Genomic DNA, 57671 nt, shown 5'->3' on the forward strand with positions numbered 1-57671 from the left:
TGTCCAGCGACGCTCCGGCGGGGGCCAGCAGCACGGTGTCCCCCGGGGAGGCGAGCCGGGCGGCTTCGGTGACGACACGGTCCATCACCCCAGTGTCTTGCCCCGGGACGTCCACCACCGGGACATCCGGGGCGTGTCGCGCCAGAGCCTCGCGGATTCGCTCGCGGTCGGCCCCGAGAACCACCGCTCCCCGCAGGCGCGGCGCGGCCTGCCGTACGAGGTCGCCGACGTCGGCGCCCTTGAGCTGGCCGCCCGCGACCCACACGATCGACCGGTAGGCGGCGAGGGAGGCCGCGGCGGCGTGCGGGTTGGTCGCCTTGGAGTCGTCCACGTAGTCGACGCCGCCGACCGTCGCCACGTGGGCGATCCGGTGCGGGTCGGGGACGAACTCCGCGAGGCCGCGCCGTACCGCGTCCGCGGGCACGCCGTAGGCGCGGGCGAGCGCCGCGGCGGCGAGCGCGTTGGCGACGTTGTGCGGCGCGAACGGCCTGACGTCCGCCAGGCAGGCCAGCTCCTCCGCCTCGTTGGCCGGGTCGGCCACGAAGGCCCGGTCCACCAGAAGGTCCTCGACGAGGCCGAGCTGTCCCGGCCGCGGCGAGCCCAGCGTGAAGCCGGCCCGCCGGCCTCCGTCGGCGTACGGCTCGGCCAGCCTGGTGGACCACTCGTCGTCGGCGTTGTAGACGACCACGCCGGCGTTCTCGAAGATCCGGGCCTTGGCCGCGGCGTAGTCCTCGAAGGAGCCGTGCCAGTCGATGTGGTCGGGCGCGACGTTCAGCACCGCCGCCGCGAGGGGGGCGAGGCTGGACGACCAGTGGAGCTGGAAGCTCGACAGCTCCACGGCCAGCACGTCGTACGGCTCGCGGACCGCCTCGACGATCGGGACGCCGACGTTGCCCACGGCGATGGCCCGTTTCCCGGCCGCCGTGAGGATGGAGGTCAGCATCCGCACGGCGGTGGTCTTGCCGTTCGTGCCGGTGAGGGTGAGCCATGGGGCGGCGGAGCCGTCCGACGCGCGGAGGTGCCAGGCCAGCTCGACCTCGCCGATCACCGGGATGCCCGCGCGGGCGGCGGCGACCAGCAGCGGATGGTCGGGCCGCCACCCCGGCGAGGTGATGACGAGCGAGGTCCCCTCGGGGAGGACCGGCTCGCCGAAGCGCACCTCGATCCCGGACGCGGCCAGCTCGGCGGCGACTGCCCGCTGCCGCTCGCCGTCGCCCGACTCGAGGACGATGACCCGCTCGCCGCTTCCGGCGAGCCCTCGGGCGGCGGCCGTGCCGGAGACGCCGAGCCCGGCGACGACGACGCTCACTGCTTGGGCATCCATTCCAGGTAGAACAGGCCGAGACCGGCGGCGACGCACATCGCGGCGATCAGCCAGAAGCGGACGACGATCGTCGTCTCGGCCCAGCCCGACAGCTCGAAGTGGTGCTGCAGCGGGGCCATCCGGAAGACCCGTTTCCTGGTCATCTTGAAGAAGCCGACCTGGATGATCACCGACATCGTGATGATGGTGAACAGGCCGCCCAGGATGACCAGCAGGAGCTGCGTGCGGGTGGTGATCGCCAGGCCCGCGATGACGCCGCCGAGCGCGAGCGAGCCCGTGTCACCCATGAAGATCTTGGCGGGCGGGGCGTTCCACCACAGGAAGCCGAGGGTCGCCCCGAGCACCGCCGCCGCGACCACGGCCAGGTCGAGCGGGTCGCGCACCGAGTAGCAGTTGGGCCCGAGCGCGGCCGTGCAGCTGTTGCGGAGCTGCCAGTTGCCGATCAGCACGTACGCCGCGAGGACGAGGCAGGTCGCCCCCGACGCCAGGCCGTCGAGGCCGTCGGTCAGGTTCACCGCGTTGGAGAAGCCGACGATGATGAACAGCACCCAGATCGTGAAGCCCAGCAGGCCGATGGGCGGCCCGAAGTCGCGCAGGAACGACAGGCTCTTCTCGGCCGGCGTGAGGTCGTATCCGTTCGGGAACTGGACGGCCAGCACCGCGAAGATCGCTCCGACGACGAGCTGGCCGCCCGCCTTGGCGCCGCTGCGCAGGCCGAGGCTGCGCTGCTTGTAGATCTTGATGAAGTCGTCGAGGAAGCCGACCAGGCCGAGCCCGGTCATGAGGAACAGCACGAGCAGCCCGGACGCCGTGGGCGTGTCCCCGGTCGACGACAGCATGCTCGTCAGGTGGGCCGTGAAATATCCGATGAGCGCCGCGATCACGATCACGGTGCCGCCCATCGTGGGCGTGCCCTTCTTGTCGTAGTGCCCGGACGGGCCCTCCTCGCGGATGTTCTGGCCGTATCCGCGTCGCGCGAACAGGCGGATCGCGAGCGGCGTGCCGACCATCGAGAGCAGCAGCGACACCGCGGCCGCGATGAGGATGTTCCTCACCGGGCGTCACCTCCGAGGATCGCCTCGGCGACCCGCTCGAGCCCGGCCGCGCGCGGCCCCTTCACCAGCACCACGTCGCCCGGCGCCAGCCGTGCGGACAGCTCCGCCGTGGCGGCGGCCACGTCGGGGACGTGCAGCGCGCCGGGAGCACCGGCCAGGATGGGCCCGGCGTCCTCGCCCACGACGATCAGCGTCTCCAGCCCGGCGCCCGCGGCGAGCCGCCCGACGCCCTCGTTGAGCTCGGCGCTGCGGTCGCCCAGCTCGCGCAGCGCCGCGATCACAGCGAACCGCCGCCTGCCCTCCCCGATCCTCGCGAGGCTCGCCAAGGCGGCCCGCATCGAGTCGGGGTTGGCGTTGTACGCGTCGTTGATCACGGTGACGCCGTCGGCCCGGTCGGTGACCTCCATGCGCCAGCGGCTGCGGGGCTCGGCCTCCGACAGCTCCTGGGCGATCGTCGCCACCGGCAGGCCCAGCTCGTAGGCCGCGGCCGCCGCGGCGAGCGCGTTCTCGACCGCGTGCGCGCCGTGGAGGCGGAGCCGCACGGGGGCCGCGCCGGACGGCGTGCGCAGCGTGAACGACGCCCGGCCGCGCTCGTCGAGTGTCTCGCCGGTGGCCCGGACGTGCGCCTCCGGCGACCGCCCGAAGTAGGTCACCCTCGCGCCGGTACGGCCGGCCATCGCCCTGACGAGAGGGTCGTCGATGTTGAGCACGGCCACGCCGTCGTCCGGCAGCGCCTCGACCAGCTCGCCCTTGGCCTGGGCGATCGCCTCCTTGCCGCCGAAGACGCCGAGGTGCGCGGTGCCCACGTTGAGCACCACCCCGATGCGCGGCGGGGCGATCCGGGCCAGGTAGGCGATGTGGCCCACGTTCCTCGCGCTGAGCTCCAGGACCATGAACCGGGTGGCCTCGTCGGCCTTGAGGACGGTCAGCGGATGGCCGATCTCGTTGTTGTACGAGCCGACCGGCGCGACTGTGGGGCCGATGCGCGCGGCGAGCCTCGCCAGCAGGTCCTTGGTCGTGGTCTTCCCGGCGGAGCCGGTCACCCCCACGACGGTCACGGCGGGCAACTCGGACACGACGGCCGTGGCGAGATCGGCCAGGGCGGCCAGCACGTCACCCACGATGACCGCGGGCGCCTCGACCGGGCGGGAGGCGAGGACGGCGGTCGCCCCCGCCGCGCAGGCCTGCTCGGCGAAGTCGTGCCCGTCGGCGCGCCCGCCCTTGATCGCCACGAACAGCGATCCCGGCTCGGCGGCCCGCGAGTCGATCACGACGGGGCCGCGGACCACGGCCCGGGGGTCGGCCATACCGGTCAGGGCACCGGAGGTGATCTCGGCGACCCGCGCCAGCGGCAACGGGATCATGCGTCTTTCCTGCTCTCTTCTGTTCGTCTTCTAGACACGGCGTCCCCGGCGACCTGACGGTCGTCGAACGGGATGACCGCGCCCCCGGCGTACTGGCCCTGCTCGTGTCCCTTGCCGGCCACAACTACCACATCTCCGGGCGCGGCACCGGAGATCGCCAGAGCGATGGCGGCGGCGCGGTCGGGCTCCACGATGACGTGGGCCCGCTCGCCCTGGGGGACCGTCAGCGCGCCTTCCAGCATGGCGGCCAGGATGGCGAGCGGATCCTCGGTGCGGGGGTTGTCGCTGGTGAGAATCGCCACATCGGCGAGCCGGGCGGCCGCCGCGCCCATCATGGGCCGCTTGCCCCGGTCACGGTCACCGCCGCAGCCGAGCACGATCGTCAGCCGTCCCCGTGGTCCCGCCGGCGCGGAACCGTCGTCCAGCACCGCCCGCAGCGAGGTCAGGACCGACTCGACGGCGCCGGGCTTGTGGGCGTAGTCGACGATCACCTGGTAGCCGTCGGTCCCCGGCACGCTTTCCATGCGTCCGGGCACCCCGGTGAACGTGGCGATGCCGTTCACCGCGGTCTGGAGGGGGATCCCGGTCTCCACCAGCGCGACGAGCGCGCCGAGGGTGTTGGCCACGTTGAACGGGCCGGGAAGGGCGACCGCGGCCTCGGCCTCGACCCCGCCGGGACCGACGACGCGGAAGGCGCTGCCGCCGGCGCCGAGCCGCACGTCCTCCGCCCGCCACTCGGCCTCCGGGGACCCGGCGGCGGAGAACGTCGTGATCGGGATCTTGGCGATCCCGGTGAGCTCGCGGCCGTGGGGGTCGTCGATGTTGACGACGCCGAGCCGAGAGAACTCGGGGGTGAACAGCCTGGCCTTGGCGGCGAAGTAGTCGTCGAGGTCGCGGTGGAAGTCCAGATGGTCCTGCGACAGGTTCGTGAATATCGCGACATCGTAGAAGATCCCGTCCACGCGGCCGAGGGCCAGGGCGTGGCTGGAGACCTCCATCGCGGCGGCCGTGACGCCCTGCTCCCGCATCAGCGCGAACAGGCCCTGAAGGTCGTTCGCCTCCGGGGTGGTCAGCTCGGGGACGAACCGCACGTCGCCCGCCCGGATCTCCACGCCGCCGACCAGGCCGGTGCGGTGGCCCGCCGCCCGCAGCCCCGCCTCCAGGAGGAACGTCGAGGTGGACTTGCCGCTGGTCCCCGTGACGCCGATGACCGTGATGCCGTCCGCGGGCCTGCCGTACACCCAGGCGGCGACCTGCCCGAGCAGCGCCCGCGGGTCGGGCACGACGAGCACGGGCAGCCCCGTGGCCGTCGCGCGCTCGCGCCCCTCCTCGTCGGTGAGGATCGCCACCGCCCCCGCCGCCAGCGCGTCCCCGGAGAACTCCGCGCCGTGGGCGGCCTTCCCGGGCAGCGCCACGTAGAGGTCGCCGCGCCGGATCCGGCGCGAGTCGATGCTGAGGCCCGTCACGGCGCCGCGGGCCGCCCTGGCCCCGGGAGCGGAGGACGTGCCGAGAAGCGCCGCGAGGCCGGACAGCGGACGGGTGGGAGCGGCAGAAGGACGCACGGCGAGAGCGTACCGTCCCTCGTCACTCACCGGTGCGAAGGACGACATCCGGCGCCTTCGTCCCGGTCGGCGGGATCTTCCTGCTCTTCAACGCGAAGGTCATGACGTCCTTGAACACGGGGGCGGACACCATGCCGCCGAAATGGCCGTTCTTGGGATCCTGGATGACGGCCAGCGCCATGAGCCGGGGCGCGTCCGCCGGGGTGAACCCCACGAACGTCGCCGTGTAGCCGCAGTATCCCTTGCACTTCTCGTCGTACCGCATGGCGGTGCCGGTCTTGCCCGCGACCCGGTAGCCGGGGATCGCCGCGGCGGCGCCGGTGCCGTCGTGCCCGACCGCGGCCTCCAGCATGCCGGCGATCTGCTGCGCGGTGCGCTGGCTGATGACCCTGGTCTGCTTGGGCGCCGGGGCCGGGACGAACCGGCCGTGCTCGTCCGTGGTGCCCGCGACGATCGAGGGGGTCACCCGCACTCCCCCGTTGGCGATCGTCTGGTAGACGCTGGCCATCTGGAGCGCGGTCACCGAGATGCCCTGCCCGTACGCGATGGTGCAGCGCTGGCTGCCGGACCAGGTCTCCCAGCGAGGCAGCAGCCCCGCCTCCTCGCCGGGGAGGCTCGCGCCGCTCTTCACGCCGAAACCGAAGGAACGGAACATGTCGTACAGCCGCTGGCTGCTGACCTTCTCCGCCGCCATGATCGTGCCGACGTTGCTGGACTCGGCGATGACACCGGTGAACGTGAGGTTCTCGGGGCTGTGCGGGTGGGCGTCCTTGAGCTGCCGGTCGGCGCACTGCGTGTGGTCGGGCACCCGGAAGACGGTGTCCGGGGTGACCGCGCCCGACTCGATGGCCGCGGCGGCCGTGATGACCTTGTTGGTGCTGCCCGGCTCGAAGACCTCCGAGGCGGCCCGGTTGCCCCAGTCCTCCTCCGGCGTCGTCTCCCAGTCGTTGAGGTCGACCTCGGGTGAGTTGGCCATGGCCACGATCTGCCCGGTCCTGACGTCCATCACGATGACGCTGCCGCTGCGTGCGCTGGCCGCCCGCACCTGCCGCTCGATCGCCTGCTGCGCGGCCCACTGGATGTCCCGGTCGATCGTCAGCCGCACGTCGCGGCCCGGCACCGGCGCCCGGTGGCTGCTGCTCGTCATGGGGATGCGCTGGCCGTCCCTGCCGATCTCGATGCTCTGCTTGCCGTCCTGCCCGGCGAGCACCTTGTCGTAGGCCCGCTCGATCCCCGTGAGGCCGTGCCCCTCGAAGCCGACGAACCCGATGAGGCCGCCCGCCAGGGAGTCGCCGGGGTACTCCCGGCGGTAGGTCGGCCTGGAGCCCACTCCCTTGAACCGGAAGCTCATGATCTTCTTGGCGCGCAGCGGCTCGATGTCCCGCGCGGCCACGATGTACCGCTGGGTGGTCTTGGCCAGCTTGGCCGCGATCTCCTCCTTGGGGCGGTTCAGCTCCACGGCCAGGGTCGTGGCGATCAGGTCCCGCTGGGCGGGGGTGACGTCGGCCGGGTCGAGGTAGATCTCCCGGGCGTCGGCGGTGACGGCCAGCTCGTGCCCGGCCACGTCCCTGATCGACCCGCGCCGCGCGGGCAGCGTCTCCGGCTGCACGCGCTGCTGGGCCGCCTTGGCCTGGAGCACCTTCGAGTCCAGCCCCTGGAGCTGGACGAGGCGCCCGGCGAACAGCGACAGCACGAACGCCATCACGGCGAGCCCCGCGTTCAGCCGCCGCGCCGGGTTGCCCAGCCGCAGCACGGCCGGCGGGCGCGGGGGCGGCGGCGGACCCGGAGGACGCGCGCCGGCGGGCCCGCTCCCACGCGGCCGGCCAGCCGGAGGCGTACGGCCGGGCGTAGGCGTACGGCCGGGGGGAGGCGTACGGCCGGGCGGGACGGAGTCGGGGCGCGGGCGGCGGCGTGGCTCATCCGCCGCCGGCGGCCTGCCGCCGTCCGCGTTCCCGCTCCTCGCGGGCCGCTCGGGACGTGGCGGGCCGGCGGGGCGGGCGGGCTTGCCCTGCGACCCGGGCGATCCGGGGGATCCCGGGGATCCCGGCGATCCCGGTGCCCTCCTGCCGCCGCCCGGCCCCTGACCGCCTCGCCCATTGGGACCGCCGCGGCCGGGGCCCGGGCTCCGGCCGCTCTCTCTCACCGGTCCGTGCCCTCCTCCTGAGGCTCACCCGCGCTCGCGGCGGTGGCGGCGGTGCTGGACTGGCCGGGGTCGATGAACTGCGGCGACGACCTGTCCTCCCGGAGGCCGTATCTCCTGGCCGCCTCCTCGACAGCGTTCGGCTGGTCCCACACCCGAAGCCGGCCCTCCAGGTCCGCGGCCTGCTCGCGGAGCTGATCGGTGCTCGACCGGAGGTCGCTCACCTTGAAGGAGTCCTGCGCGAGCACCGTGTTCAGGAGGAGCAGGGTCACCAGGCCGCCGGACATCAGCCCGACGACGAGCAGCACGAAGGGAGCCCTCGGCGGCCGCCGGAGGGCCTGCCGCACCGACCCGCCGCGCGACCTCAGCCGTACGGAGGCGTCCGGAGCGACGGTCTCCTTGGCTCGTGCGGGCGCGGTCGCCGTGCCCGGGACGCGGCCCCGCGGCGCACGGGCGGGCGGACGGCCGGGCGCGGCGGGAGCCCGCCGGGTCGTCGTCGTCCTGGTCTCCTGCTCTGTCGTCCTCATCCCTGGCGGATCCTCTCTGCCGCCCGCAAACGGGCCGAGGCCGCCCGCGGGTTGCGGGCCACCTCGTCTTCGTCCGGGAGCTCGGCTCCCCTCGTCAGTAGGCGGAACCGGGGCTGGTGAGCCTCTAGCGGGACGGGGAGGCCGGGGGGGCTGGTGTCCCTGGTTCGCGCCGCGAGGACCTGCTTGGTGAGCCGGTCCTCCAAAGAGTGGTAGGCGAGCACGACCACTCGCCCGCCGAGCGTCAGCGCGTCGAGGGCCGCGGGCAGCGCGCGCTCCAGCGCGGTCAGCTCCTCGTTCACCTCGATGCGCAACGCTTGGAACGTTCTCTTGGCGGGGTTGCCCCCGGTTCGCCTCGTCGCGGCGGGGATGGCCGCCCGCACGAGATCGGCAAGCCGTTTGGTGCTGGTGATGGGGTCTTTGACGCGTTCTTTGGCGATGAGGTTCGCCACGCGTGCCGCGAACCGCTCTTCGCCGTAGTCTCGCAGGATGCGGGTCAGCTCCGCGACGGAATATGTGTTCACCACGCGCTCGGCGGTGAGCTCCTGCTCGCGGTCCATCCGCATGTCGAGGGGGGCGTCGTAGGAGTACGCGAAGCCGCGCTCCGCCTCGTCGAGCTGAGGGGAGGAGACGCCGAGGTCGAAGAGCGCGCCGTTGACGCGCGACCGCCCGATGTCCGCCAGGACATCGGGAAGCTCGTCGGAGACGGCCCGCACGATCGTGACCCGCTCCGCGTAGGGCGCGAGCCGTTCGGTGGACCGCTTGATGGCGGTGGGGTCGCGGTCGATGCCGACGAGATGCAGCGACGGATGGGCGGCGAGAAGCGCCTCGGCGTGCCCGCCGAGGCCGAGGTTGGCGTCGACGACGACCGGATCCGGCCCGGCCAGCGCGGGACCGAGCAACTCCAGCACGCGATCGAGCATGACCGGAACGTGACCGCCCGGTTGCCCCAGGTCTTGCGACAACGCTTTCCAACCCCCAACTGGCCGCTTCGAAGCTCGCGGATGCGCGGCTGCCGCCGGTGATTACCCTACGGATCCCCACCCATGCCGGCCTCTTCGGGAGGCCGACCCGTCCGGCCAGGTCCCCATCCGCGTCGCCTGCCGCGGCATCTGACACCGGGGAAGGTGCATCAGCTGCCGCATGGGAGCGGGTGGAGACCTCGCCGAACGTCACCGACGGGTCGATCGATCACAGGATTCCTGGCAGCACCTCCTCCGACAGATCGGAGAACGCCTGCTCCTGGGCGGCCAGGTAGGTGTCCCATGCCTGGGCGTCCCAGATCTCCAGCCGGGTGTTGGCCCCGATGACCACGCAGTCACGTTCCAGCCCCGCGTACTGCCTGAGGCTCGGGGGAATCGTGATGCGCCCCTGCTTGTCCGGCGTCTCGTCGGACGCGCTGGCGAAGAAGACGCGGCTGTAATCGCGGACCGCCTTGGCGGTCACCGGCGCCGTGCGCAGGGCCTCGGTAATGCGCTGGAACTCCTCTACGGGGAAGACGTAGAGGCAGCGCTCCTGGCCTTTGGTGATCACAAGACCCTCCGCCAGCTCCTCGCGATACTTCGCCGGCAGGAACAGCCGTCCTTTGTCATCAAGGCGCGGCTGGTGGGTGCCGAGGAACACCGGACCCACCTCCCGTGCCTTGCGGAGCGCTCAGCGCTGTAGCCCCTGCCCTCCACTGCGCACCACCATACTCCACTTCTCCCCACCGTCAACTGATCCGAACCGTGTCGGCATCGATTTTTCGCGGCGTTTCCGCAGGTCAGCGATGGTGGAGTGAAGTGGAGCGTCCTGGCGGCCCCTCCCCCGCCCTTGGGCGTGTCGGAGAAAAGCGCGGGGGAGTTTGTCACGGGATTCGGACGAACGCGCTACCTGACTGGGAACACATCTGACAACACTGTGGGCAGTTCGCCTGCCGATTTCTGGACATAGTCGCCCGGGAACCCCAGGAGTCATAGGGTCGGCACACAGAATGGAAAAGCAACGTTTAACGCCCCATTCTCGGGGACGCACCCTCATGGAGGCCTGGTGGCAGCAACCCCCGACGTCACCGATGCTGGAAGCCGGCTCGAAGAGCTGGTGGAAACCGCCCACCGGATCCGCCGCGCGATCGAGTCCGTGATCGAGGGCAAGAGTGACGTGGTCCGCCTCACCCTCACCGTTCTTCTGGCGGAAGGCCACCTCCTCATCGAGGACGTGCCCGGGGTCGGCAAGACGATGCTGGCCAAGGCGTTGGCGCGCTCCATCGACTGCCCGGTCAGGCGCGTGCAGTTCACCCCCGACCTGCTGCCGAGCGACATCACCGGAGTCAGCGCGTACAACCAGCAGACCAGGGAGTTCGAGTTCAAGCCGGGGCCGGTCTTCGCGAACATCGTCGTCGGCGACGAGATCAACAGGGCATCGCCCAAGACGCAGTCCGCGCTTCTGGAGTGCATGGAGGAGCACCAGGTCACGGTCGACGGCGTGACGTATCAACTGGAGTCGCCCTTCATGGTGATCGCGACCCAGAACCCGATCGAGATGGAGGGGACCTATCCCCTGCCGGAGGCGCAGCGCGACCGGTTCACCGCGAAGATCGCGATGGGCTACCCCGAGCCGGCCGCCGAGCTGGAGATGCTCGACGTCCACGGCGCCTCCCAGCCGCTGGACAAGCTGGAGCCGGTGGCCACCACGGCCGAGGTCCACGCGCTGATCCAGGCGGTCCGCGCCGTCTACGTCTCCCAGCCGGTGAAGAGGTACGCGATCGACATGGTGGCCGCGACGCGCCACTCCTCCGACCTGCGGCTCGGCGCGTCCCCGCGCGCCACCCTGCACCTGGTCAGGAGCGCCAGGGCGCACGCCGCGCTCTCGGGCCGCGACTACGTCATCCCCGACGACCTGCAGGACCTGGCCGTCCCGGTCCTCTCGCACCGGCTGCTGCCGAGCATGGAGGCCCAGGGCCAGCGCCGGCACCCGGAGCAGGTGGTCGCCGAGCTCGTCCGCCGCATCCCGGTGCCGGACGCGAAGTGACGCGCCGGCTGACGCGCAGGAGGGAGGTCCGATGACGGGGTTGAAGGCCCTCACCTCCCGGGGGCGCTCGTTCCTCGCGTCGGGCGTCGCGGCGCTCCTGTGCGCCCTGTTCCTGGGGGAGCACGACCTGCTGCGGGTGGCGGTCCTGATCATCGCCATGCCGCTGCTCGCGTCGATGGTCGTGGCGCGGACCCGATACCGGCTGACCTGCGCCCGGCGGCTCGACCCCGCCCGGGTGGAGGTCGGCGCCGACAGCACCGTCACGCTGCGGCTGGAGAACTTGACCCGCCTCCCGACCGGCCTGCTGCTGGTCGAGGACACCCTGCAGTACGCCCTGGGGACCCGGCCGCGCTTCGTCCTCGACAGGGTGGAGTCGCGGGGCATCCGGGAGATCGACTACAAGGTCCGCTCCGACTTGCGGGGACGCTTCCCGATCGGGCCGCTCTCGGTGCGGATCACCGACCCGTTCGGGATGGTCGAGCTGGCCAGGTCGTTCACGATCACCGACACGCTGGTGGTGACCCCCGAGGTCGTGCCGCTGCCTGCCGTACGGCTGTCGGGCGAGTGGACCGGCGGGGGCGACAGCCGTACGAGATCGGTGGCGGCGGCGGGCGACGACGACGTGGCTCCGCGCGAGTACCGCCAGGGCGACGACCTGCGGAGGGTCCACTGGCGGTCCACCGCGCGGCACGGCGAGCTGATGGTCAGGCGCGAGGAGCAGCAGTGGCAGAGCCGGGGCGCGCTCCTGCTCGACACCCGCAGGCACGCCCACCGGGGCGAGGGCCCGCGGTCGTCCTTCGAGGTCGCGGTCTCCGCGGCGGCGTCGATCGGGGTGCACCTGTCCCGCGAGGGCCTCGGCCTGCGCCTGGTCACCGACCAAGGTGCGCGGCAACTACCCGGCGATCTCAGAAGCCGGCATGAGATCGCGGACTACAGCATGGGCCAGTCCTGGTCGCTGCTCGACACGCTCTCCGTCGTACGGCCGAGCACGGCGCGGTCGCTGGAGCACGGGATCACGGCGCTCCGCCAGGGCGGCGGCGACGGCCTGATCGTCGCCGTGCTCGGCTCGATCGACGGCGAGGAGGCGCGGGCGCTGGCCAGGCTGCGGCATCCGGGCGTCACCGGGGTCGCGGTCGTGCTGGATGTGGCGACGTGGGACCAGTTCCCCGACGAGGACGCGGAGGCGGCGCGGGCGGCGCTGGCCGGAGCGGGCTGGCGCGTGCTGACGCTCCCGGCGGGCGCCTCCCTCGCGACCGTCTGGCCGCAGGCGGCCTATAAGAGGAGTGCGGCATGAAACTGCCGGTGGCGGCGGGACTGGCCACGGCGGCGGTCTCGATCACGCTCTACCCGCTGTTCAACGGGGGCGCCTGGTTCTGGGCGAGCCTGGGCGTGGTCCTCGTGACGACGGCGGTGGGAGTCGTGGCCTCGCGGCTGGCCACTCCCCGATGGCTTGCGCCGCTCGCGATGCTCGTCGCCCAGGGCCTGTACCTGACGGCCGGCTTCGCCCGGCAGGAGGCGTGGCTGAGCGTGATCCCGACGAAGGACTCGGTCCTCCGTCTGGGCGAGCTGATCGCCTCCGGCTACGACGACATCCAGCGGTTCGCGGCCCCTGTCCCGTCCAATCCCGGCATCTCCCTGCTGACCGGGGGCGGCGTTGGGCTGATCGCCGTCCTGGTCGACCTCTTCGCGGTACGGCTCCGCCGGGCGGCGCTGGCCGGGCTGCCGCTGCTGGCGCTGTTCACCGTGCCCGCCGCCGTGATCACCGACCCGATCGGGTGGCCCGCTTTCGTGATCGCGGCGCTGGGATACGTCGGGCTGCTGGTGGCCGACGGGCGGGAGCGGCTCAGCCACTGGGGCCGGGCCGTGCTGGTGCGGCGGTCCAGGGTCGGCGGCACGGGCACGGCGCCCGACACCGGGCGGCTGGCGCTCTCGGGCAAGCGGATCGGCGTTACCGCGATCGCGCTCGCCATCCTGCTGCCCGCGCTGCTCCCGACACTGGCGCCGAACCCCCTGTTCGGGTTCGGGGTGGGCAACGGCCTCGGCCCGGGCGGCAACAACATCGGCATCCCGGACGCGATCGCCAAGCTCGGCGGGCAGCTCAACCAGCAGCGCAACGCGACGGTGCTGACCTATACGAGCAGCGACGACCAGCCCCGTTACCTGCGGATCTACTCGCTCGATCTCTTCGACGGCAGGAAATGGACGCCCAGCGCGCTGCGGGGACGCCCCGAGGACCGGGTTTCGGCTGGGCCGCTGCCCCCGGCGCCGGGCCTCGGCCCCGGGGTCGCGGTGAAGCGGGCCGAGACCCGGATCACGATCAGCGAGGACATCGACCAGCTCAGGTTCCTGCCGCTGCCCTATCCGGCGACTCAGGTGGACGCCGACGGCGACTGGCGGGCCGACCGGGCCACCCTGATGGTCTTCTCGACCCGCGACGAGGCGGCGGGGCTGGAGTATCGCGTGGCGACCGGCGAGCCGCAGCCCACCGTGGCGCAGCTCGACGCGGCCGTTTCCCCGCCGGGCAGCGGCCGTTTCCTGGACCTTCCGCCCGGCCTCGACGGCCAGGTCCGCGCCATGGCGGTCCGGGTCACGAGAGGGGCGGCCACGCCGTACCAGAAGGCCGTGAAGCTCCAGGAGTGGTTCACCCACAGCGGCAAGTTCACCTACAGCCTGCGGACGACCGGGTCGGGCGGCGACGCGCTGTCGCGGTTCGTCCTGACCGGCCGCTCGGGCTACTGCGAGCAGTTCGCGAGCGCGATGGCGGTCATGGCGCGGATGCTCGGCATCCCCGCCCGGGTGTCGATCGGCTACACCGGCGGCACGAAGATCGGCAAGTCGTGGGTCGTGCGGACCCACGACGCCCACGCGTGGCCCGAGCTGTACTTCGCGGGTGTTGGGTGGCTGCGGTTCGAGCCCACGCCCACGGGAGGCGCCGGCCAGGGCACGGCCCAGGTGCCGCCGTACACCGTCCCCGTGACGCCGACGGCGAACCCCACGACGGGCTCGTCCGCCGGTCCGTCGTCCGGCGCGGGCGACACGAGTGACCACCCGGGCGGCCCGGCGAGGCGGAACCCCCGCCAGCTCGACCGCGACTTCGGCGGCGTGCCGGTGATCCCGGACCCCGGCCTGCCCGTGGCGGCCAAGGGCGGCATCGGTGCCGGCACCCTCCTCCTGCTCGCCCTCATCCCCGCCCTCCTCCGGCTGCTCTTCTGGTACGGCCGGCGCCGGGTTCTCGCCCGGGTGACGGCGGCCCGGCCTGCGACGGTTCGCGTTCCGGCCCCGCGGGCGCCGGAAACCTCCGGGGAGCTTCCCCGCGACGTGACGGTGCGGGCGATCCCCAGGGATCCCTCGGCGTACGCGGCTCGCGCCGTCGAGGCGGCCTGGGCGGAGCTGTGCGACACGCTCACCGACTTCGGGATGCCCCGGAACCCGAGCGAGAGCCCTCGGGCGGTCGCCCGGAGGCTGACGGAGCAGTACGAGTTGGACGCGGAGGCCGCCGCGTCGATCCGCACGATCGCCTCGGCGGAGGAGCGGCTGCGGTACGCCCCCACGCCGCTCGACGCGGGACCCGTGGCCGCGGACGTCAGGCGAGTGAGGCGGGCGCTGGCGGCCACGGTGTCGAAAAGGCGGCGGGTGGGGGCGGCTCTGGCGCCGAGGTCGACGCTGCTGCGCCTACGAGCGCTGGGTGAGAAGGCGTTGGACGGTTTCGACCGGTTGGAGAACATCCGGGTGCGGACGGCGCGGCGAGACGATCACGTGAGGGAACTGACGAGGAGGTAGTGGTGGGGCGCTCAGCGCTCGTCGTGACGACGGCGCCAGCGCTCCTCCATCCGCTCCATGAAGCCCTGGCGCTGGGGACGGCGGCCGCGCGGCCGGCCCGGCGCCGCCGAGCTCTCACCGCCGAACCCGTTCATGCGCTTCCAGCTGGACAGGCCCCACAGGCAGGTGGCCAGCATGACCACGAAGCCGGCGACACCGATGATCGGATTGGCGATGACGCCGACCATCAGCATGACGACGCCGAGCGTGAAGCCGATCGAGGCCTTCACCAGGCGGCGCTTGTAGTGGTTTCGGGGATCACTGATGCGGACTGTATTGGCCCACTTCGGGTCCTCGGCGTAGAGGGCCTGCTCGATCTGGTCGAGCAAGCGCTGCTCGTGCTCAGACAGCGGCACGGCGCCTCCCAAGGACGGCCCCATTCAGGGGAAGACGGCAACGGACGACACGCGGTGTCCGGACCTCGCGGTCGGTTATCCCCAGAATACGAGGCTGTAGACGTAGGCGAAAGAAAACGTCCAACGCGGTCCAAACCGGAGGCGAAGTCATGGATCCATTGGATCAAACGGACGGCGAACGAGCGAGGCCGGGCGTACCGCGTCCGGGCCGAAGCGCCGGACCGCCTTGTCCATCGCCTGTTCGGCCTCCCGCCAGCCGGTCTCGCGCTCGCCGAGGCTGAGCTGGCGGGTCGCCGCGGCGGCCGGGCGGAGGTTCTCGACACGGACTCCGACCAGCCTGAGACGCACCCGCTCCAGCCCGGCGGCCTCGTAGAGCTCGCAGGATGTGGTGTAAATCTCCTTCGCGACGTCGGTCGGTTCTCTCAACGTGCGCGATCTGGTGATCGTGGTGAAGTCGGAGCGTCGCAGCTTCACGCTGACCGTGCGGCCGACGTGCCCGGCCGCCCGCAGCCGGGCGGCGACCCGCTCCGACAGCCGCAGCAGCTCCCGCCTGATCGCCTCGGGGTCGTCCACGTCGTGGGGGAAGGTCTCCTCGTTGCCGATGCTCTTGTCGGGGACGTGCGGCACGACCGCGCGCTCGTCGCGGCCCCAGGCGAGCGCGGCCAGGTGGGCTCCGACGGCCCCGAACTCGCGCTGCAGCGTGGCGACCGGCACGTGGGCCAGGTCGCCCACGGTCTTGATGCCGAGCCGTACCAGCGCCTGCTCGGTGCGCTCCCCCACTCCCCACAGCGCGGCGACGGGCAGCGGGTGGAGGAACTCGACCACCTTGTCCGCCGGGACGACGAGCAGCCCGTCGGGCTTGCACTGCCGGGACGCCAGCTTGGCGACGAACTTGCTGCTCGCCACGCCCACCGAGCAGGTGATGCCGTAGCGCTCCGCCACCTGCTCGCGGATCATCCGGGCGATGACCGCGGGCGGCCCGAGCCTGCGGCGGGCGCCACCGACGTCCAGGAACGCCTCGTCGGAGGCGATCGGCTCCACCTCGGGAGTGATCGCCTGGAAGATCTCCATGACTCCTCGGGAGACCTCGGAGTATTTGCCGTGGCTGGGCGGGATGACCGTCGCCTGGGGGCAGATCCGGCGGGCCCGCGTCATCGGCATCGCGGAGTGGACGCCGAACCGCCTGGCCTCGTAGGTGGCGCTGAGCACCACGCCCCGGGCCCCCGGCGCCCCGACGATGACCGGGGTGCCCCTCAGCTCGGGACGGTCGAGCAGCTCCACGCTCGCGAAGAACGCGTCCATGTCCACGTGCAGGATGGGGCAGCCGCTGTCGTCGCCGGGGCCACCCGGCGGCGACGGCTCCCGTGGCAGCAGCTGGTTGCGGGACACCCCGCCAGCCTACCCGAACACGCTTTCTACAAGCGGATTCTACCGGTACGCGATGACGTGAAGCTGGGTGGCGATGTCGCGCAGCACCGGGTGGGCGGCCGCCGCCCGCTCCAGGGCGATCAGCCCGTCGGGGTCGCCCTCCGCCAGCATGCCGGGCACCAGGTCGGCGAAGATCCGCACGCCGTGCACGTCGCCCACGGTGAACCCGGCCTTGGTGACCAGCGCGGCCAGGGCGTCGCGGCCGAACCGGCGCGGAGCCGGGTCGCGGTCGCCCCAGCGCCCGGCGGCGTCGGAGAGCACCTGCCGGGCCTCGTCGAAGTGCCCCGCGAGGGAGCGGTGGATGGCCGTCGCGACGGGGTTGGCCGCCAGCACGCTGACCGCTCCCCCGGCGCGGAGGATGCCCCGGACGGCGCCGAGCGCGCCCGCCGGGTCCTCGACGTACTCCAGGACGCTGTGGCAGAGCACCAGGTCGGCGCTGTCCGGCCGCAGCAGCTCCCCGAGGTCGGCCGCCTCCCCCTGCAGGCCCTTGACGCCCACGCCGGTCTCGGCGGCGCGGCGCTCCAGCGCGGCGAGCGAGTCCGGGCTGGGGTCCACCACCGTCACGGCGTGGCCGAGCTTCGCGAGCGGTACGGCGAAGCCGCCGGTGCCGCCTCCGGCGTCGACGATGTCGAGCGACCGGCGTCCGGTGGCGGCGACCCGGTCGGCCAGGACGGCGCGGAGCGCCTCCCAGACGACGGTCTGCCGCGTGGCGTCACGCACTTCCGGCCCTCCAGGTTAGAGCGACAGCGACGGCTTGAGCTGCTTGAACCGGGCCAGCAGGCCGTTGACGAACTGCGGCGACTCGTCGGTCGACAGCTCCGCCGCGAGGTGCACCCATTCGCTGATGACCACGCCCTCGGGCACCTCGTCCGACCAGAGCATCTCGTAGGTGCCCCCGCGCAGGATGTTCCGGTCGACGGCCGGCATCCGCTCCAGCGTCCAGCCCTCGGCGTAGGTCGAGATGAGCTCGTCGATCCGGTCGAGGTGCCGGGCCACTCCCTCGACGAGCGCCGAGGTGTACTCGTTCACGGGCGGTTCGGACCGCTCGACCCGCTCGGCGAGCACGCTCAGCGGGTTCTCGTCCCGGGCCTCGGCCTCGAAGAGGATGTCCAGCGCGCGGCGTCGGGCTTTCCCCCGAGCTGACACGTCAGGCCCGACCGAGGTACTCGCCGCTGCGAGTGTCGACCTTGACCCTCTCGCCGGTCGTGATGAACAGCGGCACCTTGATCTCGGCGCCGGTCTCCAGCTTGGCGGGCTTGGTGCCGCCGGTCGAGCGGTCGCCCTGCAGGCCCGGCTCGGTCTCCGCGATGGTGAGCTCGACGGCGGCCGGAAGCTCGACGTAGAGCACGTTGCCCTCGTTGATCGCGACCGTGGCGAGCATGTTCTCCAGCAGGTAGTTCGCGGCGTCGCCGACCGCCGGACGGGAGACGTGCAGCATGTCGTAGGTCTCGGTGTCCATGAAGACGTAGTCCTCGCCGTCGAGGTACGAGTACTGCATCTCGCGCTTGTCGACGTTGGCCACGTCGACCTTGACGCCCGCGTTGAAGGTCTTGTCCACGACCTTGCCGGACAGGATGTTCTTCAGCTTGGTGCGGACGAACGCGCCGCCCTTGCCGGGCTTGACGTGCTGGAACTCGACGACGGTCCAAAGCTCACCGCCGTCGAGCTTGAGCACCAGTCCGTTCTTCAGGTCGTTCGTCGTGGCCACGTGAGATCTCCTGCGTGTGGCTGCCCCTAGAGGACGAGCAGCTCCTTGGTCGTCAGTGTGAGGAGCTCCGGCCCGTCGTCACGCGTCACCAGCGTGTCCTCGATGCGCACACCGCCCCTGCCCGGCAAGTAGACCCCGGGCTCGACGGTGATCGGAACTCGATCCTCTAGTCTACCGGTCCTGTCAGGGCCCAGGAACGGAAGCTCGTGGATCTCCAGTCCCACCCCGTGGCCGAGGCCGTGCTCGAAATGCGGCGCGTGGCCCGCCTGGGCGATGACGCCCCGCGCGGCCGCGTCCACGTCGTGCGCCGTCGCACCGGGCCGCACGGCGTGCCGCCCCGCGCGCTGGGCCTGCCGTACGAGCTCGTAGATCTCGCGCTGCCACCCGGCGGGCTCACCGACGGCCACCGTGCGGGTCATGTCGGCGTGGTAGCCGTCGAAGAGCGCGCCGAAGTCCACGGTGACCAGGTCGCCCCGCTCGACGGGACGGCCCGACGGCGCGTGGTGCGGAATGGAGCCGTTGGGGCCGCTCGCGACGATCGAGTCGAAGGCGGGCTTCTCAGCCCCGAGCTCCATCATCCGGAACTCCAGCCACCGGGCGATCTCACGCTCGGTCACGCCGGGGGCGATCCGGCCGATGACCAGCGAGAACGCCTCATCGGTGATCGCGCAGGCCCGGCGGAGCGACTCGATCTCCCCTTCGTCCTTGACGGTTCTGACGCCCTGGACGAGGCCGATGACGGCGGCCAGGGGCCGCTCGGCGCGGAGCCGCTCGAACTCGGCGACCGCCATGTGGTCGGCCTCGATGGCGATCCGGCCCGCGCGCCCGGCCAGCGTTCCCGCCACGTCCCTGGCCTCGACCAGCTCGACGTCGGGACACAGACGCCGGGCGGTCTCGATGTAGCGGGAGTCGGTGGCGAGCACGGCGTCGCCCTCGACGGTCACGAGCACCGCCGCGTTGGAGCTCGCCAGGCCGGTCAGGTAGCGCACGTTGACGGGCCGCGTGACGAGCAGCGCGGTCACGTCGTGCTCCGGGAGGGCCGCGGCCAGCCGTGCGCGGCGGGAGGCATGGGTCACGACTGGACTCTACGCCGGGCTTGACCGTGCCTCTTGCCAGGGTTTAGGTAGGTTCCTTAACTATGAAGAGATTACGCGCGGCCGGAGCCCTCGCGGCCCTCGTCCTGACGGTTGGGAGCCCCGCCATGGCGGCAGCCGGGAAGAACGCCGGGTTCATCCGGGTGGACCAGGTCGGGTTCTCGGCGGGCGAGGCGAAGCACGCCTACCTCATGTCGACCGGCGCCGCGACGGGCGCGGCGTTCACGGTGGTGGACGAGCGGGGCCGGGCCGTGCTGAAGGGTCACGCGGGCGCCGATCTCGGCAAGTGGAACAGCCGCTACCCCCACGTCTACGACCTCGACCTCACCGCGCTGCGCGAGCCGGGCCGCTATCGGATCAAGTCCGAGGGGCGCACGTCTCCGCCCTTCCGGATCGGCGCGCGCTTCGGGGAGACCGCGCGCAAGGCCGTGACCTTCTTCCAGAGCCAGCGCGACGGCGCGGACGTCATCCCGGGCGACCTGAAGCGCGCGCCGAGCCACCTGAACGACCGGAAGGCCACCGTCTATGAGTGGCCCACCTTCGCCGGCCCCGACACCGACGAGATCAAGGGCGACCTGAAGAAGATCGGCGGGAAGGTGGACGCCGAGGGCGGCTGGTTCGACGCCGGCGACTACCTGAAGTTCACCCACATCCTGGCCTACGTGGACACCCTGATCTTCGCGGCGGAGCGGGACGGGGGCTCCGGCAAGGCGCTCGCCGCCGAGGCGCGGCACGGCCTCAAGTACCTCGACAAGATGTGGGACGACAAGAACAAGACGCTCTACATCCAGGTGGGCCTCGGCTCGGGCAACGACAAGGTCACCGGTGACCACGACGTGTGGCGGCTGCCGGAGGCCGACGACCACGACAGGAAGCATCCGTATCTCCGGAAGCGGCCGATCTTCCGGGCCGCCGCCCCGGGCGAGAAGATCAGCCCCAACCTGGCGGGCCGTACGGCCGCCGCGTTCGCGCTGGCGGCGCAGCTCGAACCGAACAGGAAGAAGGCGCACGCCCTCCTGGAGAAGGCCGCCGGTGTGTACGGCATGGCCAAGACGGAGAACGTCAAGCAGCTCGTGACGTCGCTGCCGTTCGCGTTCTACCCGGAGAGCGCCTGGCGTGACGACATGGAGCTCGGCGGCGCGCAGCTCGCGCTCGCGGCGGCGAAGCTGGGCGACCCCAGGGCCTCCGCGTGGCTGGAGCAGGCCGCGCACTGGGCCTCGGAGTATCTCGCGCACGAGGCGGGCGGGGACACGCTCAACCTGTACGACGTGAGCGCGCTCGCCCACCGGGACCTCGTCGTCGCGCTGCGGGACGCGGGGGCCAAGGGCCTGGCCGTGTCGGAGGACGACCTGATCGGCGACCTGAAGGCGCAACTGGAGATCGGCGCCAAGCGGGCCGCGAAGGACCCCTTCCGGGCCGGGGCGAACCACGCCGAGTTCGACTCGGTGCCGCACGCCTTCGGGCTGGCCGCCACCTCACGCCTCTACCGGTCGGTCACGGACGACACGTCGTACGACGCCTTCGGCACCCAGCAGCGCAACTGGGTGTTCGGCGCCAACCCGTGGGGCGTGTCCTTCATGGTCGGGGCCGGGACGAGCTTCGTCCGCTGCCCGCACCACCAGGTGGCCAACATCAACGGCCGCCTGGACGGCCGCCGTCCCATCCTCGTCGGCGCGGTCGTCAACGGCCCGAACGGCGAGGGCCTGTTCAAGGAGGGCCTCGGCGACTTCGAGGACGGGATGCGGCGCTGCCCGGACGGCGGGGACCGGTACGAGCGGTTCACCGGCCGCGGCGCGCGCTTCGTGGACGACGTCCGGTCCTGGCAGGCCTCCGAGCCCGCGGACGACTTCGCCGCCATCGCCCTCTACGCCCTGACCTTGATGGACTGACCACCCAGCCAAATTCATCCGACCTATCCACGAGACATGTCGTACAAAGGTGCTTTTTTTCAGTTAACACGTGTGTAAAGATCCGATCTGTGGCGCGGTCGCGCCCAGATGAGGAGGATGCACGTGCGAAGAGCACTGAGCGCGATCGTCACCGCGGCGACGGTCTGCGCCCTGACCACGGTCGCCGCCGTCACCGGGGAGGTGGCCACGCCCAAAGCGGCCATCGCCCTGGATGACGGGCAGGCGCTCACCCCGCCGATGGGCTTCAACAACTGGAACTCCACGGGCTGCGCCATCGACGAGAAGATGATCCGCGACATGGCGGACTTCTTCGTCACCTCGGGGCTGAAGCAGGCCGGGTACGACCACGTCAACGTCGACGACTGCTGGGCGGCGCCCGAACGCGACCCCGAGACCGGACGGCTCCGGGCGCATCCCGAGCGCTTCCCCAGCGGGATCAAGGCGCTCGCCGACTACGTCCACTCCAAGGGGCTGAAGTTCGGCATCTACACCAGCGCGGGCACGCAGACCTGCGCGAAGACGATGCCCGGGGCCCTGGACCACGAGGAGGTCGACGCGCAGACGTTCGCCGACTGGGGAGTCGACTACCTGAAGTACGACAACTGCAACAACCAGGGCAGGCCCGCGCTCGAGCGCTACACGAAGATGCGGGACGCGCTGAAGAAGACGGGCCGCCCCATCGTCTTCAGCATCTGCGAGTGGGGCCAGAACAAGCCCTGGGAGTGGGGCAAGGACGTCGGTCACCTGTGGCGCACCACCGGCGACATCAGCGACGGCTACGTCTCCATGCTGAACATCTTCAAGCTGAACGCGCCGCTCGCGCCGTACGCGGGGCCGGGGCACTGGAACGACCCGGACATGCTCGAAGTGGGCAACGGCGGCATGACGGACGCCGAATACCGCTCGCACATGAGCCTGTGGTCGATCATGGCGGCCCCCCTCCTCATCGGGACCGACCTGCGCAAGGCGACGCCGCAGACGATGGAGATCCTGCTCAACAAGGACGTCATCGGCGTGGACCAGGACCCGCTCGGCGTGCAGGGCCGCGTGCTCCGCAACGACGACGGGCACTGGATCATGGTCAAGCCCCTCAAGGACGGCGACGTCGCCGTGGCGCTGTTCAACGAGACCGACACGACCGCGACGTTCGGCACGACGGCGCAGGAGCTCGGCCTGCCCCGGCGGCCCGCCTACGTGCTGCGCGACCTGTGGCGGCACAAGGAGGCCGAGACGGCGGGCGCGATCAGCGCGACGGTGCCCGGCCACGCCACCGTGATGTACCGGGTCAAGCCACGGGCCGACTGGTGGCGCACCCCGCCCGCCGCCGACCTGGGGCTCGTCGTCCCGCCCACCATGACAGGGATCCCCGGGACGATCACCCCTCCGGGCCGCGCCTTCACGGCGAAGGTGACCACGACGAACCTCGGCCGGATCCCCCTCGTCCTCCCCACCCTGAAGCTCACCGCCCCCGCCGGGTGGTCGATCGAGCCCTCCCGGCCGGTGTCGCGGCCGACGCTCGGCACCGGCCAGTCGCTGTCGGCCGAGTGGCGGGTCACTCCCCCGGCGTCCGCACCGCCGGGCACGGCCGGGCTGACGGCGACGCTGACCTCCCAGAACGGACCGTCGCGGGACGCCACCGAGGCCCTCACCGTACCGGCGGCGCCGCCCGCGGGGACCTCCGATCTCGGCGACGTCGCCCGGGCATGGGCGAGCAACGGGTACGGCCCGGTCGAGCACAACATGTCGAACGGCGGCCCCAAGCCCGGTGACGGCAAGCCTCTGACGATCAACGGCGTCGTCTATCCGAAGGGCCTCGGCACGCACGCGCCCGTGCAGATCGTCTACTACCTCGCCGGCCGGTGCACCGGGCTCACGACGGACGTGGGCGTGGATGACGAACGCGACCCGCGTACGGTGCCGGGACAGAGCACGATCACGGCCGAGCTGTGGGCCGACGGCGCCAAGCGGGCCGACAGCGGCCTGCGCACCTGGCAGGACCCGGCCACGACGCTCACGGCGGACCTCAGCGGGGCGACCTTCCTGCGCCTGGTCGGAACGGTGGGAGGCGACACCAACAGCTACGACCGGATCGACTGGGCCGGCCCGGTGCTCACCTGCAAGGCCGCCTGACGGGAGGAGCGGAGCGGCACCTCCCTGAGGAAGACCACGGCGACGAGGCCGAGAACGGCCGCGGGCACCCCGAGAAGGAACACCGTGCTCATCGCCGACGCGAACGCCTGGATCACGATCCGGCGCGCGGCGGCGGGGAGATGGTGGATGGCCTCCGGGGTGCCCAGCGCCAGGCCCGTGGCCCTGACGTGGGCCGCTCCCAGCATCGCGGTCATCTCGGCCTTGACCCGGTTGGTCAGGATCGCGCCGAAGGCGGCCACGCCCACCGCGCCGCCGAGGTTTCGGAAGAAGGCCACTCCCGAAGTGCTCACCGCCATGTCCCGGCCCTCCGCCGCGTTCTGCGCGGCGAGGATCAGCATCTGCATGGACATGCCCAGCCCCGCGCCCAGGATCGCGATGTCCACGCCGAGCACGACGTAGCCGCTGTCCGCCTTCAGCAGTGAGAGCAGCCAGAGCCCCGCCGCCACCAGGATCATGCCGGCGAGGGGGAAGATCTTCCATCGTCCCGTCCGGGTGACGACGCGCCCGGAGATGATCGAGCCCAGGAAGAGGCTGAGGACCATGGGCAGCGTCATGACCCCCGACGCGGCCGGGCTCAGCCCCTTGACGATCTGCAGGAACTGCGGCAGGTAGATCAGCACGCCGTACAGCGCGATGCCCACCAGCAGCGACGCCGTGCTGGACAGGACGAACGACCGGCTGCGGAACAGCCGCGGCGGCAGGATCGGCTCGCTCGCCCTCCGCTCGGCGAGGACCGCCAGCCCGAACAGCACCACGCTGAGCGCGGCCAGGCCGTACGCCCAGGGGGAGCTCCAGTCGAACTCGTGGCCGCCGAGCGAGAGCAGCAGCATCAGCGCGGTCGCCCCGCTGGTGAGGGTCGTGGCGCCCCAGACGTCGAGCCGGACGTCCCGCTTCACGTGCCTCAGCCGCAGGACCCGCTGGATGACGACGGAGGCCAGCACCGCGATCGGGACGCAGACGTAGAAGCACCACCGCCAGCCGAGCCAGTCGGTGTCGACGATGAAGCCGCCGAGCAACGGCCCGGCCACGGTGGAGACGCCGAAGACCGCGCCCACGTAGCCCGAGTATCGGCCCCGCTCGCGCGGCTGGACGATGTCGCCCAGGATCACCTGGACGAGCGCGGACAGACCGCCGGTCCCGAGCCCCTGTACGGCTCTCGCGGCGATGAGCATGCCGATGTTCTGCGACAGCCCGGCGACCATCGAGGCGGCCACGAACAGCCCCAGCGCGACCTGGAACATCAGCTTGCGCCCGAAGATGTCGGAGAGCTTGCCCCACAGCGGGGTTGAGACGGTCATCGTCAGCAGCGTCGCGCTCGCGACCCACGAGAGCTGCTCCTGGCCGCCCAGCTCCCCCACGATCGTGGGCAGCGCCGTACCGACCACGGAGGTCGAGATCATCGACGTGAGGAGGGCGAGCAGGAGCCCGGAAAGGATCTCCATGATCTCGCGGTGCGTGTACGAGCGCGGCACGTCCTCCGGGGCGAGCTCCTGCGTCACGTATCCCCCCGCCCTTAAGTCCAGACTGTCCCTTTCATAGTAGACGCTTGTTTACATGTCGTAAGGTGCGGAGCGTGACACGAGACCGGGAGGCGACCTGCGGGCGGATCCTCACGGCCGCCCGGGAGCTGTTCGCCGAGCACGGCTACGACCAGGTGACGATGCGGATGATCGCTTCGGCGGCCGATGCCAACGTCGCCCTGGTCAACCGTTACTTCGGGTCGAAGGCCGGCCTGTTCGCGAAGGTCCTCGTCACCGGCTCGACGATCGAGTCGGTGATCGAGGGCGACCCCGCCGGGCTGCCCGCGCGGCTGGCGGGGCGCGTCGCCGAGCGGCTCCGGACGGGGACGCCGGAGTCGCTGGTACGGGTGATCGACCGGGCGGGGATGAGCCCCGAGATCCGGGCGGTGCTGCGGGCGCGGGTGGAGGAGGGCCTCGTGGACGCGATCAGCGCGCGGCTGGAAGGCCCCCGGGCGAGAGAGCGGGCCCTGCTCGCCACGGTGATCCTCCTCGGCGTGGGGTCGCTGAGGCGGCTCCTCGGCCCCGAAAGCCTCCGGGACGCCGATCCGGCCGTGCTGGAGACGCGGCTGGAGGCGGCGTTTCGCGCCTGCCTGGCCCCTCTGCCACCCGCCAACGCATGATCACCACCTGCGTCGCCGCAGGTAGGTAGGCAGCCCGGGACAGTGTGCATGATCACCACCTGTGTCGCCGCTGGTCGCGCGGGCTTGCCGGGATACCCTGCATGATCACGCGGGATCGGGAGGGGTCAGGCGGCGAGATCCTTGATCTTCTCGATGAGCGCGAGGCGCTCCTCGTGGGTGCGGGCGAAGGGGGTGACGTTGAGGGTGGTCACTCCGGCCTCCCGCATCGCCGCGAGCCGCTCCCGCACGTGGCCCTCCGAGCCGACCAGCGACATCTTCTCCAGCAGCTCGCGCGGGACCAGGGCGGCCGCCTCGTCCTTCTTGCCCTCCAGGTAGAGGTCCTGAATCTGCTCGGCCTCCTTCTCGTAGCCGTAGCGGCGGGCGAGGTCGTTGTAGAAGTTCTTGCCCTTGGCCCCCATGCCGCCGATGTAGAGGGCGGCCATCGGGCGGCCCAGCTCCAGGACGTCGTCGACGTCGTCGCCGATCGCCAGCACGGCCTGGGCGATGATGTCCAGCTCGCCGAGCGCGGGGTCGCGCCGGGCCTTGCCCGCGGCGAGCGACGCGCCCCACACGTCGGGGGACTTCTCCGGCATGAAGAAGATCGGCTCCCAGCCCTCCGCCAGCTCGGCGGTGAGCTCGACGTTCTGCGGGCCGATCGCGGCGATCACAATGGGGATCCGCTCGCGGACCGGGTGGTTGATCAGCTTGAGCGGCTTGCCGAGGCCGGTCCCCCCTTGGAGCGGCATCGTGTAGTGCTTGCCGGAGTGCTCCAGCCGCTCACGCCGCCACACCTTGCGGCAGATCTCGATGATCTCGCGGGTGCGGCCCAGCGGAGCGGTGTACGGCACGCCGTGGAAGCCCTCGATCACCTGGGGACCCGACGCGCCGATGCCGAGCGTGAACCGCCCGTCGGAGACGTAGTCGAGCCCGGCGGCGGTCATGGCGAGCAGCGCGGGCGTGCGGGAGTAGATCGGCAGGATGCCGGACGCGATCTGGAGGCGCTCGGTGCGCGCGGCGATGTAGCCCATCTGGCTGACCGCGTCGAAGGTGTACACCTCGGCGACGAACACGATGTCGAGCCCGGCCTTCTCGTAGTCGCCCAGCTCGGCCACGGTCTTCTTGAAACCGCCGTCGTAGTTGAGTGCCATCCCGATGCGCATTCCGCAGTCCTTCCCAGACCGAACGTTGTTCTGGCAGGTTACCGCTCAGCCGCGCGGGGCGGTACGGCGGGCCGGTGAAGATCGGCCGGGACGTCGATGTCCGCCGGATCACCCACGTCGTCGCAGGGCACGGGGGTCACCAGCTCGGGGTGGGCCCGCAGGAACGGCCGCGCCCCCACGTCGCCCACGGCCAGCTCGGCGACCTCCGGGAAGTGGTCCCGCGCGATGAGGACCGGGTTCCTCGGCGCGCCCCCGTAGGTCGCCACCGCGACCGCCGCCCCGGCCTCGAACGCCCCGATCAGGCGGCGTACGGCCCCGGCCCTGATCAGCGGCTGGTCCACCAGGGCGATCACGGCGGCCCGCGCGGACCCGGGCACCGACTCCAGCCCCACCCGGAGGGAGGAGCCCATGCCCGTGGCCCAGCCGGGATTGCGGACGACCACCGCCCTCGGAACGTCGGCCGCCGCCGCGCCGAGGACGACGACGACGGGACGGCAGCCGCCGTCCTCCAGCAGCCGCACGGCGCGGTCGACGAGCCGCTCCCCCTCGAACTCGACCAGCGCCTTCGGCCGCCCGAACCGGCTCCCGCTCCCGGCGGCCAGCACCACCCCCGCCACCCCTCCCGCGTGATCATGCACAGGTTCCTCCACGCCGCCGCCGACCTGCCTCTTCACCGCTCGTGATCATGCGCGGGTTCCCTCACCTCTGCGCCCACCTGCGGGTTCACCGTTCGTGATCATGCAGGACATCCCCATGGATCCGGCCGGTGGTCTCCGTGAGCGGCCCGCCCGTGCCGCCCCAGCGGAGCCGGATCAGCTCGGCCGCGATCGACACGGCGGTCTCCTCCGGCGTACGCGCCCCGAGATCGAGGCCGATCGGCGATCTGAGCCGGACCAGCTCGCTCTCCGACAGACCCGCCTCGCGGAGCCGGGCCAGCCGGTCCTCGTGCGTCCGGCGCGACCCCATGGCGCCCACGTACGCCGCGGGGGTCCTCAGGGCGACCTCCAGGAGCGGGACGTCGAACTTGGGGTCGTGGGTGAGGACGCAGATGACCGTCCGCTCGTCGACCGGCACCGTGGACAGGTAGTCGTGCGGCCACTTGACGACGACCTCGTCCGCCTCGGGGAACCGCTTGGCCGTCGCGAACACCGGCCGGGCGTCGCAGACCACCACGTGGTAGCCGAGGAACTTGCCGATCCGTGCGACGGCCGCCGCGAAGTCGATCGCGCCGAACACCAGCATGCGCGGGGGTGGCGCGAAGGACTGGACGAACACCTGGAGGTCGTCCAGCCGCCGCTCTCCCTGCGCTCCGTAACGCCGGATGCCGGTGAGCCCCTGGGCGAGCATGCCGCGCACGTCGTCGTCCACCGCGTCGTCCAGCCGCTCCGAGCCCAGCGACCTCGAGGCGTGACCGGGCCAGACGACCCGGCGCGCCCCGACGGCCCCTGGCCCGGACACGATCGTCGCCACGGCCACCGGCTGCTGCTTCTCGATCGACGCGGCGATCTCCCCCAGCTCGGGGAAGGTCTCGCGCGACACCGGCTCCACGAACACGTCGATGATCCCGCCGCAGGTCAGGCCGACCGAGAACGCCTCGTCTTCGCTCACGCCGTACCGCTGGAGCACGGGCGCACCCCCGGCCACGACCTCATGGGCCAGCTCGTAGACGGCTCCCTCGACGCACCCCCCCGACACGCTGCCGACGGCCTCGGCCCCGAGGACGGCCATGGAGGCCCCGGGCGGCCGGGGCGCGCTGCGGAAGGTCCCGACGACCGTCGCCAGTCCGAACCGCTCACCGGCCTCCCACCACCGCGAAATCTGCCCCAGCACGTCACGCATGAGCACGCCCTCCCCCGCTTGACGACCCGAGCAGGGCCGCCAGGTCCTCGAACGCCGCCAGGCTGTGACCGGCCACGAAGTCCGTGACGTACGGCAGGGCGGCCCGCATCCCGGCCGTCAGCGGCCGGTAGGCGGGGTCGCCCTTGTGCGGGTTCACCCAGATCACCCGGTGGGCGAGCCGCGACAGCCGGGCCATCTGCACGCCGAGCGGCTCCGCGGAGCCCCTCTCCCACCCGTCCGAGGCGATCACCACGACCGCGCCGCGCGGGTCCGCGAGCCTGAGCAGCGCCCTGAGCTCCTCGCCGAGCCGGGTGCCGCCGCTCCAGTCGGGCACGGCGGCGGAGACGGCGTCCATGGCGACGCCCGGATCGCGGTGGCGGAGCTCGGCGGTGATCCTGGTGAGGCGGGTCCCGGCGCTGAACACCTCGGTCGCCCGGGGCTCGGCCCGCACGAGCGCGTGGGCGAAGCGCAGCATCGTGTCGGCGTAGGGCGCCATCGACCCGCTCACGTCCACCAGCATGACGACCCGGCGTGGCCGGTCCCGGCGCGCGCGCCGCCGCAGCCGCGCCGGCTCTCCGCCGTCGCGCAGGGCCTCCCTCACCGTACGCCGGGGATCCAGGACGCCCCTGTGGGACGGGGTGAACCGCCGGGACACCCGCCGCTCCCGCGCGCCGCGCAGCAGCGCGAGCAGCCGGTGCACCTCGCGCCGCTCCGCCTCGCTCATCCGCGCCACGTCCCGGTGGCGCAGCACCTCGGCCTCGCTCGCCGTGGCGGGCACCCCGCTCGGTTCGCCGCTCTCCTCGCGCTCGCGCGAGCCGTACGGCACGGCGACGGGGCGGGTCACGGACACGGTCGTCCCGGCGCGGCGGGCGGGTGGCCGGGCTCCGGCGAAGTAGGCCGCGAAGCACCGGTCGTACTTGGGGAGGTCGTCCGGCCCGGCGCAGAGGGTGAGCCTTCCGGCCCAGTAGACCTCGTGGGCGTTGGCGACGCCCAGGTGGCCGAGGGCGGTGAGGAAGCTCTGGGTGCGCTGGTGGTCGGCCCCCACCCCGGCGGCCCGGAGCGTCCGGGCGAACCCCGTCATGGTGGCGACCAGGACGCCATCCCCGGGCGGCGGGCGACGGACGGCCTCGTGGTTCATGCGAGCAGCCCGTTCCCCCGGACGAACTCCTGGTCCTCGCGGTGCTTCAGCACCGCGCCGAGCGTCGCCGCCGCCAGGCCGGGGTGGAGGCTGGTGGCGCCGAGCGTCAGCAGGGCCTCGGTCCAGTCGAGCGTCTCGGCGATGCCGGGCGGCTTGATTAGGTCCGCCCCGCGCAGACGCCCGGCGGCCGCCGCGACGTCCGTCGCGAGCCGTTCCGCGCACTCCGGGAGGCGCCTGCGCAGGATCGCCACCTCCCGGTCGAAGCCCGGATGCTCCAGCCAGTGGTAGAGGCAGCGCCGCTTGAGCGCGTCGTGCACCTCACGGGTCCGGTTGGACGTGACGACCACGACCGGAGGGGCCGCCGCGCTGATCGTGCCCAGCTCGGGGATGGAGATGGTGTAGTCCGACAGGACCTCCAGGAGGAACGCCTCGAACTCGTCGTCCGCCCGGTCGATCTCGTCGACGAGCAGCACGCTCGGCGTGGTCTCCAGCGCCTGGAGCAGCGGCCGGGCGATCAGGAACCGCCTGTCGTAGATCTCCCCTTCGAGGGCCCTCACGTCGGTCGCGCCCGCCGCCTCGGCGGCCTTCAGGTGCAGGAGCTGGCGGGCGAAGTCCCAGTCGTAGAGCGCCTGCGCCGCGTCGAGGCCCTCGTAGCACTGCAGCCTGATCAGCTGCGCCCCCAGAATCGCCGACAGGGTCTTGGCCAGCTCCGTCTTACCGACGCCCGCCTCCCCTTCGAGGAAGAGCGGGCGGCCCATCCTCAGGGCGAGGAACACCGCCGTCGCGAGCCCCTCGTCCGCCAGGTAGTCCCATTGGTCGAGCAGCTCCGCGACATCGGCGGGCGAGCCGATGTCAGACGCCGTGATTGTCCGCCGCAGCACACCCTCAGGCTACGTGCCGCCGGTTCCGCCCCGCTCTGGCCGATTCCACCAACAAAGGCGGGTCGCCCGTGCCCACCATTGCCACGATCACACAGTTCCTCCGCCACACAGTTCTTCCGCCACACAGTTCCCCCGCACGGCACCGGTGACGGGTGGACTCTTCTAGATTTGTTCCGGTGACGATCCTCGGGCTTGTCCTCGGGCTTCCCGGCTCCCCCGCGGCGAGCGCGCTGACGGCCGAGCTGAGCGCGCGGTGGGCTGAGCCGCACCGGCGCTATCACACGACGACCCACCTGCGGGCGGTCCTCGCCGCGATCGAGCCGCTCGCCGCCCTGGCCGAGGACGCCGGTGCCGTACGGCTCGCCGCCTGGTTCCACGACGCCGTCTACGAGGGCCGTCCGGGATGGGACGAGGAGAGGAGCGCGCAGCTCGCCGAGGCCAGGCTTCCGGCGTGCGGAGTGGCCCCGGCGCGCGTCCGGGAGGTGGCGCGCCTCGTGCGGGTGACGGCCGGGCACACCTATGGCCCCGGCGACGCCAACGCCGCCGTGCTGTGCGACGCCGACCTGTCCGTCCTCGGCGGGCCGCCCCAGGAGTACGACGCGTACGCGAGAGCCGTACGGGAGGAGTACCGCCATGTGCCGGACGAGCCGTTCCGGACCGGCAGGTCGGCCGTCCTCCGAGCGCTCCTCGGCGAGGACCGCCTGTACGGCACGGCCGCCGCACGCGACCTGTGGGAGCGGCGGGCCAGGGAGAACATGACCCGGGAGCTCGCCGCGCTCAGCGGTTAGGGACCGGCGGCGTCTCGGCCGTCTTCGGCGTCTCGGTTGTCTGGGGCGTCTCGGTTGTCTGGGGCGTCTCGGTTGTCTGGGGCGTCTCGGGCGTCTTCGGTGCCTTCGGCGTCTGGGGCGTCGGGGGTGTCTTGGGCGTCTTCGGGCGGCGGAGGCCGGAGGCGCGGAGGCGGACGACCAGCTCGCGGCTCGGCACCGGCTCGGCGCCCAGCAGGACGGCCCGCTCGTAGACGGTCTCCGGCACGTCGTAGTGGTCGCGGTCGAAGGCCCGCTCGGAGACGCCCAGGAGCCGCGCGAACGCGTGCAGCTCCTCGTGCGACTCGTCGCTGACCAGATGGGACCAGAGAAGGCCCCGGGGGCCGGGCCAGTTCGGCCGATCGATCAGCACGGTCACAGCTCAGTGTAAGATTACCCATTGACTTGGTAGGAAATATCGACAATGCTGCAGGGGAATCGCACGCCGCACCTTGCGAGGTCCCATGTCCGTCCTTGAACTGGGGACGCCGGTCCGTACGGAGATCCGTCCCGGCCCGCAGCCCTCCCCGGCAGCTCAGAACCGGCGCCCACGCGGAAAGGCCTGGCAGCGCTGGATCAGCCCGCTCGTCCTCGTCGTCGTCTGGCAGATCGCGAGCAGCACCGGCCTGCTGCCGGAACGCCTGCTCGCCGCGCCCTCCACGGTCGCCACGACGGCGGTCGACCTGGTCCAGTCCGGCACGCTCCTCACGGCCATCGCCGTGTCGCTCCAGCGGGTGCTGATCGGGTTCGCCGGCGGCGGGCTCGCGGGCGTCGGCCTGGCGCTGGTCGCCGGGCTCAGCCACAAAGGCGAGAACGCGGTCGACCCGATCATGCAGATGCTCCGCGCGCTGCCGTTCTTCGGGCTGATCCCGCTGTTCATCCTCTGGTTCGGCATCGGCGAGACTCCCAAGGTCCTGCTCGTGGCGCTCGCGGTGTCATTTCCCCTCTACCTGAACACCTTCGCGGGCATCCGGGGGGTGGACGCCAAGCTGGCCGAGGTCGCGCGGACGGTCCGGCTCAGCAAGACCCAGCTGATCCGGCACATCGTGCTGCCGGGCGCGCTCCCGCAGACGCTCGTCGGCCTGCGGCAGAGCCTCGGCGTCGCGTGGCTCGCGCTCATCGTCGCCGAGCAGGTCAACGCCAACGCCGGTCTCGGCTACATGATCAACGATGCCCGGGAGTTCCTCCGGACCGACGTGATCGTCGTGGGGCTCCTCGTCTACAGCGCCCTCGGCCTGCTGACCGACGCCCTGGTCCGGCTACTGGAGAGGAGGGCGCTGACGTGGCGACGCGAGTTCCTGTCCAAGTGAGCGATACCGCCCGGCAGCCGGTGGCGTCCGTACGCGACCTCACCCGCAGGTTCGGCGAGCGGACGGTGCTGGACCGGCTCGACCTGGAAATCGGGAGGGGCGAGTTCATCGCCCTGCTGGGCCGCAGCGGATCCGGCAAGTCCACCCTGCTGCGCGCGCTCGCCGGGCTGGACGGCGAGGTCGAGGGCGGCCTGACCGTGACCGACTCAGTCGCCGTGGCCTTCCAGGAACCGCGCCTGATCCCCTGGAAGCGGGTCCACGCCAACATCACGCTCGGCCTGCCGGGGAAAGGCGCCGCACAGGGCCCGAAGGAGCGGGCGGACGCCGCGCTGGCGGAGGTCGGGCTGTCCGAGCGGGCCGGCGCGTGGCCGCTCACGCTCTCCGGCGGCGAGGCGCAGCGGGCCAGCCTGGCCCGCGCCCTGGTCCGCGAGCCCGAGCTGCTGCTGCTCGACGAGCCGTTCAGCGCCCTCGACGCGCTGACCCGGATCACCATCCACCAGCTCGTCCTCCAACTGTGGTCGGTACACCGGCCGGCCGTGCTGCTGGTCACCCACGACGTGGACGAGGCGCTGCTGCTGGCCGACCGAGTCCTCGTCCTCGACGAGGGCCGCATCGCCCACGACTCCGCCGTCTCCACACCGCGTCCCCGCCACCGCGACGACCCCGATCTGCTGTCGCTCCGCGCCACCCTCCTCTCCGCTCTCGGCGTGTCCCCCGAAGGAAGCTCATGACCAGGAACATGACCCGCAATATGACCCGGAATATGACCCGGAAACTGCTCGCCGCGCTCCTCCTCACCGTCTCCCTCGCTTCCCTCGGTACGGCCTGTGCAAACACCGGCTCCACCAACGACTCGGCCGCCGGAAAGCCGGCCGGTGGCTCCGGTGCGGGCGTGACTCTGCGCGTGGGCGACCAGAAGGCCGGGGTGCAGGCGGTGCTCAAGGCCGCCGGGCTGCTCGACGGGACGCCCTACGCGATCACGTGGTCCCAGTTCCCGTCCGGCCCGCCGCTGCTGGAAGCGGTGAACGCGGGAGCGATCGACATCGGCGGCGTCGGCAACACCCCGCCGGTCTTCGCCGCCGCCGCCGGCTCCAAGATCACGGTGGTCGCCGCCTACCAGCAGAAGCCCGCGGCGCTCTCGATCGTGGTGCCCGAGGGGTCCGCGATCACCTCTCCCGCCCAGTTCAAGGGCAAGAAGATCGCGGTGGCCAAGGGCAGCGCGTCGCACTACCACCTGCTGGCCGTCCTGAAGAAGGAGGGCCTGTCGTTCAAGGACATCCAGCCGCAGTATCTCCAGCCCGCCGACGCGCTCGCGGCCTTCACGTCCGGCACGGTCGACGCGTGGGCCATCTGGGACCCGTTCGCCGCCCAGGTGAAGATCCAGAACAAGGCGAAGCCGGTCGTCGACGGCAACGGCTATGTCAGCGGGCTGAGCTTCGAGGTCGCCTCCCCCGCGGCGGTCACCGGGAAGGAGGCGGCCATCCGCGACTTTCTCACCCGGCTCGCCAAGGCGCGGACCTGGGCCGCGTCCCACCAGGCCGAGTGGGCCAAGGTGTGGGCGAAGGAGACCGGCCTCCCGGCGGATGTCGCGAACGCCGCGGTGGTCAACTCCGTCGCCACCCCGATCGCGATCGACGACTCCGTCGTGACATCCCAGCAGGAGGTCGCCGACGCGTTCACGGCCGAGGGCCTGATCCCGGGCAGCGTGAAGTTCTCCGGCTTCGTCGACAACCGGTTCAACGACGTCGTGGGGAAGGCACAGCAGTGAGGTTCCACTGGTTCCTGCCCACGACGGGCGACAGCCGGGCGATCGTCGGCGGCGGCCACGGGCTCCACCGGGGCCACGGCCATCCCACGGCCAGCGTGTACCGCCCGCCCTCGATCGACTACCTGGGCCAGATCGCCCGCTCCGCCGAGCAACTCGGCTTCGAGGCCGTGCTGACCCCGACGGGCACCTTCTGCGAGGACGCCTGGCTGGTCACGGCCGCCCTTACCCAGGTCACGAAGCGGCTGAAGTTCCTCGTCGCGTTCCGGCCCGGGTTCCTGTCGCCGACGCTGGCCGCCCAGATGGCCGCGACGTACCAGCGGCTCTCCGGCGGGCGGCTGCTGCTCAACGTGGTCACCGGCGGCGAGGCCACCGAGCAGAAGCGGTTCGGCGACCACCTCTCCAAGGACGAGCGGTACGCCAGGACCGACGAGTTCCTGTCCATCGTCCGGGGCGCGTGGGACGGGCCGTTCGACTTCACCGGCAAGCACTACGACGTCGAGGGCGCGATGGTGGCCGAGCGGCCCGATCCCGTCCCCGAGTTGTACTTCGGCGGCTCCTCGGCCGCCGCCGGGCCGGTCGCGGCCAAGCACGTGAACGTCTACCTGACGTGGGGCGAGCCGCCCGAGCAGGTGGCGGCGAAGCTCGACTGGATCCGCGAGCTGGCGGCCGCCGAGAACCGCACGCTGCGGTTCGGCATCCGCCTGCACGTGATCGCCCGGGACACGGCCGACGAGGCCTGGGCTGAGGCCGGGCGGCTGCTGGAGCGGATCGACCCCAAGGACATCGAGTCCGCCCGGAAGATCCTCGGCCGCAGCGAGTCGGTCGGCCAGCAGCGGATGCTCGCCCTGCATGAGGGATTCCGCGGCGGGAAGGCCCGCGACCTGGAGATCTACCCGAATCTCTGGGCCGGCGTCGGCCTGGTCCGCGGCGGGGCGGGCACGGCCCTGGTCGGCAGCCACGGGGAGGTCGCCGACCTGGTGGAGGAGTACGCCTCGCTGGGGATCGAGGAGTTCGTCCTGTCCGGGTACCCCCATCTGGAGGAGGCCTACTGGTTCGGCGAGGGCGTGCTGCCCGAGCTCCGCCGGCGTGGCGTGCTCCCGTCCTGATATACCGCTTGTCCTGATATACCGCTTGTCCAGCTATGCCGCCGTACGGCAGAGTCGTCCCGCTCACCATCGACCGGGAGGACCCCCAGCGTGCCGCGTGGCCCGATCCTGCTGATCTGCCTGCTGTTCTCTCTCCTCCTGCCGGGGACGGCCGCCGCCGCCCCGGCCGGGCAGAGCGACGACGGCATCCTGGCGAAGCTCAAGGCCGTCCATGGGCTGAAGGTCGTGTCGAAGAAGCGGGTATCCGAGAAGTACACCCTCTTCACGCTGACCTTCACCCAGCCGGTCGACCACCGGCACCCCGGCGCGGGGACCTTCCAACAGCGGCTGAACATCATGCACCGGTCGGCCTCCCTGCCGACCGTGCTCTTCACCAGCGGTTACTCCCTGTACGGCGGGAGCCGTCTCAGCGAGCCGTCGAGGATCCTGGGCGGCAACGAGGTCGCGGTCGAGCACCGGTTCTTCGGCGCCTCCACGCCCAAGCCGAAGGACTGGACGAAGCTCGACATCTGGCAGGAGGCGAGCGACGAGCACGCGATCGTCCAGGCGCTCAAGCCCGTCTACACGGGCAACTGGATCGCCACCGGGGGCAGCAAGGGGGGCATGACGGCCGTCTACCACCGCCGCTTCTACCCCGGTGACGTCAGCGGCGTCGTGGCGTACGTCGCCCCCGACGACGCCGTCAACTCCGACGACAGGCGCTACGAGGAGTTCTTCACCCACGTGGGCACCCCCGCGTGCCGTACGGCGCTGCGGAACGTGCAGCGGGAGGCGCTGAAGCGGCGGGCCAGACTCGTGCCGAGGCTCAAGGCCCTCGCGAAGCGGGACGGCCTCACCTTCACCAGGACCGTGGGCAGCGCCGACCGCTCCTTCGAGCTCAGCGTGCTCGACTCCGTCTGGACCTTCTGGCAATACTTCGGCACGCGCTACTGCGGCGGCATCCCGCGCAGGAGCGCGTCGGACGCCGCGATCTTCCGGTGGGTCGACAAGATCCAGCAGTGGTACGTCTACACCGACCAGGGCATCGCCCCCTACCTCGGCTACTACTACCAGGCGGCCACCCAGCTCGGCTGGGCCACGCTGGGCTTCGGCCACCTGAAGGGCCTGCTCCGCTACCCCGGGCTCTACCAGGCCGACTCCAGCCTGCCGAAGTCCCTGCGGTCGCGGTACGACGGCGCGGCGATGAAGGACGTCGACGGCTGGGTGGCCACGCGGTCGGACGAGATGATGTTCGTCTACGGGGAGTACGACCCGTGGAGCGCCGAGCGGTTCACCCCCCGGGGCGGCGACTGCCACGTGTTCGTCGCCCCCAAGGGCAACCACGGAGCGAGCATCGCCACGCTCTCCGCCGCCGACGAGGAGAAGGCCACCGCGGTGCTCAGCCGATGGGCCGGGGTGAGCTGACGCCCGCACCCTGCCCTCTTACACGCCCTCTTACACCCGGTCGGGGGCCTCTCCGCGGTCCCGGATGAGGGCGCTCAGCTCGGCGACGGCCTTGCGGGACCGCTCCCGCTCGGTGCTCTGGATCCCCATCGCGCCGAGGGTGAGCCCGCTGGCCAGGTCCAGCTTCGGCCACGGGTCGCCCTCGACCATGGTGACGTCGATCACCTCCGGCCACTCGTAGCGGTGGACCTTGAGCGCGTTCACCACAGTGATCCCCCGCTCGTCGGCCGTGACCCGGAGCCGGCCGAGCAGGTGCAGCACGCCCGCCACGAGGCAGCCGAACGCGACCATGCCGAGCCGGTCCGGCAGCTTGAACTGCGGCGGCAGCATGGCCGCGAGGACCACTGAGCCCACCACCATCACGACCGCCAGGCCGTACGCGATGATCCGGGCGCGCCGGGGACGCCACGTCACCGGCAGTGGTGGCGGCGTGCGGTCAGCCATGACGGCTCCCTCGGAGGGCTGCGCACTCATGCATGATCACCAATACAGTTTTCCCAGCTTGAACGGGAGGAATGCGAACCTGTGCATGATCACGACCAGGATGGGGGCCGGTCACGGCGGAGGGCGGGGAATCTGTGCATGATCACGGCGAAGGGAGGGTGCGGAGGATGAGGGCGGTTTCGAGAGCGGCGACGGTGGCCTCGTAGCCCTTGTCCTCCTTGCTTCCCGGCAGGCCCGACCGGTCGACAGCCTGGTCGAGCGTGTCACACGTGAGCACCCCGTTGCCGACCGGGGTGGACTCGTCGAGGGACACCCTGGTCAGACCCGACGTCACCGAGTCGCAGACGTAGTCGAAGTGGGCCGTCTCACCTCGGATCACGGCGCCGAGCGCCACCACGGCGTCGCACCGCCTCGCGAGGGCCTGCACCACCACCGGGATCTCCAGCGAGCCCGCCACGCGCACCGTCACCGTGGCCGCGCCACTGTCCTCGGCAGCCTGTACGGCTCTCGCCAGCAACTGGTCGGTGATCTTCTCGTGCCAGCGGGCCGCGACGATGCCCACGGTCAGCCCTCCCGCGTCCACCCTCTGCGCGTCCGGACGCCCGTCGCCGCTCATGAGTTGTCCCCTTCCGGAATGTCGTGCTGTTCGTGAATGTCCCGCTGTTCGGGAATGTCCTGCTGTTCGGGAATGTCGTGGCCGAGGCGCTCGCGCTTGGCCCTGAGGTACTTCTCGTTGTACGGGTTCATGGCCACCGGCATGGGTTCGCGGCCGAGGACCTTGATGCCGTAGCCGTCCATCCCCCGCACCTTGGCGGGGTTGTTGGTCAGCAGCCGGACCGACTTCACGCCGAGGTCGGCGAGCATCTGCCCGGCGTTGGAGAACTCCCGGGCGTCCACGGGCAGGCCGAGCTCGACGTTGGCGTCGACGGTGTCGCTGCCGTTGTCCTGGAGGCCGTAGGCCCTGAGCTTGGCCAGCAGGCCGATGCCCCTCCCCTCGTGGCCGCGCAGGTAGACGACCACACCCCGGCCCTGCTCGGAGATCACCCGCATGGCGTGGTCGAGCTGGACCCCGCAGTCGCACCGCAGCGAGCCCAGCACGTCGCCGGTCAGGCACTCCGAATGCGCCCGGACGAGGACGTTCTCCCCGTCGGAGAGGTCGCCGTAGACGAGGGCCAGGTGCTCGCCGCCGTCCAGGGCGCTGGCGTAGCCGTAAGCCCGCCAGATGCCGTACCGGTTGGGGATGCGGGTCTCGGCGACCCGGGTGACCATCCGCTCGGACCTGCGGCGGTACTCGACGAGCTGCTCGATCGAGATAAGCGCGATGTCGTGCTCGTCGGCGAACTCGCGCAGCCTTGGCAGCCTCGCCATCGTGCCGTCGTCGTTGACGACCTCGGCCAGGGCTCCCGCCGCCGTCAGCCCGGCCAGCCGGGCGAGATCGACCGCCGCCTCGGTGTGGCCCTGCCGGACGAGGACGCCGCCCTCGCGGTAGCGGAGGGGGAAGATGTGGCCGGGGCGGACGAGCTCGAAGGGCTCGGTGGCGGAGTCGCACAGCGTGCGGATCGTCTTCGCCCGGTCGGCGGCCGAGATGCCCGTCGTCACGCCGTCGCGGGCGTCGACGCTGATCGTGTACGCCGTCCTCAGGCGCTCCCGGTTCTGGTTGACCATGAGCGGCAGGCCGAGCCGGTCGAGCTCCGCGCCCTCCATCGCCACGCAGATCACGCCGCTCGTGTAGCGGATCGTGAAGGCGAGCAGCTCGGGAGTCGCCTTGGCGGCCGCGAAGATGATGTCGCCCTCGTTCTCGCGGTTCTCGTTGTCGACGACGACCACGGGCCTGCCCTCGCGGATGTCCGCGATCGCCCGCTCGATGGGATCAAGCCGGATGTCCGCCGTCTTGCCTATCATGTCGGTCACATCGTTCTTGTCGGTCATACGGTCACGGCCTCCAGCCTGCGGGACTGGCGCAACCAGTCACGGAACCCAAAAACAACCATCACGAAGAACAGGCCGTACACGGCGCCGGAGACCACCAGGTGCGAGGTGAAGGCCAGCGGCACACCGACGAGGTCGACGGCCACCCAGATCACCCAGAAGTCGACCAGGGCGCGGCCCTGCGCCCAGGTCGCGACGGCGCTTCCGGCGAAGATGTAGGCGTCCGGCCAGGGCGCCCAGGAGATGTTCAGGCCGCGGGAGTTGAGGAAGGTGAACAGCAGCGCCACCGCGACCGTCCCGGCGGCCATCGCGGCGACGAGCAGCGCCCTCTCGCGGGGAGAGGCCGACCGGATGGCCAGCGTGCCGCCGTCGCGGGTGCCCCTCGACCAGCGGAACCAGCCGTAGACCGCGAGCACGCCGAACAGCACCTGCTTGAGCGCGTTGCCGGTGATGTGCGCGTTGACGGACGCCACGAACAGCAGCGCGGACCCGGCGAGCTGCACCGGCCACGTCCAGATCGACTTCCTGATGGCCAGCCAGACCGTCACGAGCGCGCACGCGTTGCCGATCAGGTCGGTCCAGTAGACGTGCTGCCCGAAGACGTCGAACCCGGCCGTCGCCCAGTTCATGCGCGGGCCCCGGCGGTGAGCTTCTCGACGTACTTGGCGATGATGTCGACCTCCAGGTTGACCGGTTCCCCGGGCTGCTTGCGGCCGAGCGTGGTGAGGTCGAGCGTGGTGGGGATCAGGCTGACCGCGAAGGCCTCGGCGTCCACCCCCACCACGGTCAGGCTGACGCCGTCCACCGCGATCGACCCCTTCTCCACGACGTAGCGGTTCAGGGCCTCGGGCAGCGAGAGCCGTACGACCTCCCAGTGCTCGCCGGGCTCGCGGGACAGCACCACGCCGGTGCCGTCCACGTGGCCCTGCACGATGTGGCCGCCGAGGCGCTGGTCGGCGCGTACGGCGCGCTCCAGGTTGACCCGGGAGCCGGGCCGCAGCACGCCCAGGGACGACCGGTCCAGGGTCTCCTTCATGACGTCGGCGGTGAACACGTCGCCCTCGACGTCCGCCACCGTGAGGCAGACGCCGTTGACCGCGATCGAGTCGCCGTGCCGCGCGTCGCCCGTGACGACCGCCCCGCGGACCGACAGGCGGGCCGCATCGCTCTGCGGCTCGACCCCGACGACCTCGCCGAGCTCCTCGACGATTCCGGTGAACATTCAGTGCTCCTTAGCTGGTGCCGGCCCGAGGATGACCCTGAGGTCCGGCCCGATGGGGGTGACTTCTTCGAAGCCGAGGCGGTGGATCTCGCCGATGGTGGCCGCTCCGGCGGGCCCGAGCGCCGCGGCTCCGGCGCCGAGCAGGGCGGGCGCGAGGTAGCCGACGACCCGATCGACCAGGCCCTCCCTGACGAACGAGCCGGCGAGCCTCGGCCCGCCTTCGAGCAGCACGCTCACGATCTGCCTCCCGTGCAGCTCAGCCATGAGCGCGTGGAGATCTATTCCGCCCTCCGCGCGCGGCAGCCGTACGGCGTCGCCGAGGTGCGGGGGGACGTCGGCGTCGGCCGCGACGGCCACCAGCGTCGGGGCCTCGCCGTCCAGGACGCGGGCGGACGCGGGGGTCCGGGCGCCGGGGTCGACGACCACGCGCAGCAGCGGCGGCCTCTCCCGGGACGCGGTCCTGATCGTGAGGCGGGGGTCGTCGGCGAGGACGGTGCCGATCCCGGCCACGATGGCGTCGCTCTCGGCGCGCAGCCGCTGCACGTCCTCGCGGGCCTCGGCGGAGGTGATCCACTGGCTGGTGCCGTCCTCCGCGGCGGACCGCCCGTCGAGGGTCGCCGCGAACTTCCACGTCACGTACGGCCGGCGCCTCCGGACGGAGGTCAGCCAGGCCGCGTTGCCCCGCTCGGCCTCCTCGGTCAGGACGCCGGTGTCCACCCGGACCCCGTGCGCGCGGAGCGTCCCGGCCCCTCCGGCGGCCACGGGGTTGGGGTCGGGGACGGCGATGACGACCCTCGCCACGCCCGCGTCGAGCAGCGCGCCGGCGCACGGCCCTGTCCTGCCGGTGTGGTTGCAGGGCTCAAGGGTGACGTAGGCGGTGCCGCCCCGGGCCCGGTCGCCCGCCTCCCGCAGGGCCACGACCTCGGCGTGCGGCCCGCCGGCGTAGGCGTGGAAGCCCTCCCCCACGACCTCGCCGGACGCGTCGAGGATCACGCACCCGACGACGGGGTTGGGGCTGGTGCCGCCGAGGCCGCGGGCGGCCAGCGCCACCGCGCGCAGCATGTGGCGGTCGTCGGACGGCTCGCCGCCTTGCGGAATCTTTTCGCTCACCCCGGGTCTTCCTCTCGCCTGCCACGGCGGGCCCCGGGGGTGGACGGGTGGGGCCGGATCGCGGCCACCGCACCACGTCAACGGACGCACGGTGCCTGACGGCACGGTCGTCCGTTCGCGCGCTTCCTCCCATCCGGACTTTCACCGTCGGTCCCGGAATCTCACCAGGTCCACCGGCCGATGGCTTCGGCCGGGTCGCGGACTGCCACCCTGTCGGGTGTCACCGCCGGTTCGGAATTACACCGACCCCGGAGCACGCTTGCTCTGTCTCAGTGTGCCACGCATGGCACGGTCACCATTGTGCACGATTCCGGCAAATCCCGCTCTACCGGGCCCCAGTGTCGTAAACCACAGTGTCGTGAACCACAGTGCCGTACGCCACAGCATGGCTCCGGCGATCGGCGGGGCGCACGGTGAGAGCCCCCACGCGTGGGCGCTCGATCGGGAACACACCCGCCAACGGGCGGGCCGCGGGGGTCTTGACGCCATTTCGCGGGTGGTGAGGACTGTCTCTGGGGCGTCCAAGTTGTGTCACGAAATCAAGACACAGGAGCCGCCATGTAATATGCAGTGTCACGGTGACATCCACCGAGGTCAACGGGCTTCCGGACACAAGCTGATTTACTTTGGACAACGAAGCAGGCAAAAACCCGAATGCTCCGGCGGAGCGATTGACCCTCGCGAAATAAGTTGCCAAGGTTCCCTTCAAGTCGGATTTCTCCGATCGTTAAAGGTCCATCTGGGAGCACCGCACCATGACGTTCCCCTCCCCGGCCACGACCGCCACCGCCACGGACGCCGACGACTCCGTGACCGGAGTGGCCGAGCCGGCCCCCGCCATCGTCGGCCGCTCGCCCGGCCAGCTGATGTGGCGGCGTTTCCGCCGGGACAAGACGGGAGTGATCTCGGCCGTCATCGTCCTGTTCTTCGTCCTGGTCGCCCTCGCCGCGCCGCTCATCTCCGCCTTGTACGGCAAGGACCCCGACACGACCTACGGTCTCGACAACCCCGGGCTTCTCAACGACTATGGCAATCCGGTCCTGCCCAATGGCGGCATGAGCTCGGACTTCTGGTTCGGAATCGAGCCCAGCCTGGGCCGGGACGTCTTCATGCAGCTCGTGTACGGCATCCGCACGTCGCTGTCGATCGCGCTGGCGGCGACGGTGGCGACGACGGTGATCGGCATCGTGGTGGGCATCGTGGCGGGCTACGCGGGCGGCCGGACGGACTACTTCATCGGCCGGACGATCGACGTCCTGCTGTCGTTTCCATCGACGCTCTTCATCATCGCGTTCATGCCCGTGGTGGAGAACCTCCTGGTGAAGCCGGACGAGGAGACGCCGACCTGGCTGCGAGCCGCCGCTCTGATCATCTTTCTGACGGTCTTCGGCTGGGCCGGGCTGGCTCGCCTGCTGCGCGGCAACGTGCTGTCGCTACGGGAGCGTGAGTTCGTCGAGGCGGCCAGGGTGACCGGAGCCTCGCCGACCCGGATCATCTTCAAGGAATTGCTGCCGAACCTGTGGACGCCGATCCTCATCCAGTCGACGCTCCTGCTCCCGGCGCTGGTCACCTCCGAGGCCGCGCTCTCGTTCCTGGGCGTCGGCATGATCGAGCCGGTCCCCGACTGGGGCCGCATGTTCCTGCGCGGGACCGAGGTCTACCAGACAGACATCACCTACCTGATGTTCCCCGGCATCGCCCTTCTGATCTTTGTCGTGGCCTTCAACCTGCTGGGCGACTCGGTCCGGGATGCCTTCGACCCCAAGATCAGACGTTGACCACCCAGCCCCCTCACATATCTATGACCAGGAGTGAAATGTCACGACGAAAGCGGTCCGCTCTGGCCGTGCTCGCCATCGGGTCCCTCGCGCTCGCGACGGCGTGCGCCAAGGGAAACGCCGGCGCGCCGGCCACCAGCTCCGCTCCCACCGCGTCGAAGACCGATCTGGTGCAGCTCTTCACCCCCGCGAAGGTCTCCATCGGCACGGCGGATGACTCCAAGGGCCCGGCCATCCCGCCGGAGGGCGTCGTCAAGGGCGGAACGGTCAACATGATCGACCGCGACGACTACGCCCACCTCGACCCGGGCCGCATCTACGACAACGTCGCGGCCAACTTCTCCCTCCTGATCACCCGCCAGCTCACCGGCTACAAGCGGGTCGCCAAGGGCGAGTACAAGGTCGTCGGCGACCTCGCCACCGACACGGGCCAGTCGTCCGAAGGCGGCAAGACCTGGAAGTTCACCCTCAAGGACGGGGTGAAGTGGCAGGACGGCAGCCCGATCACCTCCGGCGACGTGAAGTGGTCCATCGAGCGGCTGTTCGCGCCGTTCATCACCGAGGGCCCGCCGTACATCCAGCAGTGGCTCACCCAGGAGGACTACAAGAAGGCCTACGGCGGGCCGTACGGCGGCAAGGAACTCGACGGCATCGAGACGCCCGATGACAAGACCGTCGTCTTCCACTTCAAGTCGCCGCACGCGGACGCCAACTACGCCCTCGCGATGACCGGCTACGGCATCGTCCCCAAGGCCAAGGACACCAAGGAGAAGTACGACAAGGAGCCCTTCTCCAGCGGGCCGTACATCATCGCCAAGCACACCGTCGACAAGTCGATGGACCTGGAGCGCAACCCCAACTGGGACGCGGCCTCCGACCCGATCCGCGGCGCCTACCCCGACAAGTGGCACCTCGAGTTCGGCTACCAGTCCCTGCCGGTCACCGACCGGTTCATCGCCGACACGGGTGACGACAAGAAGACGTTCAGCTTCTACACCCACGTCAACGCCGAGCGGGTCCAGCAGGTCCTGGAGAACCCGAGCCTGCAGTCGCGGGTGCTCAGACAGCCCTCGCCGTACGCGAACTACTACTACTTCAACCTCGACCGGGTGAAGGACATCAAGATCCGCCAGGCCATCGCCTACGCCTGGCCGACGAAGCAGATCCAGCAGATCACGGGAGGCCCCAACGTCTCGGTGATCAGCACCACGATCCTCAACCCGAGCGTGTCGGGCTGGCAGGACTACGACCTCTTCGGCGTCAAGCAGAACCCGAGCGGCAACGTGGAAAAGGCGAAGGAACTGCTCGCGTCGTCCAGCAACCCGAAGCCGACGATCGTGTACGGCTACAACAACACTCCCACCGAGCAGCGCGTCACGGTCGCGATCAAGAACCAGCTCGCCAAGATCGGTGTGAACGTGGTGGCCAAGCCGATGGACACCAAGACCTACTACGACGCGATCGGCAAGGTGGACAACGGTCTGGACATGTACTGGGCCGGCTGGGGGGCCGACTGGCCGACGGCCGCGACGGTGTTCCCCGTCATCTTCGGGCCCATCGCCGACGGCGGCTACAACCAGTCGCACCTCAAGGATCCGGCCATCAAGGCGGAGATCGACCGCATCATGAACCTCTCCGACGCCAACGAGGCCAACAAGGCGTGGGGCGAGCTCGACAAGAAGATCATGGAGACGGTCACCCCGGGCGTCCCCGCGCTGAACGACGTCGGCCTCCAGCTTCACGGGTCGCTCGTCGGCGGCGCGGAGACGGACCCGATCAGCTGGGTCGTCTCGCCGAACACCATCTTCGTGAAGCAGTAGCACTCCCGGCTCCGGGGCGCCCGTCCGGCGCCCCGGGACCTTACAAGTGAGACCGCGTACCTACAAGCGAGACCGCGCACCTACAAGCGAGACCGCGCACCTACAAGCGAGACCGACAGGCCATGCTGCGATTCCTGACACGCCGTACCATCGGCGCGGCGGTGATCCTCCTGATCATCGCCGCGGTGACGTTCTTTCTCTTCTTCGCCGTTCCCGCGGACCCGGCGCGGCTGGCCTGCGGGAAAATCTGCCCGCCCGAGACTCTCGCCCAGGCGCGGCACAACCTCGGGCTGGACCAGCCGATCTTCGTCCAGTTCGTGGAGTGGCTCGCCGGGGTCTTCGTCGGCCGCGACTACGACGGGCTGGGGCACTGCCCGGCGCCCTGCCTGGGATACTCGTTCGTCAACCACGCCCCGGTCTTCGACACGATCGTGGACCGGATGCCGGTGACGATCTCGCTGACGCTCGGCTCGGCGATCATCTTTCTGCTGTTCGGCGTGAGCACCGGCGTCGTGGCGGCCCTCAACCAGGGAAAGGCGCTCGACAAGATCGCCAGCGTCTCGTCCCTGATCGGCGCGTCGGTGCAGATCTACTTCGTCGGCACGCTGGCCATGTACTTCCTCGTGTTCCAGTGGGACGTGATCGAACGACCGCGGTACGTGCCGTTCACGGACAATCCCCTGCAGTGGGCCTACGGGCTCCTGCTGCCGTGGATCGTGCTGGCGATCATCTTCACCGCCAACTACACCCGCATGACCCGCTCGACCATGGTGGAGCAGCTCGGCGAGGACTACGTCCGTACGGCCCGCGCGAAGGGGATGCCTGCCCGCACGGTCATCACACGGTTCGCGCTTCGGGGCACCCTCACCCCCATCGTAACGATCTTCGGCATCGACGTCGGCACCCTCATCGGGGGCGCCATCATCACGGAGACCACGTTCAGCCTGCAGGGCATCGGCCGCCTCTCGATCCAGGCGGTGGTCAACTCGGACCTGCCCATGCTGATGGCGACGGTGCTGCTCGCCGCCGCCGCGATCGTCGTCTTCAACGTCATCGTGGACGCGCTCTACGCGGTCATCGACCCGCGCGTCCGCCTCAGCTAGGAGTCACCGCTTGACCGCCGTCACACTCTCCGAGAGCAGCTCCGGCCGCCGGGGCGACTCCTTCCTTTCCGTCCAGGATCTGCACGTCTCCTTCCGGACGGAGGACGGCATGGTCAAGGCGGTGGACGGGCTCTCCTTCGAGCTGGAGAAGGGCACGACGCTCGGCATCGTCGGCGAGTCCGGCTCGGGCAAGTCTGTGACCAACCTGGCCGTCCTCGGCCTGCACAATCCCGAGCACACCGACATCCACGGCGAGATCTGGTTCGAGGACCGGGAGCTGATCGGGGCGAGCCGTACGGACCTCGAGAAGCTGCGGGGCAACCGGATCGCCATGATCTTCCAGGACCCGCTGACCGCGCTGTCGCCGTTCCACACGGTCGGCCGCCAGATCGGCGAGGTCTACCGCAGGCACAGAGGCGCGAGCAAGCGCGAGGCGCGCGACCGCGCGGTCGAGATGCTGGAGCGCGTCGGCATCCCGAACGCCAAGACCCGCGTGGACGACTACCCGCACCACTTCTCCGGCGGCATGCGGCAGCGCGTCATGATCGCCATGGCCCTCGTCTGCGACCCGGCGCTCCTGATCGCGGACGAGCCGACCACGGCGCTCGACGTGACCGTGCAGGCGCAGATCCTCGACCTGCTGAAGGACCTGCAGCAGCAGACGGGCACCGCCATCATCCTGATCACCCACGATCTCGGCGTGGTCGCCCGGACGGCCCACAACATCCTGGTCATGTACGCCGGGAGAGCCGCCGAGCGGGGGACCGTGCGGGAGGTCCTCGGCTCGCCCCGGCACCCGTACACCTGGGGCCTGCTCTCCTCGGTGCCCAAGCTGGGCGGGCCGGTGGACGTCCCGCTGACCCCGATCAGGGGCACCCCGCCGAGCCTGCTGAGCCCGCCGGCGGGCTGCCCGTTCCATCCCCGGTGCGACTACCCCGAACTGGCCGGGCCGGAGCTCTGCCTCCACCAGCGGCCGAGCCTGTCCCCCGAGACCGGGCACGGCGACGCGTGCTATCTCACGCTCGCGCAGAAGCAGGAAATCCTCACGCAGATCAAGGAAAAGCCGTGACCACGCCGCTGCTGGAACTCCAGGGCCTGACCAAGTACTTCCCGGTCATGGGTGGCTTCATCCTCAAGCGCCAGATCGGCAACGTGCACGCCGTGGACGGGATCGACCTGACCGTGGGGTCGGGTGAGGCCGTCGGCCTCGTCGGCGAGTCGGGCTGTGGCAAGTCCACCACCGGACGGCTGGCCGCGCGGCTGCTGGAGCCGACCGCCGGCAAGATCCTTTACCAGGGCGACGACATCGCCCACAGCTCGCGGCGGGAGCTGAAGCCGATCAGGCCCGAGATCCAGATGATCTTCCAGGACCCCTACAGCTCGCTCAACCCCCGGCAGACCGTGGGCACGATCATCCGGGGCCCGATGGAGATCAACGGCATCGACCCGGAGGGCGGGCGGAAGAGGCGCGCCCAGGAGCTACTGGAGATCGTCGGCCTCAACCCGGAGCACTACAACCGGTTCCCGCACGAGTTCTCCGGCGGGCAGCGCCAGCGCATCGGCGTGGCGAGGGCGCTCGCGCTCGACCCAAAGCTCATCATCGCCGACGAGCCCGTGTCGGCGCTCGACGTGTCCATCCAGGCCCAGGTGGTCAACCTGCTGCGGGACCTGCAGCGCGACCTCGGCATCGCGTTCCTGTTCATCGCCCACGACCTCGCCGTGGTAAGGCACTTCTCCCAGCGCGTCGCGGTCATGTACCTCGGCAACATCGTGGAGGTCGGCGACCGCCAGTCCATCTACGAGCGCCCGCGCCACCCGTACACGCACGCTTTGCTGTCGGCCGTGCCCGAGCCGGACGTGTCGGGCGAGCCGCGCGAGCGGATCCGCCTGGCGGGCGACGTGCCGTCCCCCATCGACCCGCCGTCGGGCTGCCGCTTCCGCACCCGCTGCTGGAAGGCGCAAGAGAGGTGCGCCCAGGAGGCGCCGCCGCTGGTCCGGCTGAGCGGCAACCGCGAGGGTCACCTCACCGCCTGCCACTTCCCCGAGGCCCCCACGATCCACGGCGAGGACGTGGTCCTGGACCCCGCCCTCGCCTGAAGTACGGCGCCGCCGCCTGAGTACAGCGCGGCCGCGCCCAGGGAACTGCGGCGGCGGGCCGGACGGACCCGGACCGGTCGGCCGCGTGCGGCCGCTTGCTCAGGCGTTCTCCGCCAGGGCGCGGAGGTTGCGTACGGCCTGGGCCGGGTCGTCGGCCCCGTAGACGGCGTTCCCGGCGACGAAGACGTCGGCTCCCGCCTCGGCGCAGCGCTCGATGGTCTCGGCGGACACGCCGCCGTCCACCTGGAGCCACACCTCGCCGCCGTGCTTGTCGATCAGTGCCCGGGCCCGGGACACCTTGGGCAGCACGACGTCCAGGAACCGCTGGCCGCCGAAGCCCGGCTCGACGGTCATGACCAGCAGCATGTCGATCTCGGGCAGCAGGTCCTCGTACTGCTCGACCGCCGTGGCGGGGTTCACCGCGAAGCCCGCCCTGGCCCCCGCCGCGCGGATCGCCCGGAGCGTGCGGATGGCGGCCTTCGCCGCTTCGGCGTGGATCGTGACGCTGCCCGCGCCGGCCTCGGCGTAGCCCGGCGCCCACCGGTCCGGGTCCTCGATCATGAGGTGGCAGTCGATCGGCGTCGAGGTCGCCTTGAGAAGCGCCTCGACGACGGGCAGGCCGATCGTGAGGTTCGGCACGAAGTGGTTGTCCATGACGTCCACGTGCAGCCAGTCGGCGACGCCCTCCACCCGGGCGGCCTCGTCGGCGAGGCGGGCGAAGTCGGCGGACAGGATGCTGGGCGAGATCTGTACGGCCATAGTGGCAGCAGTCTACGTACGGCGGAGCAGGGCCAGGAACATGGCGTCGGTGCCGTGCCGGTGCGGCCAGAACTGGACGTAGGGGCCGTCGCCGAGGTCCGGCACCTCGGGCAGGAACTCCCGCGCGTCCAGCAGCTCGGCCCGCCCGGCCACGTCGTCCACCACCGCGCGGGTCTCCGCGAGATGCGGCGAGCACGTGACGTACGCCACCACGCCGCCCGGCCGTACGGCGTCGAGCGCCGAGTCGAGCAACCGGCGCTGGAGCCCGGTCAGCTCGGGGATGCTGCGCGGGTCGCGCCGCCAGCGGGCCTCGGGCCGCCTGCGGAGGGCCCCGAGCCCCGTGCAGGGAGCGTCGAGCATGACCCGGTCGAAAGCGGCGGGGCGCCACGGCGGCTCGGTGCCGTCCGCGACGATCACCTTGGCCTCCCTGGTGGTGCCCCAGACGAGCCGGGCGCGGTGATACTGCACGTCGGAGGCGAGCAGGCGCGCCCCGTTCCGCACGGCGACGGCGTCGAGCAGCCCGGCCTTCCCGCCGGGGCCGGCGCACATGTCGAGCCAGCGCTCCCCGGCCTGGCCGTCCTCGGCGAGCGGCACGCGGGTGAGGGCGAGGGCGACGAGTTGGCTCGCCTCGTCCTGCACGGCGGCGCGGGCCTCCCCGATGGCCGGGATCGCGCCGGGGTCGCCCTCGGTCAGGTAGACGCCGTACGGCGAGTAGGCGGCCGGCTCGGCGCCCGCCGCGACCAGCTCGCCGACCGAGCAACGGCCCGGCCGGGCCACCAGGGCGACGCGCGGTCGCTCGTTGTCGGCCTCCAGGAGGGCGGCGGTCTCGTCCACGCCGCCGCCGAGCGCGTCGCGCAGGGCCGTGACGATCCAGCGGGGATGGCTGTAGGTGACCGAGAGGTTGCCGACCGGGTCCTGCTCGCGCGGCGGGGCGACGATGGCCAGCCACTCCTCCAGCGTCCGGCCCGCGACCTTGCGCAGCACCGCGTTGGCGTAGCGGGACGGGCCCGCGCCGACGCGGAGCCGTACGAGATCGATGGTCGCGCTGACCGCCGCGTGAGGCGGGATGCGGGTCTTGAGCAGCTGGTGGACGCCGAGCCTGATCGCGTCGAGCAACGGCGGGTCCACGTTCTCCGGGGCGCGGTCGCTGCACGCCGCGATGATCTCGTCGTAGGTGCCGAGCCCGCGCAGCGTGCCGTAGGCCAGCTCGGTGGCGAGGGCGGCGTCGCGGCCGCTGACGCGCCGCTGCCGGAGCAGCGTCGGCATCAGCAGGTTGGCGTAGGCGTCCCGCTCGTCGACGGCCCTCATCAGGTCGTAGGCGGCGTTGCGGGCCTCGTCCCTCGTGGGGCGGGGCGGGCGGCGGCGGCCCTTGGGGCGTCCTTCCTGGCTGTTCACGGTCACTCAGTCCAGCCGATCCTGGGCGGTGATCCGGACGCCGCGGGCCCACTCGCCGGCGGTCATGAGCCGCTTGCCCTGCGGCTGCACCTCCCCGATCTCGACGGGGTGGCTGCCGGTGCCGGCCAGCACGCCGTTCTTGGAGGCGGCGATCTCGCCCGGGGCGAGCTTGTCCGCCTCCGGCGCGAGCCGTACGGGGCCGAGCTTGATCCGCTGGCCGCGGAACTCGGTCCACGCGCCGGGGGCCGGGGTGCAGGCGCGGACCAGCCGGTCCACCCGCATCGCGGGGGCCGCCCAGTCGACCCGCGCGTCCTCGACGCCGATCTTGGGCGCGAAGCTCACCCCGTCGGACGGCTGGGGCCTGGCCTCCAGCACACCGTCCTCAACGCCGTCCAGCGTCGCCAGGAGCAGCCCCGCGCCGGACTCGGCGAGCCGGGCCAGCAGGTCGCCGCTGGTGTCTTCGGAGCGGATCTCCTCGGTCACCACGCCGAAGACGGGCCCGGCGTCCAGTTCCTTGACGATCCGGAAGGTAGAGGCGCCGGTGATTTCGTCGCCGTGCAGTACGGCATGCTGGACCGGCGCCGCTCCACGCCAGGCCGGCAGCAATGAGAAATGCAGATTTATCCACCCATGGGGTGGAATATCGAGCGCCGCCTGCGGCAGCAATGCCCCATAAGCGACAACAGGGCAACAATCCGGATTTATCGCTCTAATGCGGTCGAGAAATTCGGGATCCCCGGCCTTCGTCGGCTTGAGCACCTCGATGCCCGACTCCTCGGCGAGCTGGGCCACCGGGCTGGGGTGGACCTTCCGTCCCCGGCCGGACTGCGCGTCCGGGCGGGTGACGACGGCCGCCACCTCATGGCGGGGCGAGTCCAGCACGGCCCGCAGCGACGGGAGCGCCGCGTCCGGAGTGCCGGCGAAGACCAGGCGCACTAGAGGGCCCTCCCGTGCGTCGCGTGCGGCGAGAGCTTCACTGCGGGCGCCGACAGCCCGCTCCACTCGGCCTCCCGGATGGCCTTCATCGCGAGCTTGCGCTGCTTGGCGTCCATCCGGTCGATGAACAGCACGCCGTCGAGATGGTCGGTCTCGTGCTGGAAGCAGCGCGCCATGAGGTCGGTGCCCTCCAGCGTGATCGGCTCTCCGTGCATGTTGTAGCCCTTGGCCACGGCCCGGATCGCCCGCGGCGTGGGATAGGACAGGCCGGGGAAGGACAGGCAGCCCTCCTCGCCTTCCTCGTCGAGCTCGTCCGACAGGTCGAGGTCGGGGTTGATCAGATGCCCGAGCTGCTCGTCGACGTAGTAGGTGAACACCCGGAGCCCCACGCCGATCTGCGGCGCGGCGAGCCCCGCCCCCGGGGCGTCCATCATCGTGTCGGTGAGGTCCTTGACGAGCTTGCGCAACTCCTTGTCGAAGTCGACCACCGGCTCCGCCGGGGTGCGCAACACCGGGTCGCCGAACAGGCGGATCGGCTGAATGGCCAACTGCGGCTCTCCGTTCACTATGGGATCACCACAGTTTACGGGCGTGAACGGACCTTCATCGCCGTCTTCCTCGCGATCTTGGCCACGACCACGTCGGGGTGGTGCCGGCCGAGCATCTCCAGGACGGCCAGGGCGTCGGGATGGTCGACCCGCCCCATCTCCGGCACCAGCGTGAGCAGATCCTCCCCCAGGATGTCGAAATGGGCCGCCGAGTCGGCCGGCGCGCCGATGTAGAGCAGGGCCGCCAGCGTGTCCACGGCCACCCACGCGCCGTCACCCTCGCCCAGCGCGGGGGCGTCGAGGTCGCGGACGCCCAGCCAGGCCGCGGCGTATCGCCACATCATCGGCTCGCCGAGCGCCTCCCGGACGGCGTGCTCCGCCTCCGGGCCGAGCTCCTCCAGGATCGTCCCGGCCGTGCCGCGCTGCGCGGCATTGCCGGACGCGGCGATCTTGATCAGCTCCCGGGCGGCGTCCTCGGGCATCCGGTGCTCCAGCCACAGCGTGGCCGCGCTGGCCGACGCCTTGCCCACCAGCATCGAGTCGATCAGCTCGGCGGCGGTCAGTTCGGCGAACCCGGCCACCTCCCGCAGCGAGGGCGCGTCGTGGCCCTCGCGGAGCAGGTCGCGGCGGACGGCCCACACGCCCGGCTGCGTCAGCCGTACGAGATCGCCCGGCAGCTCGATGAGCCCGCAGTAGACCAGCAGGTCCATGGCCTCGGCCAGCTCGCCCGGCAGCGTCATCCGCAGCCGCTTGAGCTCCGCCTGGCGGGCCTCGCAGCCGACCTCGTGCGCCTGGAGGATGCCCGTGGCGAGCGCGCCGAGCGGCATGCCGTCCCGGACCGAGTAGATGGTCGCGAGGATTTCGGTGAGGTGCTCGTCCACGACGCTCGAGCCGGTGAGGCCCTCGTCCGTGCGGTCCAGCACGTCCATGACGACGCCGTCCCAAAACTCCATGGGTTCGGGGACGCCGGGGCCGGGGCGGGCCCCCTCACGGGTGATCTCGATGAGCCGGCCGTTGACGGCGACGACCCACAGCAGGTGCAGCCGCTTGGCGTTCAGCCCCAGCTCGGTGACCGCCGCGCGGGCGTCGCCGACCGTCAGCAGCCCGTGCTCCGTGACCTCCCGCACGCCGGTCCACTCGGCCAGGCGTGCGGCGTCCCGCACCAGAGGGATCTCCCGCACCGCCTGAACCAGCTCCTCGTCGGAGGCGAGCTCGACCGGCGGGAATGTGAGCACGTCGCTGTCGGCCATTCCAGCAACTTACTCCACACCCGTCACCGGATGCCCCTCGAACGTGCCTTGAAGGCGGCCTTCCGGGCGGCCTTCGCGGCCGTCCTGTCCGGCAGCGTGTTGCCGAGAAGCTCCAGGACCTCGACGACGTCGGGGTGGTCGACCCGCCACATGTGCTCGATCAGGTGCGGGGCCGGTCCGGACACGGCGATGTTCTCCGCGAAGCCCTCCGGGTCGGCCTCCGCGGCGGGCAGCGCGAGCGCCAGCATGTCGACGCTGACCCACAGCAGCTCGTCCTGGGTGAGCGAGGGAGCGTCGAGCCCCCGGGCAGAGAGCCAGTGGATGGCGTGCGGGCGCAGCTCCGCGTCGGCGAGGTACGTCCGGACGACCGGGGCCGCCTCCTCGCCGAGCCGGTCGACGATCGTGACCGCGATCCCCCGCACCTCGGCGGGCGCGCCGACCACGGCCGCCAGCAGCTCGGACGCCGCCTCCTCGGGGGTCCGCCGGGACAGCCACGTGACGATGTCCCGCTCGGCCACCTCCTCGGGGAGGCCGTCGCTGATCAGCCCGCCGATCAGCCCGCTCGCGTCGCCCTCCGCGAGGTCCGCCGCGATGGGCGCCTCCATGCCCATCTCCTCGTACATGAGCCGCAGCCCCCACAGGCCGTGCGGGGTGAGCGTGAGGCCGTCCGCGGTGCGCTGGACCGTTCCCGCACGGGCGAGGTCCTCCAGCGCCGCCTCCAGCCGCCCCGACGGCCTTCCGGACGCGGCCTCCCGGAGATAGTCCCCGATCGCCTCCACCGGGACCGGCGCCTGCACCCGGTAGAGCAGGTCGTGGATCGAGTAGAGCTCCTCGTCGACGATGTCCTCGCCCGTGATGTCCATCGGCGCCTCGATGAGGAACTGCACGGTGCCCGCCCACAGGTCGAGGACCTCCTCGTCCGGGCGGGAGCCGAGCGGGCGGAAGCCCTCGCCGGGCAGCACCGCCGTCCCGTCGACCCGCACGAGCCCGAGGTCGACCGCCAGCCGCCAGGCCAGGGCGGGCCGCTCGACGCCCAACTCCTCCGCGACCTGCCGGGCGTCCTTGACCCGCAGCGCCTTCCTGACCGTCGTCGTCCGGCCGCCGCCGGCCATCCAGGCCACCAGCCCGTGCGCCTCGCGGAGCAGCGGCACGTCCCGTACGGCTCTCGCCAGCTCGGCCGGCGCGGCCAGCCGTACGGGCGGCAGGGGCGCGCAGCCGGGGCAGTCGCAGGCCTCCCCGTCGCCCGCCTCGTCGACCGCCCGCTGGACCGCCCCGGGGTCGGCCAGGTCGAGCGAGTCGGCGCTGATCGCGCTGAAGATGCTCTTGGCCATGCCGAACTTCGTGGTGTCGGCGAGCGCGTCCGGCATCTCCGGCTCGATCTCGTCGATGGTGGCCCGCATCCGGGCGGCCGTCTTGCTGCCGATCTCCCCCGTGTCGAGCAGGAACTCGACCAGCGTGCGGGCCGCGGCGACCGTCTCCGGCGCGCTCTCCGGCGGCGCGATGACCTTGCGCGGGTAGATTTCCAGCAGGAGCTCCTCGAACGTGCCCGGCCTGAAATCGCCGAGCTCGTCGACCTCCAGGTAGTCGCTGGCGTAGTCGCACAGCAGGCGTACCTCGTCGACGTCGACCTCGACGCCCTTCTCACGCCCCCACGCGCGGATTCCGTCGACGGCCCGGTTCACCCATTCGATCGACACAGGGAGACGCTAACGGGTTACTAACAGCTGTGCGAATCGGTCAGATGAGGTCCAGGGGATCAATGCTCACACGCACCACGTCTGCCGCCTTGCGGGCGGACCGCACGCCGCTCGCTCCCTTCAGCACCTTGGCGAGGACCGATCCCCGGTCGCGGGGCACCCGGACCATCGCGCGCTCCAGCCCTCCGTCGACCGGCACGGGCCCGAGGACCTGGGCGCCGTCGGGCAACCGCGTGTCCGCCAGCATCTCCCTGACGGCCGCCGGGGGGCCGGTCAGCGTGGCCATCCGGACCGCCGGCGGGAAGCCGAGCTCCGCCCGGTCCGCCAGCTCGCGCTCGGCGAAGGTGACCGGGTCCCAGCGCAGGAGCGCCTGCACGACGGAGACCGCCGAGTCCGCCAGCACCACCACCTCGGCTCCGGGGCGGGCCAGCGCGGCGGCGTTCATCCAGCGCCGCAGCGCCTCCTCGGCCGCGCGCAGGTCGGGGCGGCCGAGGAGGGCCCACCCGTCCAGCAGCACGGCCGCCGCGTAGCCGGCCTCCGGCACCGGCTCGGCCCCCGGCGTCGCCACGACCAGCGCGGGAGCCGTACCGACCGTGGCGAGGACGCCGTCCCGGCCGGAGGTCTTCACGGCCACCGAGGGGAAGGCGCGGCCCAGCTCCTCGGCGGTGCGGCGAGCGCCGACCACGACGGCGCGCACCCGCGTGCCGCCGCACGACGGGCAGCGCCAGTCGCCCGCGATCCGGCCGCACCACCGGCAGTACGGCGCGGCGTGGCCGCTTCGCAGCGCGAGCGGACCCGAGCACACGGGCCCCGGGAGGCGTTGGGCGCCGCATCGGGCGGGGGCGCGGCAGTGCTGGCAGGCGAGCGCGGGCAGGTAGCCCCTGCGCGGCACCTGGACGAGCACGGGGCCGGTCTCCAGGCCATGCCTGAGCGCCCGCCAGGCGAGGCTCGGCAGGCGGGCCGCGCGGGCCGCCTCGTCACGGGCCAGCTCGGCGTCGTCGCCGGCGGGGCGGACGCGTGGCGCTCTGGCCCTCAACTCCTCGCGCGGCGGGACCAGCGGCCCGGCCCATCCCGACGCGACGAGCTGGGCCGCTTCGGCGGTGACCGCGTAGCCGCCGATCAGCATGCCCGCCTCGGCCCGGTGGGCGCGCAGCGCCAGCACCTCGCGGGCGTGCGGGTACGGCGCGTGCCTGTCGGAGTGGACGTCGTCCCCGTCGTCCCAGATGACGGCCAGGCCCAGGTCCGCGACCGGGGCGAAGGCGGCGGCGCGGGTGCCGACCACCGCCCTGACCTCGCCGCGCAGGACTCTGAGCCAGCGGCGGTAGCGCTCGGCCGGCCCGAGTTCGGCGGTGATCGCCACATGGAGGGTGTCCCCGAGCGCCCGGACGGCGAGCGCCACGTCCTTGCCGTCGGGGACGACGACCACCGCGCCGCGCCCGCTCGCCAGGGTCGCCCGGACGGCCGCCGCGACGGCCCCGGGCCACGACGGGCCGCCCTCTCCGGTGCCGGGCAGGGCCGGCCAGACCGCTCTCGGCGCCAGTCCCTCGGCCAGCGCGGTCAGGAACCGCTCCCCCGCCGGGTACGCCGCCCAGGCGTCACCGGACCACGTGACGGGATTCACGGGCCCGGCCCCGGCTGCGGATCCGGCCTCGGCGGCCGGGCCCTGCTCGGCCGCGGACCTGGCCTCGGCCTCGACCCTGGCGTGGCGGGGCGGCACGGCCAGCCGGAGGACGTCGGAGAGCGTCCCGGCGTAGCGGTCGGCCACGGCCCTCGCGAGCCCCGCGATCTCCGCCGTGAGGACCGGCTCGGGCGAGACGACCCGCTCCAGGAAGGCCAGCCGCCCCTGGTGCTCGCTGTCCGCCAGCCGTTCGAGGAGAAAGCCGTCGGCGAGCTGGCCGGCGAAGCGCACGCGGACGCGGCAGCCCGGCGAGGCGTCGGCGTCCATCGACGCCGGGACGAGGTAGTCGAACGGCCGGTCCAGGTGGGGCAGCGGGGTGTCCACCACGACCCTCGCCACCGGCAGGTTCTCCGCCGCCGTCCGCGCCCCCTTCGCGCCGGAGGAGGTCGCCCGCGCGGCCGCCGCGGGCACCGGCAGGAGTGCCTCCTGAGGGTAAGGTGCGCTGGTCGGCTCGGTCACGTCTACGTCCTACCAGACGCGGCCGGTGAGGCGTGCACGGCTAGAGGGGGTGGCGAAGGGGATGAAGAGCGAGAACAGGGTCCCCGTCTGGCTTCGGGAGACGGAGGCGGAGGGGCGGTGGACGGCCGGCGCCGCTGTCCTCGTGGTGATCGCCATCCACGTGCTGCTGCACGACACCCTGGACATCGAGCCGTACTGGGTGATGCCCGTGCTGGAGTCCGTCCTGCTCGTTGGGCTGATCGTGGCCAACCCGGTGACCTTCACCCGCGAGAGCCGCCTGATCCGCGTCGCGAGTCTCGGCCTGATCGGCGTCATCAGCACGGCCAACGCCTGGATCACCATCCGCGAGGTCGGCAAGCTGGTCACCGGAAAGGAGCACGACGCGGTCCGGTTGCTCGCCACCGGGGTGGGCGT

51 protein-coding genes, 1 pseudogene and 1 riboswitch (2 of these 53 running past the window's edge) are annotated in these 57671 nt (G+C 71.6%); of the genes and pseudogenes, 18 read left to right on the forward strand and 34 right to left on the reverse strand.

Annotated features, from left to right (window positions below; genetic code table 11):
* From murD to mraZ, 8 genes are all read right to left on the reverse strand, one after another.
* Positions 1-1324 carry the 5' portion of a UDP-N-acetylmuramoyl-L-alanine--D-glutamate ligase gene (gene murD / locus N5079_RS10550; protein WP_261583424.1) on the reverse strand. The gene continues 68 nt to the left of window position 1, outside the view, so only the first 1324 of its 1392 coding nucleotides appear in the window; the start codon lies at positions 1322-1324; the stop codon falls past the left edge of the window.
* Positions 1306-2379: a phospho-N-acetylmuramoyl-pentapeptide-transferase gene (mraY, locus tag N5079_RS10555; protein WP_261583425.1), complete on the reverse strand. Its 1074-nt coding sequence runs from the start codon at positions 2377-2379 to the stop codon at positions 1306-1308. The genes murD and mraY overlap by 19 nt, the downstream gene beginning before the upstream one ends.
* A complete protein-coding gene (gene murF / locus N5079_RS10560) occupies positions 2376-3743 on the reverse strand; it encodes a UDP-N-acetylmuramoyl-tripeptide--D-alanyl-D-alanine ligase (protein ID WP_261583426.1) in 1368 nt (455 codons plus the stop codon). Before murF ends, mraY begins: the two co-directional genes overlap by 4 nt.
* Positions 3740-5305, reverse strand: a complete 1566-nt coding sequence (locus N5079_RS10565) for a UDP-N-acetylmuramoyl-L-alanyl-D-glutamate--2,6-diaminopimelate ligase (protein ID WP_261583427.1) — start codon at positions 5303-5305, stop codon at positions 3740-3742. Before N5079_RS10565 ends, murF begins: the two co-directional genes overlap by 4 nt.
* Before the next feature lie 22 nt (positions 5306-5327).
* Positions 5328-7058, reverse strand: a complete 1731-nt coding sequence (locus tag N5079_RS10570) for a peptidoglycan D,D-transpeptidase FtsI family protein (RefSeq protein ID WP_261583428.1) — start codon at positions 7056-7058, stop codon at positions 5328-5330.
* 386 nt (positions 7059-7444) lie between these two features.
* Entirely contained in the window at positions 7445-7972 is a 528-nt protein-coding gene (locus N5079_RS10575; protein ID WP_261583429.1) for a hypothetical protein, read from the reverse strand.
* A complete protein-coding gene (gene rsmH, locus N5079_RS10580; RefSeq protein WP_261583430.1) occupies positions 7969-8892 on the reverse strand; it encodes a 16S rRNA (cytosine(1402)-N(4))-methyltransferase RsmH in 924 nt (307 codons plus the stop codon). The genes N5079_RS10575 and rsmH overlap by 4 nt, the downstream gene beginning before the upstream one ends.
* 268 nt (positions 8893-9160) lie before the next feature.
* The gene (mraZ, locus tag N5079_RS10585) at positions 9161-9592 is read right to left on the reverse strand and encodes a division/cell wall cluster transcriptional repressor MraZ (RefSeq protein WP_203880566.1); all 432 of its coding nucleotides are present in this window, start codon (positions 9590-9592) and stop codon (positions 9161-9163) included.
* A gap of 405 nt (positions 9593-9997) precedes the next feature.
* Between mraZ and N5079_RS10590 the strand changes: the two genes are divergently transcribed.
* The 3 genes from N5079_RS10590 to N5079_RS10600 are packed head-to-tail and all read left to right on the forward strand — an operon-like array spanning position 9998 to position 14758.
* A complete protein-coding gene (locus N5079_RS10590) occupies positions 9998-10978 on the forward strand; it encodes an AAA family ATPase (RefSeq protein WP_261583431.1) in 981 nt (326 codons plus the stop codon).
* Between the two features lie 31 nt (positions 10979-11009).
* On the forward strand, positions 11010-12272 hold the full coding sequence (locus N5079_RS10595) for a DUF58 domain-containing protein (protein ID WP_261583432.1): 1263 nt from the start codon (positions 11010-11012) through the stop codon (positions 12270-12272).
* Positions 12269-14758, forward strand: a complete 2490-nt coding sequence (locus N5079_RS10600; RefSeq protein ID WP_261583433.1) for a DUF3488 and DUF4129 domain-containing transglutaminase family protein — start codon at positions 12269-12271, stop codon at positions 14756-14758. Before N5079_RS10595 ends, N5079_RS10600 begins: the two co-directional genes overlap by 4 nt.
* An 11-nt stretch (positions 14759-14769) precedes the next feature.
* Here N5079_RS10600 and N5079_RS10605 read toward each other — a convergent pair whose 3' ends face one another.
* From N5079_RS10605 to N5079_RS10630, 6 genes are all read right to left on the reverse strand, one after another.
* A complete protein-coding gene (locus N5079_RS10605) occupies positions 14770-15153 on the reverse strand; it encodes a DUF3040 domain-containing protein (RefSeq protein WP_261583434.1) in 384 nt (127 codons plus the stop codon).
* Between the two features lie 147 nt (positions 15154-15300).
* On the reverse strand, positions 15301-16542 hold the full coding sequence (locus tag N5079_RS10610) for a DNA polymerase IV (RefSeq protein WP_261583435.1): 1242 nt from the start codon (positions 16540-16542) through the stop codon (positions 15301-15303).
* 39 nt (positions 16543-16581) lie between these two features.
* Positions 16582-17301, reverse strand: a complete 720-nt coding sequence (locus N5079_RS10615) for a methyltransferase domain-containing protein (RefSeq protein WP_261583436.1) — start codon at positions 17299-17301, stop codon at positions 16582-16584.
* A 15-nt stretch (positions 17302-17316) separates the two neighbouring features.
* Positions 17317-17727: a transcription antitermination factor NusB gene (gene nusB / locus N5079_RS10620; RefSeq protein ID WP_261583437.1), complete on the reverse strand. Its 411-nt coding sequence runs from the start codon at positions 17725-17727 to the stop codon at positions 17317-17319.
* Position 17728: 1 nt separating this feature from the next.
* Positions 17729-18289: an elongation factor P gene (gene efp / locus N5079_RS10625; RefSeq protein ID WP_261583438.1), complete on the reverse strand. Its 561-nt coding sequence runs from the start codon at positions 18287-18289 to the stop codon at positions 17729-17731.
* A gap of 26 nt (positions 18290-18315) precedes the next feature.
* Positions 18316-19365, reverse strand: a complete 1050-nt coding sequence (locus N5079_RS10630) for an aminopeptidase P family protein (RefSeq protein WP_261583439.1) — start codon at positions 19363-19365, stop codon at positions 18316-18318.
* 62 nt (positions 19366-19427) lie between these two features.
* On the opposite strand from N5079_RS10630, the gene N5079_RS10635 reads away from it, so the two are divergent.
* Entirely contained in the window at positions 19428-21272 is a 1845-nt protein-coding gene (locus N5079_RS10635; protein ID WP_261583440.1) for a glycoside hydrolase family 9 protein, read from the forward strand.
* A 123-nt stretch (positions 21273-21395) separates the two neighbouring features.
* Positions 21396-23423: an NPCBM/NEW2 domain-containing protein gene (locus N5079_RS10640; RefSeq protein WP_261583441.1), complete on the forward strand. Its 2028-nt coding sequence runs from the start codon at positions 21396-21398 to the stop codon at positions 23421-23423.
* On the opposite strand, the gene N5079_RS10645 is transcribed toward N5079_RS10640, so the two are convergent.
* Entirely contained in the window at positions 23372-24943 is a 1572-nt protein-coding gene (locus N5079_RS10645; protein ID WP_261583442.1) for an MDR family MFS transporter, read from the reverse strand. The genes N5079_RS10640 and N5079_RS10645 overlap by 52 nt on opposite strands.
* A 74-nt stretch (positions 24944-25017) precedes the next feature.
* Here N5079_RS10645 and N5079_RS10650 point away from each other — a divergent pair, with 74 nt between their 5' ends.
* Entirely contained in the window at positions 25018-25584 is a 567-nt protein-coding gene (locus N5079_RS10650; RefSeq protein ID WP_261583443.1) for a TetR/AcrR family transcriptional regulator, read from the forward strand.
* Between the two features lie 125 nt (positions 25585-25709).
* Here N5079_RS10650 and N5079_RS10655 read toward each other — a convergent pair whose 3' ends face one another.
* Genes N5079_RS10655 through N5079_RS10675 form a run of 5 tightly spaced genes read right to left on the reverse strand, consistent with a single transcriptional unit; the run spans position 25710 to position 30602 of the window.
* Positions 25710-26744 (reverse strand): LLM class F420-dependent oxidoreductase, encoded by a 1035-nt coding sequence (locus tag N5079_RS10655; protein WP_261583444.1) that lies wholly within the window; start codon positions 26742-26744, stop codon positions 25710-25712.
* A gap of 38 nt (positions 26745-26782) precedes the next feature.
* The gene (locus N5079_RS10660) at positions 26783-27418 is read right to left on the reverse strand and encodes an NTP transferase domain-containing protein (protein WP_261583445.1); all 636 of its coding nucleotides are present in this window, start codon (positions 27416-27418) and stop codon (positions 26783-26785) included.
* A 49-nt stretch (positions 27419-27467) separates the two neighbouring features.
* The gene (locus N5079_RS10665) at positions 27468-28583 is read right to left on the reverse strand and encodes an XdhC family protein (RefSeq protein WP_261583446.1); all 1116 of its coding nucleotides are present in this window, start codon (positions 28581-28583) and stop codon (positions 27468-27470) included.
* The gene (locus N5079_RS10670; RefSeq protein WP_261583447.1) at positions 28576-29721 is read right to left on the reverse strand and encodes a vWA domain-containing protein; all 1146 of its coding nucleotides are present in this window, start codon (positions 29719-29721) and stop codon (positions 28576-28578) included. Before N5079_RS10670 ends, N5079_RS10665 begins: the two co-directional genes overlap by 8 nt.
* The gene (locus N5079_RS10675) at positions 29718-30602 is read right to left on the reverse strand and encodes an AAA family ATPase (protein WP_261583448.1); all 885 of its coding nucleotides are present in this window, start codon (positions 30600-30602) and stop codon (positions 29718-29720) included. Before N5079_RS10675 ends, N5079_RS10670 begins: the two co-directional genes overlap by 4 nt.
* A gap of 176 nt (positions 30603-30778) precedes the next feature.
* Here N5079_RS10675 and N5079_RS10680 point away from each other — a divergent pair, with 176 nt between their 5' ends.
* Positions 30779-31390, forward strand: a complete 612-nt coding sequence (locus N5079_RS10680) for a metal-dependent phosphohydrolase (RefSeq protein ID WP_261583449.1) — start codon at positions 30779-30781, stop codon at positions 31388-31390.
* Positions 31391-31514: 124 nt separating this feature from the next.
* Here the strand turns inward: N5079_RS10680 and N5079_RS10685 are convergent.
* Positions 31515-31784: pseudogene (locus N5079_RS10685) on the reverse strand (DUF4031 domain-containing protein); the annotation flags it as partial.
* Positions 31785-31869: 85 nt separating this feature from the next.
* Between N5079_RS10685 and N5079_RS10690 the strand changes: the two are divergent.
* The 5 genes from N5079_RS10690 (at position 31870) to N5079_RS10710 (ending at position 36993) form a co-directional block, all read left to right on the forward strand.
* The gene (locus N5079_RS10690) at positions 31870-32715 is read left to right on the forward strand and encodes an ABC transporter permease (protein WP_261583450.1); all 846 of its coding nucleotides are present in this window, start codon (positions 31870-31872) and stop codon (positions 32713-32715) included.
* Positions 32712-33446 (forward strand): ABC transporter ATP-binding protein, encoded by a 735-nt coding sequence (locus N5079_RS10695; protein ID WP_261583451.1) that lies wholly within the window; start codon positions 32712-32714, stop codon positions 33444-33446. Before N5079_RS10690 ends, N5079_RS10695 begins: the two co-directional genes overlap by 4 nt.
* Positions 33443-34483, forward strand: a complete 1041-nt coding sequence (locus N5079_RS10700; RefSeq protein ID WP_261583452.1) for an ABC transporter substrate-binding protein — start codon at positions 33443-33445, stop codon at positions 34481-34483. Before N5079_RS10695 ends, N5079_RS10700 begins: the two co-directional genes overlap by 4 nt.
* A complete protein-coding gene (locus N5079_RS10705; RefSeq protein ID WP_261583453.1) occupies positions 34480-35589 on the forward strand; it encodes an LLM class flavin-dependent oxidoreductase in 1110 nt (369 codons plus the stop codon). Before N5079_RS10700 ends, N5079_RS10705 begins: the two co-directional genes overlap by 4 nt.
* A gap of 90 nt (positions 35590-35679) precedes the next feature.
* Entirely contained in the window at positions 35680-36993 is a 1314-nt protein-coding gene (locus tag N5079_RS10710) for a S28 family serine protease (RefSeq protein WP_261583454.1), read from the forward strand.
* 30 nt (positions 36994-37023) lie between these two features.
* Here the strand turns inward: N5079_RS10710 and N5079_RS10715 are convergent, their stop codons facing one another.
* From N5079_RS10715 to ribD, 6 genes are all read right to left on the reverse strand, one after another.
* Positions 37024-37476, reverse strand: a complete 453-nt coding sequence (locus tag N5079_RS10715) for a PH domain-containing protein (protein ID WP_261583455.1) — start codon at positions 37474-37476, stop codon at positions 37024-37026.
* 142 nt (positions 37477-37618) lie between these two features.
* Positions 37619-38092 (reverse strand): 6,7-dimethyl-8-ribityllumazine synthase, encoded by a 474-nt coding sequence (gene ribH, locus N5079_RS10720; RefSeq protein WP_261583456.1) that lies wholly within the window; start codon positions 38090-38092, stop codon positions 37619-37621.
* Positions 38089-39405: a bifunctional 3,4-dihydroxy-2-butanone-4-phosphate synthase/GTP cyclohydrolase II gene (locus tag N5079_RS10725; protein WP_315967811.1), complete on the reverse strand. Its 1317-nt coding sequence runs from the start codon at positions 39403-39405 to the stop codon at positions 38089-38091. Before N5079_RS10725 ends, ribH begins: the two co-directional genes overlap by 4 nt.
* The gene (locus N5079_RS10730) at positions 39402-40034 is read right to left on the reverse strand and encodes a nicotinamide riboside transporter PnuC (protein ID WP_261583457.1); all 633 of its coding nucleotides are present in this window, start codon (positions 40032-40034) and stop codon (positions 39402-39404) included. Before N5079_RS10730 ends, N5079_RS10725 begins: the two co-directional genes overlap by 4 nt.
* Positions 40031-40627 (reverse strand): riboflavin synthase, encoded by a 597-nt coding sequence (locus tag N5079_RS10735; RefSeq protein WP_261583458.1) that lies wholly within the window; start codon positions 40625-40627, stop codon positions 40031-40033. The genes N5079_RS10730 and N5079_RS10735 overlap by 4 nt, the downstream gene beginning before the upstream one ends.
* Entirely contained in the window at positions 40628-41737 is a 1110-nt protein-coding gene (gene ribD / locus N5079_RS10740; RefSeq protein ID WP_261583459.1) for a bifunctional diaminohydroxyphosphoribosylaminopyrimidine deaminase/5-amino-6-(5-phosphoribosylamino)uracil reductase RibD, read from the reverse strand.
* Between the two features lie 115 nt (positions 41738-41852).
* Positions 41853-41998: riboswitch (FMN riboswitch) on the reverse strand.
* Positions 41999-42492: 494 nt separating this feature from the next.
* On the opposite strand from ribD, the gene N5079_RS10745 reads away from it, so the two are divergent.
* The 5 genes from N5079_RS10745 (at position 42493) to N5079_RS10765 (ending at position 48535) form a co-directional block, all read left to right on the forward strand.
* Positions 42493-43515, forward strand: coding sequence for an ABC transporter permease (locus N5079_RS10745; protein WP_261583460.1), 1023 nt, complete (start codon positions 42493-42495; stop codon positions 43513-43515).
* 38 nt (positions 43516-43553) lie between these two features.
* On the forward strand, positions 43554-45335 hold the full coding sequence (locus N5079_RS10750; RefSeq protein ID WP_261583461.1) for an ABC transporter substrate-binding protein: 1782 nt from the start codon (positions 43554-43556) through the stop codon (positions 45333-45335).
* Positions 45336-45457: 122 nt separating this feature from the next.
* Positions 45458-46438: an ABC transporter permease gene (locus N5079_RS10755; protein WP_261583462.1), complete on the forward strand. Its 981-nt coding sequence runs from the start codon at positions 45458-45460 to the stop codon at positions 46436-46438.
* Positions 46439-46448: 10 nt separating this feature from the next.
* Complete coding sequence (locus N5079_RS10760) at positions 46449-47507, forward strand: ABC transporter ATP-binding protein (RefSeq protein WP_261583463.1); 1059 nt, start codon at positions 46449-46451, stop codon at positions 47505-47507.
* On the forward strand, positions 47504-48535 hold the full coding sequence (locus tag N5079_RS10765; protein ID WP_315967812.1) for an oligopeptide/dipeptide ABC transporter ATP-binding protein: 1032 nt from the start codon (positions 47504-47506) through the stop codon (positions 48533-48535). The genes N5079_RS10760 and N5079_RS10765 overlap by 4 nt, the downstream gene beginning before the upstream one ends.
* A 99-nt stretch (positions 48536-48634) precedes the next feature.
* Here N5079_RS10765 and rpe read toward each other — a convergent pair whose 3' ends face one another.
* From rpe to N5079_RS10800, 7 genes are read right to left on the reverse strand one after another with little or no spacing between them, the layout of a single operon-like run.
* A complete protein-coding gene (gene rpe, locus N5079_RS10770; RefSeq protein WP_261583464.1) occupies positions 48635-49294 on the reverse strand; it encodes a ribulose-phosphate 3-epimerase in 660 nt (219 codons plus the stop codon).
* 12 nt (positions 49295-49306) lie between these two features.
* Positions 49307-50695 carry an RsmB/NOP family class I SAM-dependent RNA methyltransferase gene (locus N5079_RS10775; protein ID WP_410007767.1) on the reverse strand — a complete coding sequence of 463 codons (1389 nt, stop codon included), beginning with the start codon at positions 50693-50695 and terminating at the stop codon, positions 49307-49309.
* Positions 50696-51625, reverse strand: coding sequence for a methionyl-tRNA formyltransferase (gene fmt, locus N5079_RS10780; protein ID WP_261583493.1), 930 nt, complete (start codon positions 51623-51625; stop codon positions 50696-50698).
* Positions 51625-52173: a peptide deformylase gene (gene def / locus N5079_RS10785; protein ID WP_261583465.1), complete on the reverse strand. Its 549-nt coding sequence runs from the start codon at positions 52171-52173 to the stop codon at positions 51625-51627. The genes fmt and def overlap by 1 nt, the downstream gene beginning before the upstream one ends.
* Before the next feature lie 35 nt (positions 52174-52208).
* Complete coding sequence (locus tag N5079_RS10790) at positions 52209-53423, reverse strand: hypothetical protein (RefSeq protein WP_261583466.1); 1215 nt, start codon at positions 53421-53423, stop codon at positions 52209-52211.
* 23 nt (positions 53424-53446) lie between these two features.
* Positions 53447-55120: a hypothetical protein gene (locus N5079_RS10795; protein ID WP_261583467.1), complete on the reverse strand. Its 1674-nt coding sequence runs from the start codon at positions 55118-55120 to the stop codon at positions 53447-53449.
* Positions 55121-55160: 40 nt separating this feature from the next.
* Positions 55161-57257, reverse strand: coding sequence for a primosomal protein N' (locus N5079_RS10800; RefSeq protein WP_261583468.1), 2097 nt, complete (start codon positions 57255-57257; stop codon positions 55161-55163).
* Between the two features lie 61 nt (positions 57258-57318).
* Here N5079_RS10800 and N5079_RS10805 point away from each other — a divergent pair, with 61 nt between their 5' ends.
* On the forward strand, positions 57319-57671 hold the 5' portion of the coding sequence (locus N5079_RS10805; RefSeq protein ID WP_261583469.1) for a hypothetical protein. The gene runs 319 nt beyond the window's last position; only the first 353 of its 672 coding nucleotides appear in the window; it begins with the start codon at positions 57319-57321; its stop codon lies off the right edge, out of view.

The organism is Planotetraspora sp. A-T 1434, assembly GCF_025420585.1.
Taxonomy (GTDB): Bacteria; Actinomycetota; Actinomycetes; order Streptosporangiales; family Streptosporangiaceae; genus JAOEGB01.

Coding starts and splice junctions, on each gene's coding strand:
- N5079_RS10755 (WP_261583462.1), top strand. CDS start 45,458: ATGCTGCGATTCCTGACACGCCGTACCATCGGCGCGGCGGTGATCCTC.
- N5079_RS10600 (WP_261583433.1), top strand. CDS start 12,269: ATGAAACTGCCGGTGGCGGCGGGACTGGCCACGGCGGCGGTCTCGATC.
- N5079_RS10595 (WP_261583432.1), top strand. CDS start 11,010: ATGACGGGGTTGAAGGCCCTCACCTCCCGGGGGCGCTCGTTCCTCGCG.
- N5079_RS10790 (WP_261583466.1), bottom strand. CDS start 53,423: ATGGCCGACAGCGACGTGCTCACATTCCCGCCGGTCGAGCTCGCCTCC.
- N5079_RS10700 (WP_261583452.1), top strand. CDS start 33,443: ATGACCAGGAACATGACCCGCAATATGACCCGGAATATGACCCGGAAA.
- N5079_RS10715 (WP_261583455.1), bottom strand. CDS start 37,476: ATGGCTGACCGCACGCCGCCACCACTGCCGGTGACGTGGCGTCCCCGG.
- N5079_RS10730 (WP_261583457.1), bottom strand. CDS start 40,034: ATGAACTGGGCGACGGCCGGGTTCGACGTCTTCGGGCAGCACGTCTAC.
- N5079_RS10750 (WP_261583461.1), top strand. CDS start 43,554: ATGTCACGACGAAAGCGGTCCGCTCTGGCCGTGCTCGCCATCGGGTCC.
- N5079_RS10690 (WP_261583450.1), top strand. CDS start 31,870: ATGTCCGTCCTTGAACTGGGGACGCCGGTCCGTACGGAGATCCGTCCC.
- N5079_RS10735 (WP_261583458.1), bottom strand. CDS start 40,627: ATGTTCACCGGAATCGTCGAGGAGCTCGGCGAGGTCGTCGGGGTCGAG.
- N5079_RS10665 (WP_261583446.1), bottom strand. CDS start 28,583: ATGCGTGACGTGCTGGGGCAGATTTCGCGGTGGTGGGAGGCCGGTGAG.
- N5079_RS10725 (WP_315967811.1), bottom strand. CDS start 39,405: ATGACCGACAAGAACGATGTGACCGACATGATAGGCAAGACGGCGGAC.
- murF (WP_261583426.1), bottom strand. CDS start 3,743: ATGATCCCGTTGCCGCTGGCGCGGGTCGCCGAGATCACCTCCGGTGCC.
- N5079_RS10635 (WP_261583440.1), top strand. CDS start 19,428: ATGAAGAGATTACGCGCGGCCGGAGCCCTCGCGGCCCTCGTCCTGACG.
- N5079_RS10575 (WP_261583429.1), bottom strand. CDS start 7,972: ATGAGGACGACAGAGCAGGAGACCAGGACGACGACGACCCGGCGGGCT.
- N5079_RS10655 (WP_261583444.1), bottom strand. CDS start 26,744: ATGCGCATCGGGATGGCACTCAACTACGACGGCGGTTTCAAGAAGACC.
- rpe (WP_261583464.1), bottom strand. CDS start 49,294: ATGGCCGTACAGATCTCGCCCAGCATCCTGTCCGCCGACTTCGCCCGC.
- ribH (WP_261583456.1), bottom strand. CDS start 38,092: ATGAGCGGCGACGGGCGTCCGGACGCGCAGAGGGTGGACGCGGGAGGG.
- N5079_RS10745 (WP_261583460.1), top strand. CDS start 42,493: ATGACGTTCCCCTCCCCGGCCACGACCGCCACCGCCACGGACGCCGAC.
- N5079_RS10670 (WP_261583447.1), bottom strand. CDS start 29,721: ATGAACCACGAGGCCGTCCGTCGCCCGCCGCCCGGGGATGGCGTCCTG.
- rsmH (WP_261583430.1), bottom strand. CDS start 8,892: ATGCTCGATCGCGTGCTGGAGTTGCTCGGTCCCGCGCTGGCCGGGCCG.